The sequence below is a fragment of the Streptomyces sp. NPDC006798 genome, from assembly GCF_040635975.1.
Taxonomy (GTDB): Bacteria; Actinomycetota; Actinomycetes; order Streptomycetales; family Streptomycetaceae; genus Streptomyces.
The window spans coordinates 1-57,671 of record NZ_JBEYIS010000008.1 but is presented as its reverse complement, the minus strand read 5'-3'; the positions used below and the strand labels follow the sequence as shown (position 1 = coordinate 57,671).

Here is a 57,671-nt window from a genome sequence, read left to right as displayed (position 1 = left end):
TCGTCACCTTCGTCCACTCCGGACGCGGCATCCTCCGGGGAGACCGCGCCGCCGGAGCCGGGCGACGGGCGGGACACCGCCGCCCCCGGCGCTGCCTCCCAGGACCCGGCCGACGTCAAGGCGGTCACCGAGGCCGCGCTGTTCGACGCGTTCGGCGGCATCCGGGGCATGGTCGAGACGGTGGTCCCGGGGCTGCTCTTCGTCACCATCTACACGATCAACCAGGATCTGCACTCGTCGGCGATCGCCGCCCTGGTGGTCTCCCTGGTGCTGGTCGCGGCCCGGCTGGTCCTCAAGGGCACGGTCAAGCACGCGTTCAGCGGGGTCTTCGGCGTCGCGTTCGGTGTGGTCTTCGCGATGATGACCGGCAATGCCAAGGACTTCTATCTGCCGGGCATGCTCTACACCACGGGTCTCGGGGTGGCGTACATCGCGACCGCGGTCGCCGGGGTGCCGCTGATCGGGCTGATGCTGGGTCCGGTCTTCAAGGAGAACCTCTCCTGGCGGACCCGTAACCCGGGCCGGAAGAAGGCGTACACCAAGGCGAGCTATGCCTGGGGCGCGATCCTGCTGGCCAAGTCGGCGATCCTCTTCCCGCTGTACTGGTGGGCGGACACCACCCAGCTCGGCTGGGTCCTGGTGGCGCTGAAGATCCCGCCGTTCCTGCTGGCCGTCTATCTGACCTGGGTCTTCCTGGCGAAGGCGCCGCCGCCGATCGATGTCTTCGCCGAGATGGAGGCGGAGGAGCGGGCCGAACGCGAGCGGAAGGCGTCGGCCACCGGGCAGCACACGGCAGAGCAGAACGCCGTCAGGCGGAGCGAAGACTGACCCGGAGGGCCCGGCCTCCGGAGTCATCGGCCCCGCGAGATCCGGCCCCGGCCCCGGCCAAAGTCCGGAACGGTGAATTCCGACCGCTGGGCGGACGGCGGGGACCGGTCGCCGGACAACGGCCGGCCGCCCCGCCCGGCTCCCGGAGGCGTTCGTACCGCCCCGCGCGGGCCGTTCGGCCCCGGTCACGATCTCATCAAGTCCGGGGCGAACACGTGCTCAGGCCCGGTGCACTCTGCAACGATCCCAGCTCGAAAGCGTTTTCGGGGGTGGCCCTTCAGGGGCTCATGGGGGATGTCGGGTGCCGGTCTTTCTGTTCCACCGTGCGCGTGGTCATCGGCTGCTGCTCTCGGCGGCCCTGCTCGCCGTATTGCTGACCACATCGGTCCTGGCCGCGCTCGCGGCCTTCGCCGGGTCCGTCGGGGACGCCGGGCTGCGGCACGCGCTCAAGACCAGGGACGCCACTTCGGCGTCCCTGATCGTGACGGCGGAGGACTCGTCCGCCGACCGTACGGCCGCCGCCGAGGGCGCCCGGCGCGGGGCGCAACGCGCCTTCGACGGGCTGCCCGTCACGCTGCGCCCGTTCGAGCGCTCCGCGCCGTACTCACTCCCCCGGTCGCTCCAGCCGCCCGCCGCCCGGGCCGGTGAGCCGGATCTGACCATGCTGGCGGTGGCCGACCGGTCGAAGGTGCGGCTGGTGTCGGGTGCCTGGCCCTCGGCGGGCGGCACGTCCGCGGTGGAGGTCGCTCTGCCGGAGACGGCGGCCCGCGCCCTGCGGCTGACGCCGGGCCCCCGGGTACTGACTCTCGCCAGCAGGCTCGGCGGTCCGCCGGTGAAGATCCGGGTGACCGGGGTGTACCGGGTGGCCGACCGTGACGATCCGTACTGGCGGCTGGACGAACTCGGTGGCCGCGGGGTGCGGACCGAGGTCTTCACCACCTACGGCCCTCTGCTCACCGACCCCCGGTCCCTGGCCTCGGACTCGGTCGCCGGGGGCGGTCTCGCCTGGCTGGCGACCGCCGACTTCGGCCCCCTCACCGCCGACCGGATCGATGCCCTCCGCTCGGCCGCGCGTGACAGTCAGAAGCTGCTGAGCGCCCAGCCGGGGCTGAAGGGCGGGGTGGTCGCCAAAACGTCACTGCCGGAGGTGCTCGACCAGTTGGAGCGGGCGCTGCTGGTCGCCCGGGCGACCCTGCTGATCGTCTCCCTCCAGCTGGTGCTGCTGGCCGGATACACCCTGCTGCTGGTGGCCAGGCTGCTGAGTACGGAGCGGGAGGGCGAGACCCGGGTCCTGCTGGCCCGGGGCGCTTCGCGGAGCCGGATCGCCGGGCTCTCCGCCCTGGAGGCGCTGCTCCTGGCGTTGCCCGCGGCGGTCTGCGCGCCGCTGCTCGCCGGGCCGCTGACCGGGCTGCTGGCGGGGCAGGGGCTGCTGGCCCGGATCGGGCTGCGGGTGGACACGGCGCCGACGGTGACGGTCTGGCTGGTCGCGGCGGCCGTGGCGGTGGCCTGTGCGGCGGCGGTGGTCGCCCCGGCGATCGGCGCGGCCCGCCGGGACCGCGGCCGGGCCCGGGCGCTGCCCGCGCCGCTGCGGGCGGGCGCCGATATCGCGCTGCTGGCCGTGGCGGGTGTGGCGTACTGGCAGTTGGAGCGCCGGACCTCGGGCAGCGGCGCGCTCAGCGGCGACCGCGAGGGCGAGCTGGGGATCGATCCGCTGCTGGTGGTGGCCCCGGCGCTGGCGCTGCTCGCGGGGACCGTGGTGACGCTGCGGCTGCTGCCGCCCGCGGCCCGGCTGGCGGAGCGGCGGGCCGCGCGCGGCCGGAAGCTGACGGCGGCCCTCGCGGGCTGGCAGCTCAGCCGGCGCCCGGCCCGGGGCGCGGGGCCGGTGCTGCTGCTGGTTCTGGCGGTGGCGCTGGGCATGCTGGCGATCGGTCAGAGCGCTTCGTGGGACCGTTCCCAGGAGGATCAGGCGGACTTCCGGGCGGGTGCGCCGATCCGGATGACGGGCGGCGGCGCGGTCCAGTTCGGGCAGGGCGGGGTCTTCGACGGGATGCCCGGGGTGCGGGCGGCCGTTCCGGCGGCCCGGCAGTCGATGGGGCTGACCGGTGGCCGCCAGGCGACGGTGCTGGCGCTGGACACGGCCCGGGCGGCGGGCTCCGTCGACGGCGGCGGGGCAGGGGCCGGGCCGTTGCGGCTCCGCGACGATCTCGCGGCGGACGGGGACGCCCGGCGGCTGATCGCGGGCCTCGCGCCGCCCGCCGAGAGCCGGGCGGGGATCGTTCTGCCGGACGGGACCGAACGGGTCGAACTGGACATCACTCTGAGGTCGGCGTACGACGGTCCTTCCGGTACGGCGGCGTTGAAGTCGCAGTCGCCCGACGGCGATCCGGGGCTCTCCGCCACGGTCACCGTGGAGGACCGGTTCGGGATCCCGTACCGGCTCGATTCGGGCAGTCTGCGGCCGGACGGCAAGCGGCAGCGGGTGACGCTCGATCTGGCGAAGGCCGCGGACGCCCCGGTCGGCAGGCCCGCCGGGCCGCTGGCGCTGACCGCGATCGAGTTCGACGAGCCGGGCAATCCGGACCGGATCGCCGCCAAGCGGCTGACGGTCGGGGCGGTCCGGGCGGTCGGCGCGGACGGTGTCGCCCGGCCCGTCGCCGCCTCGAAGGGACTGAGCTGGCGGGGTACGGCCGTGCCGGCGATCGAGTCGGAAACCGCGGCCCCGGGTGACCGGCTGCCCGCCGTCTCCTCGGTCACCGCCACCCCGGGCGCCCTGCTCGATCTGCGCTATCACACGGGCACTTCGGCGTATCCGAGCGAGTGGGGACCCGACCGTTCGGTGACGGTCCGGGTAGCGGCCGGGCGCGGCCCGGCGCGGGAGCCGGGCGCGCTGGCGACCCCGGCGTTCCTGGAGGCGAGCGCCGCGAAGGTGGGTTCGCGGATCCAGGTCCCGATGCGGGGCGGCGACATCACGGTACGGATCACCGGGGTGCTGGGGGCCGTACCGACGACGGGCCCCGGCTCCGGGGATCCCACCGCGGCGGCCAAGCCCGAGCTGGACGGCGGCGCCCTGCTGCTCGATCTGCGGTCCGTGAACCGGGTCCTGGCCGAGCGCCCCGACTCGTCCTTCGCGCCCGGCGAGTGGTGGCTCTTCACCGAGCCGGGCCGGACGGGCTCGGTGGCCTCGGCCCTGCGCGACCGGGCCGAGATCGATCCGTCGCAGATCCAGGTACGGGACGAGATCGCCCGGGAGCTGCACGAGGATCCGCTGGGTGCCGGGCCGCAGTCGGCGCTGCTGGCGACGGCCGCGGTGGCGGCGCTGCTGGCGGCGGTCGGTTTCGGGGTCGGCACGGTGGGGGCGCTGCGGGAGCGCGCGGCGGAGTTCGCGGTGCTGCGGGCGCTGGGCGCGCCCCGGCGGCTGCCCGCCCGGCTGCTGGCGGTGGAGCAGTCGTTGCTGATCGGTCTCGGTCTGCTGATCGGGGCCGCGTTGGGGGCGGTGCTGACCCGGGCGGTCGTACCGCTGATCGTGCTGACCGGCCGGGCCACCCAGCCGGTGCCGGAGGTGCTGGTCCAGCTTCCGGTGGGACGGGTGGTGCTGCTGCTGGTGGGTGTGGCGGCGGCGCCGGTATTGATCGTGGCCGCGCTGATGCTGCGGCGGACCGACCCGGTGGCGGCGCTGCGCGGGCGAGGAGGCGAGTGACGATGAGGGGGAGGACGTCGGTGGTCGGGTGGCGTGCGCGCGCGGGGACCCGGGTCCTTGGAGCGCCGGAGTGCCGGGGCGCGGGGGCGCGTAGCGCCGGGACGGCGTACGCCTTCGGGTGCGGGCGCGTGGGCGCGGGCGCCCGTACGAGCCTGTGCGCCGGGCGGAACACGCCTACGCCGGGGAAGGTCGTCGTGCCGTTCGGCGCCGCCGGGACGGGGTCTTCCGGCGGGGCCGGGGAGCCGGGGCGTTCGTACCCGAGCCACGGAATCCACCGGAACCGCCGAACCGGCCGAACCGGCCGAACCGGCCCGAGTCTCCGGGGTGGTACGCGACCGGTTCCCGCGCCGTACGACGGTCCGGGCACTCCCCGCATACCGGCCGGCACAACCGGCCCGACAGGCACACCGGGCCCGGCCGGACCGGACGTCTCCGGCCGGACGACCCCGTCCGCGCGGCCCGGTCTCCGGTTCCGCTTCCGGCTGGTGTCCGGCCGGGACGGAGGGCGGTGGGCATGGTGAGGATCGTCGCTCCCTGGGTCAGGACCCGGCTGCGGACGGCGCCGCTCGCCGCGGTCTCCGTATTCGTCCTGGTCGGCATCACCGCCTTCCTCTGCGCGGCGTTCCCGCGCGCCGTCGACGCCTATGAGGGCGAGGGGGCGCGCCATGAGCTGACGGTCGCCGTGCCCGATCAGAGCGGCTTCCGGTTCAGCGCCGCCCCGGTGGCGCCGTACGATCCGGAGGATCCCGGGCTGCGGGCCTCGGTGACCCCGGCGAAGCTGGCCGAACAGCACCGCCGGATCGTGGGCTTGCTGCCGGATCCGCTGCGGACCGATCCGCGTGATTCGGCGCGCGGGGTGCGCAGCCAGGCTCCGGCCGAGGGCTGGGCGCCCGGACTGACCGTCCTGGACGGCGGTTCCCCGGTCTTCACCATCGCCGCGCAGTCGGCTCTCGCGGAGCACGCGACGGTACGGTCCGGCAGGCTGCCGAAGCCCCCGCCGACCTCGGCGAACCCGGCGGATGCGCCCGACGAGCCGGCCGAACCGGCCGAACCGCGCACGGACTCCGTCGAGGGCGTGGTGACCTCGGCCACCGCGAAGGCGCTGAACATCAAGGCCGGCACGGTCGTCACCATCGGCCGCCAGACCGCGGGCCCGCTGGTCGTCACCATCACCGGCATCGTGGACCCGGTCCGTCCGCAGAGCCCGTACTGGTCGGTCCTTCCGGTGCTGCGCACCCCGGGCTACCTCTATACGGAGGGGCCGCCTCCGCAGCCGTACTGGCACGGCGCGCTGCTGCTGCCGCCGGAGGCGGGCCCGGCGCTGCTCTCCCTGCCGAAGGAGGCGGAGCCGTACTGGAACGTCGCCGTCGATCCGCGCGGCCTCCACGCCGGTGACATCGAGGCGGCCGAGCGGGCGGTGGCGACGGTCGAGAGCGGCCCGATGCTGTCGGAGCTGCGGTCGGCGATCTCTCCCGAACTCCAGGTGACGACCGGACTGTCCGGGATCCTGGCGGACTACGCGAAGCTGCGGGGCGCGATCTCCCCGGTCGTCTCGGTCGCCGCGTTCGGGGTCGGCGGGGTGATCGCCGTGGTGCTGCTGACAGCCGGTGGTCTCGCGGCGTCGCGGCGCTCCACCGAGCTGGCGCTGCTGCGGGCCCGTGGCGGGTCGCTCCCCGGGATCGCGGCCCGGCTCGCCGCGGAGACCTCGGTCCCGGCGGTTCCGGCCGCCGTCGCCGGTGGCGCCCTCGCGATCGTCCTGGTGCCCGAGGGACGGCTGTGGCCCTCGGTGCTGGCCGTGGTCCTGGTGACGGTGGTCGCCTGCGGGGCGCTTCCGGCGCGGGCGGCCCTTGAGCACCGCAGACCACGTCCGGGCGGCCGGGCCGATGCCCCGGGCGGTCGGTCCCGGCGTCGTACGGTCGCCGAGCTGACCCTCCTGGCGCTGGCCGCGGCCGCGGTCGTGACCGTACGGCGCCGGGGCACCGGCGACGGCACAGACCAGGGCGTGGACCAGCTGGTCAGCGCCGCCCCGGTACTGCTCGGGGTGGCCGCCGCGCTCGTCCTCGTACGGCTCTATCCGCTGCCGCTGCGGCTGGCGGCACTGCCCGTGGCCCGACGGCGGGGCGCGATCGGCTTTCTGGCGCTGGCCCGGGCCGGGCGCGCCCCCGCCACGACCGTACTGCCGCTGCTCGCCCTGCTCCTGGCGCTGACCACGGCCGCTTTCGGCGGCTCGGTGCTGGCCGGGGTCGATGCCGCGCGGGACCGGGCGGCCGTGGTCTCGGTCGGCGCGGACGCCCGGATCGAGGCGGCGGGCGCGCTCCCCCGGGGGCTGGCGGACTCGGTACGGAAACTGCCGGGTGTGACGGGTGTGGTGGAGGTGTACCGGGAGACGGACGTCGGTCTGCGGGACGGCGACGACGCCGACGGGGTGACCCTGCTCGGCGCCGATCCGGCGGCCTACGCCCGGCTGGCCCGTGACCATGGTCTCGGCGGGTTCCCGGCGGACGCGCTGCGCGCCGGGGGCAAGGGCCCGGTGCCCGCGATCGTGTCGCCCGGCGTCGCGGAGCGGCTCGGCGACGGAGCCCGCGTCATCGGCCCGCTCAGCGCGCCGCTGAACGTCGAGGTGTCGGCCGTACGCACTGCCACGCCCGCACTCTCCGACGGGGAGTTCGTCCTGGTCGACACGGCGGCGCTGACCGGCCCGAGGGCCGCGACGACGCTGCTGGTGGCCGGGGGTTCGGTCGGCGGGGAGCGGCTGCGGGCCGCGGTCCGCGCGACCGGCGCGGCCGACGGGATCCGGGTGGCGCTGCGGGCGGAGGAGCGGAACGCCTTCGCCGAGTCGCCGGTCCAGACGGGGGCGGAGCGGGTCTACGCGGTCGCGGCGCTCGCGGCGGCCGGATACGCGGCGCTCGCCCTGCTGCTGGCGCTGATCCGGGCCGCTCCCGAGCGGGTGGCGCTGCTGGCCCGGCTGCGCACGATGGGCCTGACCCGGCGCCAGGGACGGCGGCTGCTGGTACTGGAGAATCTGCCGGGGTCGCTGCTGGCGGGTGCCGGGGGCGTCCTGGTGGGGTGGGTGGTAGTCCTCGTCCTCGCCCCGGGGATCGATCTGGCCCGGCTGGCCCGGGCGTCCGGCGGGATGGCGGCGGCCCGGGTACCGGCGGAGCTGACCACGGACCCGTGGAGCCTGCTGCTGCCGGGGGCGGGCGTGGTCCTGCTCGCGGCGGGTGTGGCGGCGGTCCAGGCATGGGCGGTCACCCGGCGCTCCTCGACGACCGAACTGAGGGTGGGAGACACACGATGACGGATCCGACGATCACGGAACGGGCCCCGGCCCCGGGGGCGGCCCCGGCCGCGCCGTCGGGGGCGACGCTGGCGGAGCTGGAGGAGCGGGTCGCGGCCCGCCGCGACGGGCCCCGATACGGGCACGACGCGCTGATCACCTGCGACCGGCTGGTCCGGATCTTCTCCACGGACGGCGTCGAGGTACAGGCCCTCCAGGGGCTCGATCTGCTCGTCCGGGAGGGCGAGCTGATGGCGCTGGTGGGCGCGTCGGGCAGCGGCAAGTCGACGCTGATGAACGTACTCGCCGGACTGGACGTCCCGACGGCGGGCGCGGCGGCGGTGGCGGGCTTCGACCTGCTCTCCATGGGCCCGAAGGAGCGGCTGCGCTACCGCCGGGACGTGGTGGGCTTCGTCTGGCAGCAGACGGCACGCAATCTGCTCCCCTATCTGACGGCGGCCCAGAACGTCGCACTGCCGCTCCAGTTGCGGGGGCGCGGCAAGGGCGACGCCGCCCGGCCCGGGGGCCGGGCGGCGAAGACGGCGCGGGTGGAGCTGCTGCTGGGTCTGATGGGGGTCGAGGAGTGCCGGGACCGCCGTCCGCACCAGATGTCGGGCGGCCAGCAGCAGCGGGTGGCGATCGCCGTGGCGCTGGCGAACGAGCCCTCCGTCCTGCTCGCCGACGAACCGACGGGCGAGCTGGACTCGCATACGGCGGAGCAGATCTTCGCGGCGTTCCGGCGGGCCAACGAGGAGCTGGGGACGACGATCGTGATCGTCACCCATGACCAGACGGTGGCGTCCGAGGTCCGCCGTACGGTGGCGATCCGGGACGGGCGCACCTCGACGGAGATCCTGCGCCGGACCGAGGTCGACTCGGCGACGGGTCAGGAATCGCTGGTGGCGCGGGAGTACGCGATGCTCGACCGGGCGGGGCGGCTCCAGCTCCCGGCGGAGTACACGGCGGCGCTGGGGATGCGGGACCGGGTGATGCTGGAGCTGGAGCACGACCACATCGGGGTCTGGCCGGACGACGCGTAGGGGACCGGGCGGGCGACCCGGGCCGGGTGACCGCACCGCCATCACCCCCGTAGCGTCGCCGTCTCCCGGCCCGTACCCCCGTTACGCCCCCGGGGCCGTCACCGGCCCCCGGGCCGTACCGCGACCGCGGCCGCGAATCGTCGGACCGTCGACCGCCCGGCCGCTAGTTGTCGTTGCGCGGCGACAGCAGGTCCTCCAGCTGCTCCTCGCGCGCGGGCGCCGCGACGAAGAGGAGTTCGTCGCCCGCCTCCAGTGTCTCCTCCGGGCTGGGGGTCAGTACCCGCGTCCCCCGGATGATCGTGACCAGGGTCGTATCCACCGGCCAGGCGACATCGCCGACCTGGGTGCCCGCGATCGGGGACTCCGGCGGCAGGGTCAGCTCGACCAGGTTGGCGTCGCCGTGGCTGAAGCGCAGCAGCCGGACCAGGTCGCCGACGCTCACCGCCTCCTCCACCAGGGCGGACATCAGCCGGGGGGTGGAGACGGCGACGTCGACGCCCCAGGACTCGTTGAAGAGCCATTCGTTCTTGGGGTTGTTCACCCGGGCGACGACCCGCGGAACCGCGTACTCCGTCTTCGCCAGCAGGGAGACCACCAGATTGACCTTGTCGTCGCCGGTGGCGGCGATGACCACATTGCAGCGCTGGAGCGCGGCCTCGTCCAGGGACGTGATCTCGCAGGCGTCGGCGAGCAGCCACTCCGCCTGCGGTACCCGCTCCACCGAGATCGCGGTGGGCGCCTTGTCGACGAGGAGCACCTCGTGCCCGTTCTCCAGGAGTTCGCCCGCGATGGAACGGCCCACCGCGCCGGCCCCGGCGATAGCTACCCGCATCAGTGACCGACCTCCTCGTCGGGGCCTTCCGCGAAGGCCGCCTCGACCTTCTCGATCTCGTCCGTACGCATCATCACGTGGACGAGGTCGCCCTCCTGCAGCACGGTCTGCGAGGTGGGCAGCACCGCCTCTCCCAGCCGGGTGAGGAAGGCGACCCGTACCCCGGTCTCCTCCTGGAGCCGGCTGATCTTGTGGCCGATCCAGGCGGGCGAGGTGTGGACCTCGGCGAGCTGGACGCCGCCGCTGGGGTCCCGCCACAGCGGCTCGGCGCCGGACGGCAGCAGCCGCCGCAGCATCTGGTCCGCGGTCCAGCGGACGGTGGCCACGGTGGGGATGCCGAGCCGCTGGTAGACCTCGGCGCGCCGGGGGTCGTAGATCCGGGCCGCGACGTTCTCGATGCCGAACATCTCACGGGCGACCCGGGCCGCGATGATGTTGGAGTTGTCGCCGCTGCTGACCGCGGCGAAGGCACCGGCTTCCTCGATCCCCGCCTCGCGCAGGGTGTCCTGGTCGAACCCGACGCCGGTGACCCGCCGCCCGCCGAAACCGGAGCCCAGGCGGCGGAAGGCCGTGGGATCACGGTCGATCACCGCGACCGTGTGCCCCTGCTGCTCCAGGGTCTGCGCGAGAGCGGCTCCCACTCGCCCGCAACCCATGATGACGATGTGCACGACCGTCCTTCCACCCGTCCCTATTCTTTACTGGTTTTTTGGACTTTATGTGCTTTCCCGCACATTCACCCGGAGCGCCCTTCGATTTTTTACCGAGACTTAAAGGTCTCCGGGATTAAAGGGTCTCAGACCGCGGCCAAAGCTACACAGTCGCCGTCCCGGCGGGGGCACCGGTACTACTGGAGGGGAGGATTCCGCCCGGTCAGGGCGCCGAACGGCGGTGATACCGACCCCGATAGCGGCGATTACGCCCGCGTTCCGTCCCGGTACCCGGGCGGCGGGTGGGCTGTGCCGAATCGAACGCTTACGATCCTCTCCGTGTCCAAACTGACCGACCTGCCCAAACGCATCCTCATCGGCAGGGCCCTCCGCAGCGACCGGCTGGGCGAGACGCTTCTCCCCAAGCGCATCGCACTGCCCGTCTTCGCCTCCGATCCGTTGTCCTCGGTGGCGTACGCCCCGGGCGAGGTGCTGCTGGTCCTCTCGATCGCGGGCGTGTCGGCGTACAGCTACAGCCCGTGGATCGCGCTGGCGGTCGTGGTGCTGATGTTCACGGTGGTCGCCTCGTACCGCCAGAACGTGCACGCCTACCCCAGCGGGGGCGGCGACTACGAGGTCGCCAACACCAATCTCGGACCCAGGGCCGGACTGACCGTGGCCAGCGCGCTGCTGGTGGACTACGTCCTCACGGTCGCGGTGTCGATCTCCTCCGGGGTGGAGAACCTGGGCTCGGCGATCCCGTTCGTGATCGAGAACAAGGTCCTCTTCGCCGTCCTGATCATCGTGCTGCTGACCCTGATGAATCTGCGCGGGGTCCGGGAATCGGGCAAGCTCTTCGCGATCCCGACGTATGTCTTCGTCGCCGCGGTCTTCGCGATGATCGCCTGGGGCGCGTACCGGGGACTCGTACTCGACGAGACGATGAAGGCGCCGACCGCGGACTTCGAACTGAAGGCCGAGGAGGCCGGGCTCGCCGGATTCGCGCTGGTCTTTCTGCTGCTGCGGGCGTTCTCCTCCGGTTGCGCGGCCCTGACCGGGGTGGAGGCGATCAGCAACGGCGTTCCCGCGTTCCGCCGGCCGAAGTCGAAGAACGCGGCGACGACCCTGGCGCTGATGGGCGTCCTGGCCGTGACGATGTTCTGCGGGATCATCGGACTGGCCATGGCGTCGGATGTGCGGATGGCCGAGAAACCGGCCCAGGAACTGCTGGAGAACGGGGCTCCGGTCGGCGGCGACTACGTCCAGGATCCGGTGATCTCCCAGGTCGCGGCGGCGGTCTTCGGCGACGGCACGTTCTTCTTCGTCCTGCTGGCGGCGGCTACCGCGTTGGTCCTCTTCCTCGCCGCCAACACCGCGTACAACGGCTTTCCGCTGCTCGGCTCGATACTGGCGCAGGACCGCTATCTGCCCCGGCAGCTGCACACCCGGGGCGACCGGCTGGCGTTCTCCAACGGCATCGTGGCGCTGGCGGGCGCGGCGATCCTGCTGGTCTGGGTGTACGGGGCGGACTCGACCAAGCTGATCCAGCTCTACATCGTCGGGGTCTTCGTCTCCTTCACCCTCAGCCAGACCGGCATGGTCCGGCACTGGAACCGCCATCTGCGGACCGAGAAGAACCCGGCCCGGCGCCGCCGGATGATCCGCTCCCGGGCGATCAACGCCTTCGGGGCGTTCTTCACCGGCCTGGTGCTGGTGGTGGTGCTGGCGACGAAGTTCACCCACGGGGCGTGGGTGGCGCTGCTGGGCATGGTCTTCTTCTACGCGGTGATGAGCGCGATCCGCCGCCACTACGACCGGGTCGCGGCGGAGATCGCGGCGGCCGAGGAGCCCAGCGACGACAGCGTCCGGCCGTCCCGGGTGCATGCCGTGGTGCTGGTCTCCAAGGTGCACCGGCCGACCCTGCGGGCGCTGGCCTACGCCAAGCTGATGCGGGTGGACAAGCTGGAGGCGGTGAGCATCAACGTCGACCCGCAGGAGACCAGGGCGCTGCGGGAGGACTGGGAGCGGCGGGGCATCAACGTACCGCTGAAGATCCTCGACTCCCCGTACCGGGAGATCACCCGGCCGGTGATCGAATATGTGAAGGGACTGCGCCGGGAGAGCCCGCGGGACGTGGTCAGCGTCTTCATCCCCGAGTACGTGGTGGGGCACTGGTACGAGCATCTGCTGCACAACCAGAGCGCCCTGCGGCTGAAGGGCCGGCTCCTCTTCACCCCCGGAGTGATGGTGACCTCGGTGCCGTACCAGCTGGTGTCGTCGGAGGCGGCGCGCGAGCGGGCCCGTAAACGGCAGGACTGGAACGCCCCGGGCTCCGTACGGCGCGGACCGGTGGAGGACAGCTCCCGGAAGTAGGGCCGCCCCCGGCGGCGTAGACTGGTGGGCTGCCCGTACCGCAGCCCTCGGAACAGCTTTGGAGCCACCCGCCATGCCGCACGCGACCGACGCGCCGTCCGCCTCCCCCGCTTCCCTGGTGGGCGCGGAGTACGAGGTCGAGGTGGGGCCCGTCGCCCACGGCGGGCACTGTATCGCCCGCACCGACGAGGGCCGGGTCCTCTTCGTCCGGCACACCCTGCCCGGCGAGCGGGTGATCGCCCGGATCACGGAGGGTGACGAGGAGTCGCGGTTCCTGCGGGCGGACGCGGTACGGATCCTCACCCCCGCCAAGGACCGGATCGAGGCGCCCTGCCCGTTCTCCGGCCCCGGCAAGTGCGGCGGCTGCGACTGGCAGCACGCGAAGCCGGGCGCGCAGCGCCGCTTCAAGGGCGAGGTGATCGCCGAACAGCTGCAGCGGCTGGCCGGGCTGACCCCCGAGGAAGCGGGCTGGGACGGCACCGTGATGCCCGCCGAGGGCGACAAGCTGCCCGCGGGCGAGGTCCCCGCCTGGCGGACCCGGGTCCAGTACGCGGTCGACGCCGAGGGCCACCCCGGTCTGCGCCGTCACCGCTCCCACGAGGTGGAGCGGATCGACCACTGCCTGATCGCCGCGCCCGCGGTGACCGAGTTGGGCGTCGAGAAGCGCGAGTGGCCGGGCATGGCCTCCGTCGAGGCGATCGCGGCGACCGGCTCCCACGACCGCCAGGTCGTCCTCACCCCCCGCCCGGGCGCCCGGCTGCCGCTGGTCGAGCTGGACCGCCCGGTCTCCGTACTGCGGGTCGACGAACGCGACGGCGCGGTGCACCGCGTCCACGGCCGCGGCTTCGTCCGGGAACGCGCCGACGGCCGCACCTACCGCGTCGGCAACGGCGGCTTCTGGCAGGTCCACCCCCAGGCCGCGGACACCCTGGTCAAGGCGGTCATGCAGGGCCTGATGCCCCGTAAGGGCGAGACGGCCCTCGACCTCTACTGCGGCGTCGGCCTCTTCGCGGGCGCCATCGCCGAACGCGTCGGCGAACAGGGCGCGGTCCTCGGCATCGAATCCTCCAAGCGCGCGGCCGAGGACGCCCGCCACAACCTGGGCGACCTCCCCCGGGTCCGGATCGAACACGGCCGCGTCGACCGGGTACTCCCCCGCACCGGCATCACCGAGACGGACCTCGTCGTCCTCGACCCGCCGCGCGCGGGCGCGGGCAAGCAGACGGTCCAGCACCTGGCATCGCTCTCCCCCCGCCGCCTCGCCTACGTCGCCTGCGACCCGGCGGCCCTGGCCCGCGATATCGCGTACTTCCGCGACGCGGGCTACCGGGTCCGCACCCTGCGCGCCTTCGACCTCTTTCCGATGACCCACCACGTGGAGTGCGTGGCGATCCTTGAACCGGCGGCAAAGGGCGCCTGACCTGCGCTTTCATCGATGAGCATTATGTGCGCTGTGGGCGTTACGGGCGATATCTTGACGCTGAAATGACGCTCGTGACGCTCGTTTGACGCTCGTTGATCTTGATCTGGTGCCGCGCCGACCAGCGGATTCTCGTCACTGAGCGTTGCTGCTGACGCTCGGGAAAGTCTCCTGCGGGCGCTCCCGCTGCGACGGGCGGGCAGCGAACCGGCCCCGGCATCCCGCCTTGGCGGGATGCCGGGGCCGGTTCACGTGCTGCGCGCTCTACGCGAGGGTGAGCGGGGTCTCAAGCCGCTCCCAAGCTCCGAGCACGGTCTTGTGGGCGTCGGGCTGGAGGTGGGCGTAGACCTGGGTGGTCCGGAAGCTCGCGTGGCCGATGAGGTGCTGGACCTCGTAGAGGGAGACGCCTCTCTGGACGAGCCAGGAGGCGCAGGTGTGGCGCATGGGGTGGGGCGGATAGCCGGGGACGAGGTGCTGGTCGCCGTCGGCGTCAAAGTAGTAGGCGTTGCTGACCGCGGGCCGCCAGGTCTGGGTACGCCGGTTGCCGTCGTCGAGGAGTCGGCCGGCGCGCCCCTTGGTGATGGTGGTGAAGATCACCGCGTCGCGGTCGAGGCGGTGGATGTGCCGTTCGAGGGCGTCCAGGACGTGGGGCGGGAGGGGGACTTCGCGTCGGCTCTTGGAGCTCTTGGGGTACTCCTTGATGCCGCTCTTGGTGTTGACCTCGACGACGAAGAGGCGGGAGCGGCGGCGGTCGATGCGGTGGTGGTGGAGTCCGGTGAGTTCACCCCGGCGGAGGCCGGCGTAGAAGCCGAGCAGGCACATGGTGCGCCAGGGAGCGGGGAGTTCGTCCAGGATGCTCTGGGCCTGGTCAAGGGTGAACCACCGGGGCGGTTTGGTGGCGATGGTGGGCAGGTCGATGCTGCGGCAGGGGCTCACCACGATGACGTCGTCGTCGACGGCCGCGCGCATGACCGAGGACATGAGGTTGTAGGAGCGCTGGATCGCCGAGGCCCCTGTCGGACTGTGCGCTGGCAATTGCCGGACTTCAGCTTGCGGAGGTACGAGGGAATTCACTCCTTGTCAGGTCATCGGAACGTTGGCAAGCGCCGAAGTCAGCGGCCGACTTGGGGGGCACGGTCATCCGGCTGGTGATGAACGTGTCAAGGCCGGCCTCGGGGACGCGTACTCGGGATCGTCCCGAGCCTGTACGGAGGTCGACGATGTCCAGCTCACCTGCGGCAATGAAGCGGTAGATGGTACGTCGGTCCGTCGGCGACATCGGCGAGGTGGTCGCCGGCAAGGTTGGCGAGTTCGCGTTTCTTGAGCGAGGCCCACAACAACTCGACCGGGTTCAGCTCGGGAGCGTAGGCGGGCAGCCGTTCCAGAGTGAGCCAGTCCTGCCTGGCCACCCAGGCCCCCATCGCCCGGCTCCAGTGGGCGCACAGACCGTCCCACACGAGGACCACCCGCTCGCCGCGGTACTGGTGGTCAGCGTAGCCGGGCAGGAGCACCCCGGGGTGTGCAACAGCGGGTGCTCGCCGAGTGCGCGGGTGGAACCGGGCAGGTCGACCTCGATGGCGCCTTCGGCTTGGACGGCTTCGTTGAACCGTTCGACGGACAGGCCGGCTGTCTGGGCTCCCCGCCGGGTGCCACTGGGACGCCCTTGCCGCCTCGTTCCTCACCGCCCAAGCACAGGTCCTCGACCAGACGGGCCTGTCCCGCCCGGACACCGCAACGGTGGACAACGCCGCCTCCTGCCTCGGGTACTCGCGGAAGGCCAGCCTGGTCAGGCGAGGTCGTCTGGTCCGTCACAGGGGAACGCAGTTGCCCGAAGGGCTGGTCAGCTGCAGAGTGCGCGAGCGATGGTCTTGCCATGGAACTGCTTGGCGGCCCAGCCGTCACCGCTGTCGGTGGGTGCGTTCACGATGATGTCGTCAACGGACTCACCGTAGCCGTTCTTGTACCAGGTTTCCCTGACGTAGCCGCCGGCGATGGCCTTGGTACCTCCCGGGCAGCGTGCGACGGACAGGGCGGCTTCCCCACTGACCGGGCCGGCCACGGCCTGCGGCGCCTGGGCGTTGGGGACACACACAACGCGGGCGATGACCTTGCCGGTCAACAGCATCGCGCTCCAGCCCTTCCCGTCCTTGAACGGGGCATTGACGGTGACACCATCATAGGGATCTCCGCTGCCCGAGCTTGTGAAGGTGACAGCCTGGAAGCCCCCGTTGAGTGCGCCCATGCCCTCCGGGCAGCGGGCCGATGACGGTTGTCCGGGCTCGCTTACCGGGCCGACGACGACCTGTACCGAGGAGACTGGGGCCTTGGCCGCCTGGTTCGCCTGGTTCGCCTGGGCGAGGGCCACCCCGCCGGCCGTGACGGCACCGACAAACACCGCAGTTACGACACCTGCCGCCACACGCTGTTTTCCCTTGAGTTGCACAGTCCTCTTCCAATCACTTTGGGCTGTAGTGAGCCTGCCGATGAAAACCATCGCCGAGCCGGAGGGGAAGCTATACGGAAACAAAGGGCATAAGTTGCCAAAACCACTCGTTCTGACGAAAGTAGCGACACTCGCGGGAGCTTGAACGCGGCGGAGCCGCTCACTCAACTACAGCGACTGACTGAGGCCTCGCGGAAGTACTCTCAGGCGGTGGGCCGGTCGAGGAAGGCAAGCCGGTTCAGGCCGTGACGGACCGGGATCCGGTGCACGGTCGAAGCAGGCAGGCCCAGGACAGGCCCGATGCGGGCTGGACCGAGCTTGCCCTCGGTCCGTAGACGGCACACCTCGGGCTTGACGGGGGCCGGGGTGTGGAGCGGGGTCGTGCGGGTCTTGCTCGGGCGGTCAGCGAGGCCGCTTTCGTGTGCGGTGCATCCTGGACACCTCCCCTACGCCGGAGGTCTTCGCCGTGATCAAGACCCGGCCACCTTTAACAACGCTCGAGGTCAATACCGCTGGAGAGCGTATTCGGTTGTGATCAAGGGGCCGCCCGTGCGAAATCCTTGATGGCGGCACTTGCGGTCGGCGGCGAGGTGGACCGGGGTCCGCACGGCGTGCGTCAAGGGAAGGCCGGTACGGGCCACGTGGGGTCGCGCCGCCCCGGCCGGGTGCGGGGTGAAGCGGAAGTCGGCGGAGTGCCCGGTGGTGATCCGATGCCGAGGCGGCATCGCGCGCCCCGGCACACACCAGACATCGAACCGATCCGCAGCCTCGAAGTCCTCGCCCTCACCACCATCATGACCACCGCATACATCCGTCTGCCGCCGATCAACGCCACGCCTGGCCAGCCGCACGACACGCGCGCGGGCCAGGCACGCACGTACGGCGCAACGACGAACTGCTCCGAAGGCCACGGCACCTCCGCGCCGAGCACCCGGCGGTCGCCGAAGACGGCGAGTCGCAGCTCGTCTCACGCTACCCTCCGCACGCCATGCGCCACACCTGTGCTACAGGCACACGCAGACCGCAAGTGATGACGGAGGAAGAAGCGTTGTCAGTGCTGGGGTGATGCGGATGACTACTCACTTACCTCTTGTTCATGAAGGCATGGCGCACCAGAGTCGTATCGCGGTGAGCGGATTTCGGGCGAGCGCAGGCTGCGCGATGATCTGCCATTTGCCTGGCTGTTTCAGCGTGCCGATCGGCCCGGAGAGACGGCACCAGGCTCCTGGGCCGTCGTGCCACGTCGTTGGAGGCCACAACTCGCCTACCGAGGCACTCGCTCACACACCGATACCGGGCGGCCGTCCGCCATCGAGTTCCGGGGCGTCCGGGGCCGACGTCAAAGAAGCGTGCCAGGCCAGCCGTGTCCCGCCGCCTTCTGGACTGCTCAACTCCAGGGCGCCGCCGCGCCTGCGAGCCCGCTCAGCCATGTTGCCCAGGCCGCTGCGGCGGCCGCTGGACGGGGTGCCCACGCCGTTGTCCGTGACTGTGAGCCGGACCTGTTTGCCGTCCGTGACCAGGACGACATCGGCGCGATCCGCTTCGGCGTGCCGGGCGATATTGGTCAGGGACTCGGTCAGCACGGCCACGACATCGTCGGCTATCTCCCTCGGCACATGGGTGTCGAGCAGGCCCTCCATTCGGACGCCGGGTGCGAAGCCCAGCGCCGGAGCGGCCTCGCCGACGGTGCGCACGGCACGGGCTCTCAGGCCGGATGCCGCCCCGTCGTCCCACGACCGGAGTCCGAAGATGGTCGAGCGAATGATCTTGATCGTCTCGTCGAGGTCGCCCACCGCTCGCTGGACTCGCGAGGCGGCCCCGGCGTGCTGGATGAAGCGGCCGGCACTCTGCAGGGTCATACCGGTGGCGAACAACCGCTGGATGGCGAGGTCGTGCAGGTCCCGGGCGATTCGGTCGCGGTCCTCCAACAACGCGATCTGCTCGGCGTCCTGACGGTGTTCGGCCAGTTCCATGGCGACGGCGGCCTGTGCGGCGAAGATCTGCAGGTGTTCGATCTCCTTGCCGGTGAACCCAGGGCGGCCCGATTCCCGCACCAGGAGCACTACGCCACGAGTACGGTCACCGGTGCCGATCGGCACGGCCACCGCAGGGCCGAGGCTGGCGAAACGCGGTGGGCCGGCCGAGACACGCGAGTCCCGGGAGACATCCGCGCTGCTCACCGGCTTGCGCTGGTCGAAAGCCTGGCCGACGAGGGTGCCGTGCACGGGCAGTACCATTCCCCGCAGGACCTCGGCCTCGCGCCCGATCGCCAGCTCAACGACCAGGGTCTCGGTACCGGTGACCGGCATGGCCACCACTCCCAGGGCGGCGATGGTGATCTCCCGGGCCCGTTCGGCGATCAGCCGCAGTACGTCCCCCTGGTCAGCACCGGACATCAGGGAGTGCGTGATCTCCGCGCTCACCTGGAGCCAACGCTCCCGTAGGCGCGACTCCTCGTACAGGCGGGCATTGTCGATCGCCACGCCAGCCGCCACGGCCAGCGTGGCGAGCACCGACTGGTCGTCCTCGTCGAACTGCTGCCCGCCGCGCTTCTCCGTCAGGTATAGGTTGCCGAAGACGTGGCCCCGCACCCGGATGGGGACACCGAGGAAGGAGTTCATCGGGGGATGGTGGGCTGGGAATCCGTAGGACGCCTGATGATCGGAGAGCTTCGCCAGGCGCAACGGCTCCGGGTGACGGATCAGCTCCCCGAGGATGCCGTGCCCCTGGGGGTAGGACCCGATACGGGCAATCGCCTCCTCGTCGATGCCGACCGTGTGGAAGGCGGACAGCCGCTCGCCGTCCGGGCCGATCACGCCGAGCGCGGCGTACTCCGCGTCGACCAGCGCCGCCGCGGCCTCGACGATGCCGCGCAGCGCCTGTTCCAGGTCCAGTTCGCGACCGACGGACAGCACGGCTTCCAGCAGGCTGTGCACCCGGTCCCGGGTGCCGCGAGCCGCGTCCAGCCGGGCCTGGAGCTCTTCGAGTAGCTCGTCCAGTCGCAGCTGGGGCAGCCGTACCCGAGCCTCACGCGATTCCTCAGCGCTTCCCAACCGGTTCCTCCAACGCGCCCGCAGCCGTACGCTCAACCGCCACCGTAGCGGCTCGGACATGGGGCGCCAGGGCGTGTCTGGCAAATAGCGCCGTCCGCCCGCAGGGCGGGGCCCGCGGCGTCCGGTGCGCGCGAATTCGCGACGGCGGCGGGGGTCCCCCCGGCGAAGCCAGGGGACGGTTTCCCCAGTACTGGACGTACTCGGGAAACCCCGGCAACGCCGGGGGCACCTCCCGTGCCCGAAGGGCACAGGGGAAGAGTGCGGGTGCCGGGCGTCGCGGGCCAGGCGGGATTTGTCAGACACGCCCTAAGGAGACCACCGGCAACGGTGCACAGACCGGTTGGCCAGAACTGTTCGCTCCGAGGAAGCCGCCGCGTCCGAGGCCGGGCACGGAGACGGTGCGGCCGGTCGGTCCCGGCCCTCAGCTCCCGCCGGGCCGGATGCGGTCGCGGGCCTGGGTGGCAAGGACGGCGGCGTGAATGCGGCGCTCCACTCCGAGTTTGGCCAGTAGGCGGGAGATGTGGTTCTTCACCGTCTTCTCGGCGAGATACAACCGCTGGCCGATCTGCCGGTTGGTCAGTCCCTCCCCGATCAGGTCCAGGATCTCCCGTTCGCGCTGAGTCAGGCCCGGCAGGGCGTCCGGGTCCTCGGCGGGCTGCTGCACTTTGCGCAGTCGCGCCATCACCTTGGTTGTTGCCGCCGGGTCCAGCAGTGACTGGCCACGGGCCACCGTACGCACGGCCGAGACCAGGTCGGAGCCCTCGATCTGCTTCAGGACGTAGCCCGCCGCGCCCGCCATGATCGAGTCCAGCAGGGCTTCCTCGTCATCGAAGGAGGTCAGCATCAGGCAGGCCAGGCCCGGCAGTTTCGACCGCAGCTCCCGGCAGACGGTCACCCCGTCTCCGTCGGGCAGGCGCACATCGAGAACCGCCACGTCCGGGCGGAGCGCGGGGACCCGTATCAGTGCCTGTTCCACGGTCGCGGCCTCTCCGACCACCGTGATGCCCGGCTCGTCGTCCAGCAGGTCGTGCACCCCCCGCCGTACCACCTCGTGGTCGTCCAGCAGGAAGACGCTGATCGCAGTTCCCGTTCCGCGGCCCTGCTCACTGTCCGTCATCGGATACTCCTCATGCTGCCGTGGCCTCTTCGACCATCCTCCCTTGCGGCAGGGGGCGAGGGCCAGGTCCGGTCGGCCCTGTCCGCGCGTTCTCAGTGGGCCATGAGTCCGTGGTCGTGGAACCGGCCGCGGACCCGGTCCACCAGTGCGGCGTCGGGGACAGGGGTGTTCCGCAGAGGGAAGGGGGCGCCCGAGGCGTCGTACTTCGCGGCGCCGAGTTTGTGGAAAGGCAGGACGTCGACCCGCTGCACGGCTTTGAGGCGCGAGAGGAATCGGGCGAGCCGGTCGACTGCGTCAAGGTCGTCGGTCCAGCCGGGGACCAGCACGTATCTGATCCACATGGGCGTGCCCAGCCGATCGAGGCGGGTGGCGAAGTCCAGGGTGGGGGCGAGCGCGCCGCCGCCGGTCAGCTCCCGGTACGTGCTGCGGTCGAACGATTTCATGTCCAGCAGCACCAGGTCGGTATCGGCGAGGAGTTCGTCCGAGGCCCGGGCACCGAGGAACCCGGAGGTGTCGAGAGCGGTGTGCAGGCCGGCCTCCTTGCAGCGCCGGAGGACCGCCCCGGCGAACGCGGGCTGGAGCAGGGGCTCCCCGCCGGTGAGGGTGACGCCCCCGCCGGCGGCGGTGATGAACGCGCGGTACTTCTCGATCTCCGCCAGCACTTCGTCGGCATGGGTCTCCCTGCCGTCGCGCACACGCCAGGTGTCGGGGTTGGCGCAGTACAGACAGCGAAGGGGGCAGCCGCTGACGAAGAGTACGTACCGGGTCCCCGGACCGTCCACGCCGGTGGACAGGTCCCAGGAGTGGATGCGGCCGGTGACCGCGTCCCGCTCCCAGCCGTTCACAGCGATCCGTGGAAGGTACGGCCGATGACGTCGAGTTGCTGCTCACGGCTCAGGCGGACGAAGTTGACGGCGTATCCGGAGACCCTGATGGTCAGCTCGGGGTACTTCTCCGGGTGCTCCATGGCGTCTTCCAGCACGGACCGGTCCAGGACGTTGACGTTCATGTGGAACCCGCCCTCGGACATGTAGGCATCGAGGATGCCGACCAGATGACCGGCGCGCTCCGCGGGGACGTGCCCCAGACCCTCGGGGGTGATGGTGGTGGTCAGCGAGATGCCGTCCCGGGCCTGCTCGTAGGGCAGTTTGGCCACGGAGAGGGCGGAGGCGGCGACGCCGTGCCGGTCGCGGCCGTTCATCGGGTTGGCGCCGGGGGCGAAGGGCTCTCCGGCGCGGCGGCCGTCGGGGGTGTTGCCGGTGTGCTTGCCGTAGACGACGTTGGAGGTGATGGTCAGGACGGACTGGGTGTGCTCGGCGTCGCGGTAGGCGGGTTGCTTGCGGACTTTCGCCATGAAGGACTCGACGAGTTCGGCCGCGAGGGAGTCGGCGCGGTCGTCGTTGTTGCCGTACGCCGGGAAGTCGCCGTCGGCATGGAAGTCCACGGCCAGTCCTGTCGCGTCGCGAACCACCCTCACGCGCGCGTGCTTGATGGCGGAGAGGCTGTCCGCTGCGACCGAGAGTCCGGCGATGCCGCAGGCCATGAAGCGGTGCACCGGATGGTCGTGCAGGGCCATCTCGATCCGTTCGTAAGCGTACTTGTCGTGCATGAGGTGGATGATGTTGAGCGCGTCCACATAGGTCGCGGCCAGCCAGGTCAGTACGCGGTCGTAGGCGGCTGACAGTTCCTCGTAGTCCAGGTAGTCGCCCGTCAACGGCGTTGTCTGCGGGGCGACCTGCTCACCGGTCATCTCGTCCCGGCCGCCGTTGATGGCGTACAGCAGCGCCTTGGCGAGGTTGACGCGGGCGCCGAAGAACTGCATCTGTTTCCCGACCGCCATCGCGGAGACACAGCAAGCGATCGCCGTGTCGTCGCCCGTGCGCGGGCGCATCAGGTCGTCCGACTCGTACTGGACGGCGCTGGTGTCGATCGAGACCTGTGCGCAGAACCGCTTGAAGCCGTCGGGCAACTGGGGCGACCACAGCACGGTCAGGTTGGGCTCGGGCGCGGGACCGAGGTTGTACAGGGTCTGGAGGAAGCGGAAGGAGGTGCGGGTGACCAGCGTCCGGCCGTCCTCGCCGATGCCGCCGATGGACTCCGTCACCCAGGTCGGGTCGCCGGAGAACAGCGCGTCGTACTCGGGCGTGCGCAGAAACCGCACGATCCGCAGTTTGACGACGAAGTCGTCGATCAGTTCCTGGGCCGCGGTCTCGTCGAGCAGTCCGTCGTCCAGGTCGCGTTGGAGGTACACGTCCAGGAACGTGGAGGTGCGACCCAGCGACATCGCCGCACCGTTCTGCTCCTTGACCGCGGCGAGATAGCCGAGGTACAGCCACTGCACGGCCTCGTGCGCGGTGGCCGCGGGCCGGGAGACGTCGCAGTCGTACGTCGTGGCCATGCGGGTCAGCTCACCCAGCGCCCGGATCTGCTCGGCCAGTTCCTCACGGTCGCGGATGACGTTCTCGGTGGACGGCCGGGCGTCCAGCAGGGCGCGTTCGGCGCGCTTGGCCTCGATCAGCCGGTCGGTGCCGTAGAGGGCGACGCGCCGGTAGTCGCCGATGATCCGGCCGCGACCGTAGGCGTCCGGCAGTCCGGTGATGACGCCCGCCTTGCGAGCGGCCCGCATCGCGGGGGTGTAGGCGTCGAAGACGCCGTCGTTGTGGGTCTTGCGGTAGCTGCCGAAGACCTTCGCCACAAACGGGTCGACCTGGTATCCATACGCCTTCAGTCCGTTCTCCACCATGCGCAGGCCGCCGTTGGGCATGATCGCCCGCTTCAGCGGGGCGTCGGTCTGCAATCCGACGACCAGCTCGCGGTCACGGTCGATGAAGCCCGCTGCGTGCGAGGTGATCGTCGAGGGAGTCGCGGTGTCGATGTCGAGGACACCCTTGCGCCGTTCCTCGGGGAACAGCGCGCTGACCTTCTCCCAGACCGCGCGAGTGCGATCCGTCGCGCCCGTGAGGAAGGACGCGTCGCCCTCGTAGGGCAGGTAGTTGGCCTGGATGAAGTCGCGCACGTCGATACGTCCGCGCCACAGGCTCCCGGTGAACCGCCGCCACGGGTCGGCGGCCCGGGGGGCGGCTGTCGCTGCCTTCGCGGTCATGGCGGGTCCTCTCGTCGAATGGTCTGCCTGCCTCCGATACTCGTCGTTCGGACGGACGGCGAGGAGTATCGGACGGGGTACCACGCTGGTCCCGTGCGGCCCCGCGGTCCGGGACCTTCGGCCCTCCGCCGTTCGCACAACACACTCGGCGCCGCGGTCCTCGGCTGCGCCGAGGCCGTACGCGCGCTGCGGCAGACCCGGCGGGTCGTCCCCGCCCGCAAGGGGGCCGGCCCGCACGACCTGCCCGCTGTGATCGCCGTCGAGGGCCGTCTGCACGAGCTGCGGTCAAGGAGCCGCCACCTCGGCGGACGGCACCACCGAAGCGGTGTACCGCGGCCCGGTGCCGCTCATGTAGTGGGCCGTCATTGACAAGGGCGTGTTCCCGACGTCGCGCGGCAAGACGCTCGACCGGGGCGGTGGGGGCGCCTGGTGGACATCGCGGTCGCCGAAGGCCGCTCGGACCGGTCTCAGAGGCGGTGGGCGCGGTGGACAAGGCCGCGTATCCGGGCTCGGCGCGCTTCTTCCACACGGTCGGATTCGACCACGTCTCCTGCTCGCCGTTCCGTGTGCTGGTAGCGCGGCCGAAGGCGGGCCGGGCCGTTGCTGGAGGAGACCGAGGAGAGTGCCAACAGGTGACGTGCGAAGGGCCCACCGCCCTGGTTCCGGGGGCCGGCGGCCCCTGGGCCGGGGCGGGGAGACGCAGAAGCCTTGAATCCCGGCCGGACAATCACCAAGGAGTGAAGCGCATGGCTGCCCAGTACCCCGCCGAGGGGGCCGTCGAAGAGACCGATACCCGGTGGATCGCCGCCACGGTGCCGGGGCGCGCGGACGGCGACGTGGACGAGGAGTCTGTCACGTACCTCAGGGCGAACGTCGGCGCCGCGCTGAACCGTCCCCGGCTTCCGTTCGTGAGCGGCGAGGCGCGCCTCGTCAGGGTCCCCGCCGCCACATCGAGCCGCCGTGGTCCGCGGGCGCCGAGATCCGGATCGGCAGCGAGCCGGTGGTCGTCCACGCCACGAGGCGAGTGCGACCGAACTCGCGGACCGGCTCCAGGGCCGGCCGCGCAGCGAGCGCCGTCCGGGGTCCGGGGTGCCGCCGGGCCGCCGCCGTGGCGCGGCGGGCCCCAGCGAAAGGCGCGCGCCGTCGGACTCCCGGCGCAGCCGGCCGGACCTGACGTGCTCCCCCTGCCCGGGCGCGGCCCGGGCTGCCCGTGAAAAGAAGGGAGAGAACAACATGAACTGTCGCACCGTCGGTGAAGTGATGACCAGGAATGTCGTGCGGGCGCGCCGGACGACAACGTTCATGGAGATCGTGCGGCTGCTCGATGTCCACCAGATCAGCGGAGTGCCGGTGGTCGATGACGACGACAAGGTCCTCGGCGTGCTTTCCGGTAGCGACCTGGTGCGTTCCGAGGCGACGTGGAGCGGCCCCGCCCCGGGCCGCGGTGTCATCGCGGCGGACATCATGTCGAGCCCCGCGATCACCGTGCACCCGGAGCAGTCCGTTCCGGACGTGGCGCGGTTGATGGCGCGCCGCGACGTGGAGCGGCTGCCCGTGGTCGACGAGGAGGACCGGCTCATCGGCATCGCTACCCGCCGCGATCTCCTCAGCGTCTTCCTGCGCGCGGACGACGAGATCCGCCGGCAGGTCACCGAGGAGATCATCACCGGTGCTCTGGGGTTGCCGCCCGACGCGGTGGTCGTCAGAGTCCGCGACGGCGTCGTCACCCTCAACGGCCGTGTGGAACTGCGCAGTCACGTCCCGGAAGCCATCCGCGCTGCCTGGCGCCTGGAAGGAGTGACCGGCGTGGTGAACTGCCTGGCCTTCGTCGTCGACGACTGCGCGCAGCCAGGCGCCGGAACACGGGACCGGCCCCGCCGAGAACTCCTCCAGGACCGACCGCGTCTCAGGGCCGACCGGCCCTCCCGGTCCGGACCGCACGGAGCGGAAGGGGGCCCTTCGGCGCCTGCCGCGGCACCCGGCTCCGCGGGACAGTGAGGTCAGGGAGCGGCACCGCCCCCGAGCCGCCGCTCGCCGGCACCGCCGCAGACCGACGGCGACCCCTGACAACGGAGGCGAACCACCATGACCCGACAGGACTCGCGATCCAGGGCCCTGAGCGGCACCGACGGCACCGCGACCGCCGTGGACCGTCTGGTCACGGCCGGTCTCACGGCGCTCGCCGAATACGAGAACCTCACCCAGGAGCAGGTCGACCACATCGTCGCGAAGGCGTCGGTCGCCGCGCTGGACCAGCACACCTGGCTGGCCCGCCTGGCGGTGAAGGAGACCGGCAGGGGCGTCTTCGAGGACAAGGCGGCCAAGAACATGTTCGCGTGCGAGCACGTCACGCACAGCATGAGCCCCATGAAGACCGTCGGGGTCATCGCCCGGGACGACATCGAGGACATGGTCGAGATCGCGGAGCCGGTGGGTGTGCTGGCCGCGGTGACACCCGTCACCAATCCGACCTCCACCACGATCTTCAAGGCGCTGATGGCGCTGAAGACCCGCAACCCGGTCGTGTTCGCCTTCCACCCCTCCGCCCAGCGCTGCAGCGCCGAAGCGGCCCGGATCGTGCGGGACGCCGCCGTGGCGGCGGGAGCGCCCGAGCAGTGCATCCAGTGGGTCGAGACGCCGTCCATCGAGGCCACCCGCGCCCTGATGCACCACCCGGGCGTCTCCCTCATCCTCGCCACAGGCGGCAACGCCCTGGTCAAGGCCGCCTACTCGGCCGGGAAGCCCGCCCTCGGCGTGGGCGCCGGCAATGTCCCCGCCTATGTACACAAGAGCGCGAAGCTACGGCAGGCCGTCAACGACCTGGTGCTCTCCAAGTCGTTCGACAACGGCATGATCTGTGCCTCCGAGCAGGCCGTCATCCTCGACGACGAGATCTACGACGCGGTGCTGGCCGAGTTCCGTACCCTGCACGCACACCTGGCCACCCCGCAGGAGAAGGCGAAGCTGGAGAACTTCCTCTTCCCCTCGGCGGGCGTGTCCGGCGGAGGCTGCGAGCCGAAGGTCAACTCGGCCGCCGTCGGCCGGAGCCCGGCGTGGATCGCCGAGCGGGCCGGGTTCAGCGTCCCCGACGACACCACGCTCATTCTGGTCGAGGCCGACCGGATCGGCCCGGACGAGCCCCTGACCCGGGAGAAGCTCTGCCCGGTGCTCGTCGTCCTGCGCGCCGGGGACGAGCACGAGGGTTTCGCTCTCGCCGCGGACCTGGTCGCGTTCCACGGCCAGGGCCACAGCGCCGTCATCCACACCGAGGACCCCGCCATGGCGGAGGCGTACGGCATGCGGATGAAGACCGTTCGCGTCATCGTGAACTCCCCCTCGTCCCAGGGCGCGATCGGCGGCATCTACAACAGCCTGTTGCCGTCCTTGACCCTGGGTTGCGGCTCCTGGGGCAGCACTTCGGTATCCGACAACGTGTCCGCCGCACAGCTGCTCAACGTCAAGCGGGTCTCCACCCGCCGCAACAACCTGCAGTGGTTCAAGGTCCCGCCGAAGATCTACTTCGAGCCGCAGGCGATCCGCTACCTCACCGCCATGCCGGATGTCCACCGCGTCACGATCGTCACCGACGCCACCATGACCCGCCTCGGCTTCGTCGACCGCGTCACCCGCGTCCTGCAACAGCGCCGAGAACCGGTCACCCTCCAGATCATCGACAACGTCCGGCCCGAACCCAGTATCGACTCCGTGCGGTACGGCGCCGGCCTGATGCGGGACTTCCGTCCGGACACGATCATCGCCCTAGGCGGCGGATCGCCCATGGACGCCGCCAAGGTGATGTGGCTGCTGTACGAGCAGCAGGCCCAGGGAAAGGACGTGGACTTCGCCGACATGCGGCACAAGTTCTCCGACATTCGCAAGCGCGCCTTCCGCTTCCCGGCCCTGGGCCAACTGGCCCGCCTGGTGTGCGTTCCCACCACCTCCGGGACCGGCGCCGAGGTCACCCCGTTCGCCGTCATCTCCGACCCGGCAACCGGCCGGAAGTACCCGCTGGCGGACTACGCCCTCACCCCCAGCGTGGCCGTCGTCGATCCCCTTCTCACCATTGCCCTGCCACCGGCGCTGGCCGCCGACAGCGGCTTCGACGCGCTCACGCACGCCATCGAGGCGTATGTGTCCGTCTACGCCAGCGACTTCACCGACGGCCTCGCGCTGCACGCGATCCGTCTGGTCTTCGATCATCTGGAAGCGGCGGTCAACGACCGCGACGAGTCGGCGAGGGCCCGGGAGAAGATGCACAACGCGGGCACCATCGCAGGCATGGCCTTCGGCAACGCCTTCCTCGGCATCGTCCATGCGATGTCCCACACTCTCGGAGCCGCCTTCCACATCGCGCACGGCCGCACGAACGCGGTTCTGCTCCCCCACGTGATCCGCTACAACGGCACGGTCCCGGCCAAGCTCACCGGCTGGCCCAAGTACGAGGACTACCGCGCTCCCGAGCGCTTCCAGGACATCGCGCGGGCCGTCGGCCTGCCCTCGGCCACACCTGCCGAGGGCGTGGAATCGCTCGCCGCAGCCGTCGAGCGCCTGCGGGAGGCCGTCAACATCGAGCCGACCTTCAAGGCGCTGGGCGTCGACGAACCGGCCTTCCTCGACGCCCTGCCCCAGCAGGCCCTCAACGCCTTCGAGGACCAGTGCGCGCCGGCCAACCCCCGTATGCCGATGCTGGACGACATGGAGAACATCATGCGCGCGGCCTACTACGGCTGACCGCGGCCGGGCAGCGGGCCCGAGATGACCGAAGTGACCGGCCGAGGCCGTCGTGCAAAGGCGTACTGCCTTCCGCACGACGGCCTCGGCGCGCGCCGGGTACCGCGGTGAGTGGCCCCGCGGTCCTACCCGGCGACGGGGGCGGAGTACGGTCGGATGCCCATACTCCGCGCCCCGCCCGCGCGCGGAGCTGCCGAACGTCCCGGTCGGTCAGGACCCTCGGGACCCCGGGAGCAGACCATCGGCATCAGGCGCGGTACCGGTCCCGGCCGCCAGAGTGAGTGTCAGAAGGCAACCGCACCGCCTCTCGAAGGGATCACCGCCATGACCACCCACGAGCACCCCCACCGGACCGCGGGCTTCCGGCGGCCGTCCGCGCGATCGAATCAGACCAGCCCCGAGTTTACGCCCGCCGAGGCGGTGCACACCGGCACGCGCGCCGCGCGGGCCTACGTCTTCGGCTCGGTCCGCTTGCTCATCGGTTTCGTCTTCCTGTGGGCTTTCCTCGACAAGGCGTTCGGCCTCGGCTACGCCACCCCGTCCGGCAAGGGCTGGATCGAGGGCGGATCGCCCACAGCGGGGTTCCTCGGCCACGTCGCCGTGGGACCGATGGAGTCCACATTCCACTCCTGGGCCGGCGACAGCTGGGCGGACTGGCTGTTCATGCTGGGGTTGCTCGGCATCGGCCTGGCCCTGGCCGCCGGGGTGGCGCTGCGGTTCGCGGCCGTCGCGGGCACCGTGATGATGGCGCTGATGTGGATAGCCGAGTGGCCACCGGCCCGGCACCTGTCGGACGGCTCCCCGAGCATGTCGACAAACCCCTTCGCCGACTACCACCTCGTCTACGCCGCGGTCCTCATCACCCTCGCCGCCGTCTCGGCGGGCGACGCCCTGGGCCTCGGCCGAAGCTGGGCACGGCTCTCCACGGTCCGCGCCCACCCGTGGCTGCGCTGAGCACATCCGGTGGGGCAGACCCCATCCGAAGAGCCCCCGGCCCCCGGCCGGTACCCGTCCCGGGTACCGGCCGGGGGCCGGTCGGCGCTCCGTTGAGGCCGTCCGGCCCAAGCGGCCCGGACCGGCGCTGGGCAGGATGGACAAGCGAACCGACCGGATGAGGCCGGCGAAGTCTCCGCCTGTTCCTGCGGGTGGGGGCCCTCGCCGGCACGGGACGGGCCCGGCCTGCTCGCTCGGCTGCGGGGCCCGGGCGTGACGGCGGCTTCCCTTACCCGGGCCGGCACGGAAGTGCCGCAGGTCGCCTTCGACGGTCGGCGACCGGGGATCGTGACGGCTCGGGCCACGACACCCCACTCGGAGAGACGACCAGGCATGTATCCCAACGACGGATTCCGCGAACTCGACCGGCAGGAGAGCCTGCGGTTGCTGGCCAGGGCGGTCGTGGGCCGCATCGTCCACACCAAGGAGGCGCTGCCCGCGGTCCTGCCGGTCGGCTTCCGGCTGGAACCGGACGGTGCCGTCGTGCTGTGTACGTCCGCCGCCTCGGAGCTGGTCCGTGCCATCGGCGGCGCGGTGGTCGCCTTCGAGGCGGATGAGGTCGACATGGCCGCCGGCACGGGCTGGAGCGTCATCGTCACCGGTCCCGCCGCCGTGGTCACCGACCCCGTCGTACACGAGCGCCTCACCCGGTACGGGCCGCGCTCCTGGGTGCGCTGGCCGCAGGAGGTCTTCGTACGGATCGAGCCGGAACTGGTCACCGGGCGGATGCTCGTCGGCGGGCGGAGCCCCGACAGGACGGACTGACCTCCGCGGTGCGTGTCGGTGCCGCCGATTCCGAGTGACCGGCTGCTGATGGTCCCGCTCCCACCACCCGCTTGGCCCACAGCCAACGCAGCCACCTTTGCCACCGCTGCCGTCGCGACCGGTTCGGGGAACCGTACGCCCGGGGCCGTGGCTCGTTGGGACACGCGGCAGGCTCAAGCGGGGGGATTCGTACAGCGGCTTTCCCCGGGCACCCGGTATCCGCGCGGACTGCCGCCGGGCAGGACTCCGCCCCCCGGTCCGGAGCGCGGACACGGGGGGCGGGGCGGCCAGCGGTGCGGGCGGCCACCTGGCCGGGGATCAGCCGTCGGCCAGCAGCGCGGTGAGACGAGCAGCCGGTTGGTGTACCCCCACTCGTTGTCGTACCAGCCGAAGACCTTCACCAGGTTGCCGTGTGTCCGCGTCAGGGCGGCGTCGACGACGCAGGACGCGGGGTCGCCGATGACGTCACGGGAGACGATCGGGTCCGTGGAGACTCGTAGTACCCCCTTGAGCGGACCCTCGGCGGCCTCGCTCAACGCGGCGTTGACGTCCTTGGCGGTGGCCTTCCGCTTCAGTACCAGGGTGAGGTCGGTGAGCGATCCGTCCTCGACGGGTACCCGGACGGCCACACCGTCCAGCGCCCCAGCGAGTTCCGGGATGACCAGGCCGACGGCCCGTGCGGCCCCCGTGCTGGTCGGGATGATGCTCAGGGCGGCGGAGCGGGCCCGGCGCAAGTCCTTGTGGGGTCCGTCGAGCAGGGCCTGGTCGTTGGTGTAGCCGTGGACGGTCGTCAGGAGGCCGTGTTCGATCCCAAAGGTCTCGTGGAGCACTTTCGCCATCGGGGCCGCGCAGTTGGTGGTGCAGGAGGCGGCCGAGACGACGTGGTCGCCGTGGGGGTCGTAGGCGTCTTCGTTGACGCCCATGACGATCGTGGCGTCACTGCCCTTGCCGGGAGCGGAGAGCAGGACCTTGTGGGCCCCTGACTTGAGGTGGAGCGAGGCGGACTCGCGGTCGCGGAAGCGGCCGGTGGACTCGAGGATGATGTCGGCCCCGTGGTCGGCCCAGCACATGGCCGCCGGGTCGGGTTCGGCGGTGACGGCGATACGCGTGCCGTCGACGGTGAGGGAGTCGTCGTCGTGGGTGACGGTCCGGCCGAGCCGTCCGAAGGTGGAGTCGTAGCGGAGCAGGTGTGCGAGGGTCGCCGGCGGCGCGAGATCGTTGACGGCGACCACTTCCACGTATTGGGTGGCCGCTTCGGCCCGTTCGAGCGCCGCGCGCAGATAGGCGCGGCCGATCCGGCCGAAGCCGTTGATACCGACACGTGCGGTCATGGCGGGTTCTCCTTGCAGGTCGGGGTTCAGCCTGTCCAGGTCCAGTCGGTGACCTCGGGCAGGTCGGTGCCGTGTGCGCGGATCCAGACGTGGTGACGGGCGCGGGCGTCCGACATGAGGCGGCGGACGGTCGACGCGCGGCTGCCGAGACCGGGGACGCGGTCGATCACGTCCATGACCAGCCGGTACCGGTCCATGTCGTTGCTGACGACCATGTCGAAGGGGGTGGTCGTCGTTCCCACCTCCTTGTAGCCGCGCACGTGGAGATGGGGGTGGCCGGTGCGGCGGTAGGCGAGCCGGTGGATGAGCCAGGGGTATCCGTGGTACGCGAAGATCACCGGCGTGTCGGTGGTGAACAGGGCGTCGTAGGCGGAGTCGCTCATCCCGTGGGGGTGCTCCTGCGGGGGCGTCAGCCGGGCGATGTCGACGACGTTCACTACCCTGACGCGGAGTTCCGGAAGGTGCTGCCTGAGCAGTTGTGCCGCGGCCAGGATCTCCTGCGTGGCTACGTCGCCGGCGCAGGCGAGCACCACGTCCGGCCCGTCGGAGCCGCTCTCCGTCCCGGCCCATTCCCAGACTCCCGCCCCGAGGGCGCAGTGCACCCTGGCTTCGTCGAGGGAGAGCCAGTCGAACGTGGGTTGCTTCCCGGCGACGATGACGTTGACCCGGTCACGACTGCGCAGAGCGTGATCGGCCACGCAGAGGAGGGTGTTGGCGTCGGGGGGCAGGTAGACGCGGACGACTTCGGGGCTCTTGTTGAGGACGTGGTCGACGAAGCCCGGGTCCTGATGGGAGAAGCCGTTGTGGTCCTGACGCCAGACGTGCGAGGTGAGGAGGTAGTTGAGGGAGCCGACGGGAGCGCGCCAGGCCAGTTCTCCGGATGTCTTCAGCCACTTGATGTGCTGGTTGACCATGGAGTCGACGATGTGGGTGAACGCTTCGTAGCAGGAGAAGAGTCCGTGCCGTCCGGTGAGGAGGTAGCCCTCCAGCCAGCCCTGGCAGAGGTGCTCGGAGAGAACCTCCATGACCCGACCGTGCCGCGACAGATGCCGGTCGGTCGGAAGGGTCTCCGCCTGCCAAGCCTTGCCGGTGGCCCCGAGAACGGCTCCCAGCCGGTTGGACTCGGTCTCGTCGGGGCCCACGAGCCTGAAGTCACGTCGGTCCGCGGTGGCCTCCATGACCTCCTCGACGAACGCGCCAAGGATCCGGGTCGGTTCGTGGTCCGTCCCGCCCGGCTCGGTGACCGGCACGGCAAAGGGTTCGAGGGGCGGCAGAGGCAGATCCCGGGTCAGCAGTCCGCCGTTGGCATGGGGCGTGGCGCCGAGACGCCGACCGCCCTCGGGAACACAGGCCAGGACCTCGGCGACCGGCCGGCCGTCGCCGTCGAACAACTCCTCGGGCCGGTAGGAACGCAGCCATGCCTCCAGCTGCGCCAGGTGGACGGGGTCCTCGCGCACGCCCGCCAGCGGGACCTGGTGGGAGCGCCAGGTGTTCTCGACCGGTTCACCATCGACCTCGGCGGGCCCGGTCCAGCCTTTCGGAGTCCGCAATACGACGACGGGCCAGCGCACCCGCTCACTGACATCTTCCTGGCGAGCGGTTCGCTGCATGAACGCGATGTGGTCCACGGCCTGGTCGAGAACCTCGGCGAGGGCACGGTGGACCTGGAGGGGGTCGTCGCCGGTGACGTAGAAGGGCAGGTGTCCGTATCCGCGCAGCAGCGCGTCCAGTTCCCCCTGCGGCAGCCGGGACAGGACGGAAGGATTGGCGATCTTGTAGCCGTTCAGGTGAAGGATCGGCAGCACGGCTCCGTCGTGGACGGGGTCGAGGAATTTGTTGGAGTGCCAGGACGCCGCGAGCGGACCGGTCTCCGCCTCTCCGTCACCGATGACGCAGGCCACCAAGAGGTCGGGATTGTCGAACGCTGCCCCGTACGCGTGGGCGAGGGCGTAGCCGAGTTCTCCGCCCTCGTGGATCGATCCTGGCGTCTCCGGCGCGACATGGCTGGGCACGCCACCGGGGAAGGAGAACTGTCGGAACAGCTTCTCCATGCCCGAAGCGTCGCGGGTCACGTCCGGGTAGACCTCGGTGTAGCTTCCTTCCAGCCAGGAGTTGGCGAGCACGGCGGGCCCGCCGTGGCCGGGGCCCCAGATGCACAGGGCGTCGAGCCCGCGAGCCTTGATGACCCGGTTGAGATGGGTGTGGACCAGGTTGAGGCCGGGAGCGGTGCCCCAGTGGCCCAGCAGGCGCGGTTTGATGTGCTCCGGACGAAGGGGCTCGGTCAGCAGAGGATTCGACAACAGGTAGATCTGACCGGCGGCAAGGTAGTTCGCCGCCCGCCAGTGGGCGTCCAACGCGTGGAGTTCCTCGTCGGACGGTGCACTGCCGCGGTGGCGGGGCTGCTTCATGGGTGTCTCCGTTGGGCGTCAAGGGGATCAGCCGCTTTCCCGGGCGCGCTGAGCGGCTGGGCCGGGGCTGCGGTCCGGCTTGGCGCTCGCGCGCCTCGGGTGTCGTCACTTGTGCGCGACGACCGCGACGGGGGCCGTGGAATGGTGCAGAACCGCATGGGTCACAGGCCCGATACGGCCGGTGATCGCGGCACGGCGGATGCGGCGGCCGACCACGACCAGGGACGCGTGGCGGGACGCGCGTACCAGGTGATCGGCCGCCTTGCCCGACTCGATCTCCTCGATCACCTCGACGCCGGGGAACCGGTCCCGCCAGGGGCGCAGCACTCCGGCCAGCGCCTCGGCCTCCTGGGCGGCCAGCTCCGCGTCGAGCGCGGGGACCACCGGGATGCCGTAGACGTAGTAGTGCGGCGAGAGCTTCCAACTGTGGAGCACCCGCAGGGCGACATCGCGCCGGGAGGCGGCTTCGAACGCGAACTCCAGCACCGTGTCGTCGGGGCTGTCCGTGTCGAGGCCGAGGACGACCGGCGGCCGCGAGCACTCCGGCCGGCGAGCGTCCCGCGAGGTGCCGCCGGCCGCGGCCTCGTCGCGGACCAGGACCACGGGCAGCTCCGCCCGTGCGACGACCGACTGCCCCACCGAACCGAGGATGAATCCCGCGAAACCGCTCAGCCCTCGCGATCCGAGGACCAACAGCGCGGCGTCGCCCGCGGAATTCGTCAGCGCCTCGCCGGGCCGCCCGTTGCGCCGCTCCACTGAGATCTGGATCCGGGGGTGGCACACCCGGATGCTTTCGGCCGCCTCGTCGAGGAACTTGTCGGCCCACTGCCGCGGAGGGTCGATTCCCAAGAACAGGCCCCGGGCCGACGGCGGCCCGGGCTCCCGGACGTAGAGCAGCTTCAGCGACATGCCGCGCAGCGCGGCCTCCGAGGCCGCCCACTCGGCGGCTGCAAGGCTCTCGGGCGATCCGTCGAGCCCGACGTTGACGGTACGGGACATGGGGTCCTCCAGGGGACTGAGCCGTTGCTCGGCAGGTATTGGTGCCAGCTTCGGTTCAGGCGCCGCGGCACTGGAGGGGCCGCGGGGCCTCGGGCGTGGGCCGACCGGCCCTGGATGGCAGGGACCTCCGCGGGGTCTGTGCACATCGGCTGCTCCCGACGGGCCACCTCGGGCCCGGCCGCGGCCGCCTTCAGAAACAGAAGCGGTGATGGTGAGATGGATGGGATGGCTCACCGTGCTCGGAAGTCGGCTCGCGGGGCGAGCACACCGACGGCTGATATGACTGGGGCATGCAGGAAGAGACGGCACACTTCGCGATCGACACGTTCATCTCCGCGTTCAACGCCTCGGACGACAGCTATGTGGCTGCCCTGCTCTCCCAGGCCCTGACCTCGGACGTGGTCTTCTGGGGACCGTTGGGGCGCAGCGAGGGAATCGCGGCGGTCGAGCGGTTCGTGCTGGACATCCGGCGCCACCCGGCGGGGACCGGCACGATGGTGCGCTGCTCAGCGGTGGACATGCCTGACGAGTGGGCCCGGTACCAGTGGGTCTTCACCACGCCTGACGGAGGCCCCCGCCTGGCCGGAACGGACGTCGTTCATCTGCGGCGGAGCCTCATCGACCAGGTCATCGTTTTCGCTGGGGGGATCGAGCCGTCCGCCTCCTGAGTCATCCTTCTGCCACTGCCCTTCTCCCGAACGTGCCCCGTCGGCGTTCCGGGGCTGCTGTTCGCTTCTCCCGACCATCCGCCCCATTGACGACCACGAGGCGTGGACTGCCGTTCCGCTGAACCCGGCACATCGCGATATCCATGCGCCGGAGTACGGTATTGGAGCCGACGTCCCAGGACAGAACGCGCTCCAGGGGCCCATATGTCCGGCATGAGGATTACTTCGGCGAGACCGTCCGCCTCTCGGCCCAGCCGAGAAACACGCTACGCAGAGTGATGATCGCACTGGACCGGCCACCGCACCGGGCTCCGGAATCCCAGCAGCCTCCCGGGTGACTTGACGCACGTTTGCCGCTCAGGCCCCATAGTCCTCTGCGGGAAGCGACACCAAATGGTGCCTGAGCTGCAGCTTTGGCCTGCACCACCTGTCTCGATCTCTTCCGATGACGCACCACGTGGAGTGCTGAAGGAGGGGACGGTTCACCCGCACCTCTGAGGGGATGCGGCCGGAGGTACGGACACCATCAGAAGGGGCGGGCGGCCCCCGGCCGCGGAACGCCTCCGGGGTCCCCAGGCAGGCACCCCGGTAGATCCAGACGTCGTCCCCGTCGACCCTGCTGAACGACTCGCCGGCGTACAGCCGGGCAGTGCAGACCTCGAAGCAACGGGCACAGCCGGGTCGGGGACTTCGCCGAAGCACATGTGGAAGCGATCGCGATGAACTCGTCGGCGGTGTCCCGGGTGCTCATGGGATGTTCCTTTCCCGTTCCGGGCGGAACGCTCCCCAGGTACGGCCAGACGTTCCTCACTCTGCCGGCTGCCGAGGGCCTGTCCACGATCACACCATCGGTCTCCGGCGTTCGACGTCGAGAATGGCGACGAGGCGGCCGGTGCGGGCATCATCCGGTACAGCCGCGGCGGCGACTGCGACCAGAGTCTCAGGCTCCGCGAGGTCCAGCGCCACCGCGCCGCCTCCGAGCGCGGAACGAACGCACAACGCCGACGTCACCGGGCGCCGGAAGGAGCCCGCGCGGCGGGTCAGGTCGCGGCGATGAAGGTCCAGCCGGTTTCGAAGGTGGCCCATGGGCTGAGGGCGATCCGGGTGCCGGAGGAGGCGGGGGTCGCGTCGACGGGGCCGCCCTCGGGCCCCTCGTGGCTCAGGACACGCAGGCGGATCCCCGTGGACCCGGTGGGATGCGGCTGCGCGGGCTTGGCCGGGTCGAAGGAACTGCCGTGGAAGCCCGGGTAGCCCATGGCCCATCGCTGTTCCTGGCTCACGCCCGTGTGATGGGGCTGCTGGCCGATGGTGCGGTCCGGCTGGAAGGCGAGCGTCAGGCCGCTGTGGACGTTGACGATCCGGAAGAACGTGTACATGGTGCCGGTGTTGACGTCCTCGAAGCGCCACCGCTGGTTGGCTCCACCGTTACGGGTGTAGAGGATGGGAACCGTGCCGACCGCGGTGGAGAAGCCCGGCATGTCCCACACCAGCGTCGGCCGGGACGCCAGAGCGATGTAGAGCTCGCCTTCCGGGGCCTCGAACGTCGCCTCGAGGTTCTTGAACTGTGCCATGCGGCCTCCCGCCTACCGGGCCCCGCGACCCGGGGCGCGAAAGCCCCCGGCCCTGTGGCACCGGGGCAGGGGGAGATACGCCGTTCACGGTAGAGACCTCGTCCCGGTACCGGCCAGAGCGCCGATCCGGCCACTCGCGAACCCCAGTGGGGGTCATGAGTGCGCGAAGCCCCAGCCGGTCGAGCGCGCTGGGGGTGTGCCGGGCCGGACTACGGGTTGGAGGAGGGCCCGGTCCTGTCCGGAGTCAAGCCAAAGCCGGGTGGGGGCGTGCGGGGGGCGCGACGGCGGCGGGTCTCTGTTCGTCGCCGCAGGTAGGCGGCCCGGCGGACCGTGTGATGGCGCCCGCTTGAACCGGACATGTCTCTTGTTCCGGAGTATTCGGGGTGGTGCGCCGCTGTCAGACTCCCGCCCCGACTGGTTTCTTCCCCGGGCTTCCCGGCCTTCGAGAGGAGAACACGCGATGGGTTTCGTACGGTTCAAGACGACGGGCTACAGCTGGGTCCACACGTACCCGGCCGGCGGCGAGTGGCGGCTGCTGTTCGGACGGGGCACATTCGGGGCTCTGATCAACGAGCAGCGTCTGATCAGTTCGGAGCGGCTCAGCACCATCGCACCGAAGCTCCACAACGTCCGCCGACTGGTCAACAGCGACTCCGGGCTGGTGCTGTCCCGCCCCGGAGAGCCCCTCCAGAGCCTGTTCTTCTGGGGCGACAGCGTCGAGTGGTACGACTGGGAGCAGGGACGCGCGCTGAGCGAGGGGCCGTGGACGGCGCTCGGGAACTGGGGAACCGCCCTCCCGGCCGGCTATCGCTCACAGATCGACGCCCTGTTCCCGGCGCCCGACGCGGCGGACGGCGCGCGGCAGACGTACTTCTTCAAGGGCGGGCGGGTGCTCACCCTGAACTGGTCCACCGGGGTGGTGCGCGAGGCCCTGATCATCGACGGTCCGGACGCCTCGGACAGCGGCGGCTGGGCACAGCTCCCGGAGGAGTTCCGCCGGGACCTGGATCATGTCGTGGCGTACAAGCCCGCGCCGGACGGGACCCGGCAGAGCCTGCTGATCAAGGGAACCCGGGGGGTCCTGCTGAACTGGAAGACCGGTGTCCTGGCCTCCGGTGGTCTGGACGGGCTCGGGGTGCCTGGTCTGGCGGCGCTTCCGGAGCCGTTCCGTACGCCCTACCGTCCGGTCACCGGCCGCTGGAGCGGCTCCAACGGCGATCAGCGGATCGAGCTCCGGGTCGATCTGGAGGGTGACCGGCCGCTGGGGATCGTCAGTGGCGATCTGTTCACCGGCGACACCTGCACGGACTCCTTCCGTACCACCGCCGATCTGATCGTCCTGCCCGGCAGCGGCACTTACGCCCTCTACCAGTCGGGGCTTTCCTGGGCGAACAACTCGGCCCGGACGGACCTCTACCTCACGCTGCCCCGTACGGCCGTGAACAGCCCGGAGGGCAGCAACGCCGTCATTCATCTCTCCGCCCCCGGTGGCAGCCAGTCACTGGCGTTCTCCTGCTACTACAGTGGCGCGGCGCTGCGGTCGGTGGAGATGGAGACCGACGCGCTGGCGGGCGAGACCGTCTTCCAGAGCTACGACACCGCGCGGCACGACACGCCTCGCGACTACCGCAAGCGGGTTCTGACCATCGCCTCCGCCTACGCCGAGGCCGGTATCGAGCTGAAGAACGCGGGCCAGGTCAACCCCGTGGCCAACACCTCCGGCGACGACCTCCATTGGTCCGTCGCCGAGTTGCACGCCGCCATGACCGCCAACTTCAGCCTCCACCGGGACGCGGAACAGTGGCGGATATGGACCTTCGTCACCACCCGCTGCTTCGAAGCGCCCACCGCGGTCGGGCTCATGTTCGACTTCTCCGGCAGTCAGCGTCAGGGCATGGCCGTCTTCAACGGCAAGCTGCGGGAGGACAACAGCATCGGTAACGCCTTCGAGCTGTTCACCTACGTCCATGAGATCGGACATGTCTTCAATCTCTTCCATTCCTTCCACAAGCACCTGAGCACACCCCCGGGACCGCTGGGGCCGAACAACGGCTACGGTGACCTCTCCTGGATGAACTACCCGGCCTACTACGCCAACGGCGACCGCGCCGGGGCCGGGCACTTCTGGCAGGACTTCCCTCTCTCCTTCACCGATGACGAACTTCGCCATCTCCGTCATGGCTTCTACCGTCACATCGTCCCCGGCGGCAATATCTTCGGCGGCAACTCCGCGCTCACCCACAACGCGCTCACCAGCGCCGACGCGGCCCACACGGTCGTACTCCCCGATGCCGCCGAGAACCCCGGGCTGGCGCTCTCGCTGGGCGGAAAACAGATCTTCGGCTACGGCGAACCGGTCATGGCCGAACTCAGGCTCTCCCGGACCGGGGTGCGGGGGGACGTGGCCGTGACCGGGGCGATCGGACCGAAGGGCGAGCGCACCACCATCGTCATCACCGACCCCTACGGGCGCACCCGCACCTTCCGCCCCATAGCCCGCACCTGCACCGGACACGGGGCCGAGGAGCGGACCGTCACTCTCACCGAGGCCCAGCCGGCCGTCTACGAGTCGGTCTATCTCGGCTATGGCAGCGACGGACTGTACTTCGCCGAGCCCGGCACCTACCAGGTCACCGCCGTCCACACCGGACTCGACGGCGCCCGCACCGTCTCCCCCACCCGCACCCTCCGCGTCCGGACCCCCCTCGACCGCGCCGACCAGGAGGTCGGCGAACTCCTCACCGGCGACGACCAGGGCACCCTCCTCGCCTTCCTCGGCTCCGACGCCCCTCACCTCACCACCGGCAACGACGCCCTCCAGGAACTGATCGAACGCCACGGCGACCACCCGCTGGCCGCCTACGCCCGACTCGCCCGCGGTGCCAACGCCGGACGCCATTTCCAGACCATCGGCGACAGCGGCCTCCACATCCGCCAACCCGACATCACCGCATCCGTCACCCAGCTGACCGAAGCCATCGCCACCTCCAGCACCGACCAGAACACCGGCCTCGACAACCTCACCCTCAACGCGGCCCTGCGTCGCCTCGCGACCGTCCACGCCAAGGCCGGCGACCTCGAACGCGCCGAAGCCACCCTCGACACCCTCGTCACCCACTTCCACGACCAGGGCGTCCCCGCCCACGTCGAACAGCGCATACAGCAACAGGCCGACGAAACCCGTACCAGGATCCGCGAAGCCGCCGGGGAAGCCACAACCCCCTGAACCGGCCGTCCCGGCGACAGCGCGGAGCCGTTCACGGGATCATCCGGAGGCGGTTCACGAGTCCCGTCCGGTCGTTTCGACCGGGCGGGATTCGCCCCTTCGGGGAGCTGCCGGGAGGTCCGAGTGCGCGGATCGACCCACCCCGCACCCACCCTCGTGGGCCGGACGGACACTCGCCCGCCCCGGCCTCCGGGCGGCCGGGGTCCTGGGCGGCGCACCCGGGTGACGCGGCGAACTCACCGCGACAGGTCCGGCGGTGGCCGAATGCCGCCCGCGGACGATATTCACCATTCCTGTCGAGTGTCGGGCCACGGCCCACCGCCCGCCGGGACGGCCCTTGCCCGGGCGGATCACGTGATTCCGCGTCCGGGGGCGCGGTGATTCCGGGCGGCGACGGGCGGGCCGAGTGGGGTCGGTGGGGAGGGCTCGGGGACCGGAGGGCCAGGTGGGGCAAGGCTTTGCCGGCCGAAGGTCCTCGACGGCCGCCGGGGGGCGAAGGGGGCGTTGGCCCGCGTGATGGGATCGGCCGCGTTGACGCTGTGATTCCGGCTGCTCAGAATCTCCCGCTGAACCGTGACAATCCCGACCAGAGGGAGATCATGCGCAGACTTCTGATCTTCACGACCATGCTGGCGGCACTCTTCGGCCTGCCGGCGACGGCCGTACCCGCGAGCGCCGGACCAGCCCCCGACAGCCCGGCTACGGCTACGGCTACGTACAAGGTGTGGCACTGGAACATCTCCGGCCATGAGCACGGCGGAGTCGCAGGCGACATCACCAACACGGTCCTGGGCTCCCTGAGCTTCCGGAACCCGGACTTCATCTCGGTGAACGAGGTCTGCCCGGCCCAGTACAGGGCCATCCTCCAGGGCCTTCAGGCAGCGGGCTGGCCGGAGAGCGCGACCAACTTCGCCCGGTTCGAACCCATGCCCCACGCCACCAACAACCTGTGCACCAGCCAGGGCGGGGGTGCGGACACCGACCCGTACGGCGTCGCCGTCTTCAGCCGGTTCGCACCGAACGGCACCGACCGGATCACCCTGCCCTATGACGGAGTGAGGGCTCGCAAGCTGCTCTGCGTCTCCGTACCCAAGCCCGGCGACCCCCGGTTCTGCACAACGCATATCGCCACCAACTCGGCCAAGGGAGCACAGCTCGCGGCCGTACGCGCCCAACTGGTCGACTGGTCGACTGATAAGCCCGGCAATCCGGCCGATACGGTGATAGCCGCGGGCGACTACAACACCCAGCCCAATGACCAGCTGCTGGACAACTGGTACGCGCCCTCCGTGACGAGCCCGAACAATCCCGGTCCCAATTCGGGGATCTTCCGCGAACTGGACGACCAGGACCCGAGCTGCCCCGGCTACGGCGAGCAGACCACCGAGGGCTCCCTCGGCAACACCTGCGGGAAGCCCGCCAAGGTGGACAGTATCTACGCCGCCGAGACCAAGCTGATCTCCTACGACGCCGACTCCCACCCCATCAGCCAGACCGCCTGCGGCGGCCCCTGCTCCAACCACCGCATCGTGGACGGCACCCTGACCATCCCCGTGCCGTAAGACGCGGACGATCCCCGGCCCGGGCGGAGCGTACGGCCGCTCAGCCGGTTACTGCCTGGCTGATCTGGCGGGTGGTCTGTGCCGCGACCCGCGGGTTGTCGGCGGCGTAGGCGATATAGGCGTTCAGGCCCGTGGCCAGTGCCCAGCCCCGCCCCCGCGTCCAGGTCGCGTCGTCCACTCCCAGGGCCGCCCGGAACGCGGCCCGGCTCGCGGCCGACATCAGGGTGAAGGCGATGATGAGGTCGCGGGCCGGGTCGCCGACGCCCAGGTCGCCGAAGTCGATGACGGCGCCGAGGCGTCCGCCGGACATCAGCAGGTTGCCGGTGTGGAAGTCGCCGTGGAACCAGACCGGCGGGCCGGGCCACCCGGGGGCGGTCAGCGCCGCGTCCCACAGCTCCGTCAGCGCCGCCGGGTCGAACGGGCCGCCGTCCCGCGCGATGCGTGCGACGGCGGCCCGGGTGTCCCGGTCCCGGTCGGCGAGCGATCCGGCGGAGAGGCCGGCCCCGGCGATGTCGGCCGGTACGGCTCCGGGGTCGTACCCCCACAGGGCGATCAGGAACTCCGCCAGTTCGACGGCGGCGGCGGGCGAGTCGGCCAGCGCGTCGACGGTCGCGACCTCGCCGTCCAGCCAGCGGGAGACCGCCCACGGCCACGGATAGCCGAACGCGGGCTCGCCCACGGCCACCGGCGCCGGGACGGCCAGGGGCAGGTGCGGGGCGAGCCGCGGCAGCCATACGGACTCCTTCGCGGCCTGGCCGATGGCCCCGGCGTGGCGGGGGATCCGTACCGTCAGCTCCGTTCCCAGCCGGTAGATCACATGGTCCGAGCCGCCCGGGACGAGTGGTTCCAGCGGCAGCCCCGCCCACTGGGGGAACTGGCTGTCGACCAGCCGCCTGGCCAGGGCCTCGTCGATGGTGGGACGGATGTCCGCGGTGTTCCCCGTCGCCAAGTCCGGCTCCCGTGGTCGGCCCGCCACCGGCGGCGGGCGTACGACGGCCATCACAGTACGCACCCGCCCAGCGCGTCGACCGGTTTTCCCCCGCCCCGGGGCGGAGTGACGACGGCGGGCAGCTGATCGGGTGGCGCCCCGAGGTCTCGGAGTACGAGAGGCAGGCGGGCGGTTACCTGTCGCTCCATGCACCCTCCACTCACATCAGCCGCACAGAGCACAGAGGTCAGCCGTATCCCGGACGAGCCGGGGAGCCCCGGTGGCGCCCGCCCGTTCCGGGGCCGTATCGGTGCCGTGGTCTGCGCCGTCGCCCTCGCGCTGCCGGTGGTCACCGGCTGCGGGAGCGACGACGGCGACGCGGTCGTCTCCGCCGCCGAGGCGACCAGAAGCCCCTCCGGACGTCCTTCGGGAGAGGCGTCCCTCTCGCCGGAACGGGCGCAGCGCCAGGCCCTGGTCCGGTCCGCGAAGATCGGCTGGTCCGAGGCGGCGAAGACGGCCGTCGGCGAAGTCCCGGAGAGCGAACTCGTCGAACTGGACCTGGGGCGGACACTCCGCGGCACCCCCTCGCCGGGTGCCGTCACCGCCTCTCCGAGTGCGACACCCGCCCCGGGCAGCCCGCAGTGGACGGCGACCGTGGCCCTGCGGGACGGCACCGCGCACCGGGTGACGATCGACGCCGTCACCGGGGAGGTCCGGCGGTCCGAGGCCGAGAAGGACCAGGACGCCGGGGACAAGCAGGAGCTGGCCGACCTGCTCTCCCGGGCGACCCGGACCCCGCGGCAGGCGGTCGACACGGCCGCGGAGAAGTATCCGGGCACCGTTACCGGGCTTCAGCTCGACACCGAAGACAGCGGGGACGACAACGGCGACGACGGCGACGCGACCGGCGGCGTACCGGTCGTGGTCTGGGAGACCGAGGTGGCGAACACCCGGGACTGGACCGAGGCGGACGTCACGGTCGACGCCGTCACCGGGAAGGTCGTACGGGAGCGGGTCGACAAGGACTGACGTACCGCCGGGCCGGGGCGGCCCGGCGGGCGAGGCCGTGCCGGAGTCGCCCTGTCGTTACTACGGGTCCGCCGACTCGTATCAGCAGGCCCGGAAAGGCCGGAGGTGCCCTGGGTTCCCGCCTCGGCGCTGTATGACGACCGGGAGGCTCCGGCTATGCCTGGGAGCTCAATAGATCAGGGGTTGTTATAGATCTGGTGTATTTCCTGGTACGCCTCAATGAGAGCGTCCCGATCCAGGTTTGTATATCCGGTGGATTGTTTTATCAGTTCATCGATCTGGTCGTTATAGAACCGACCGTTTTCGTTTCCTTTGAGGAGATCATTCCAGCGACGTTCCATCATCCATTTCACACTGAAGATCTTACCGATCTCGTGAACCTCCGATGCTCTTCCTTGGAACTCCTGGATCCTTGCCTCAACAGCTTTGAGTTTATTCTTGAGTAGCTCGACTTCATCCGCCGGGCGTCCAGCCTTGAAACCGTCCAGCTCATTAAGATACGGCTTGATGCGATTAAGTACATCGTATGCGCTGAACTGAGATTCCTGAATCGCGTTCAGTCCGGCCACGAAGTTCTCACCCATGAGTGGATGGGAGCTATGCATGTACTGAGTGAGGGTGGCCGAATCCGCCGACTCATCACCCAGGTAGAACTTGATGGAGTGCGAGATCATTCGGATGTCGCTGTCGTGGAACTTGCCCTCCCAATTGGCAATGCCCTTCTTCGTGTCATTCTCGCGTGGATGCTCAGTGAAGGCATGCCCGTAGAACCGCCCGTACACATCCTCCAACTTCAGGCCACGGGACCATCCCTTGGGGACAGTCCTGTTCGGCAGGCCGTCGTCCATCCGATGCGGGCTGATATCAATGGCTACGATCTTGATACCCGCGAAAGCGAGCTCGTCCATGATCCCACTCCGCATCCCCACCGCCCCCACCACGGTGAATTCATCGGCGAGATACTTCAAAAGGGAAAGTTCCGCACGTCGCCCGCCATCCTTCACCGATGGCCAGGTCCAGTAGTTCGTGAGATTTGCCGCCCCCGCAACGGACCCCATCTCACCCATGGGGACGACCAGTGTGTCCTTCAACTCGGTGGCTACAGCACGGGCGATCTGCGCATAGCCCACTGTTCCGGTGTCAAGCGCCGGAGCATTGGCACCCTTGCGATCGCTGTGACCCGTAGCCCTGAAGGGGACAATCACATATTTCTGACCGTCCTGGAAGTTTCCAAAATTCTGCAGGTCGCGATGGAAGCGCTCACCCTCTTCTCTGGAGTAGCTGCCGTACAACTCGGCAAAATCCGGGATGTACTTTTCCTCACGCCGCTTCTGGCGCCATTCTTCCCACGCCTTGTCCCGCCGGTCGTTCTGGGCCTTCTTCTGCTGTTTGTCCGGCTTCCCTACCAGCGGCTCCGGGTCCACCCACTGTCCCCGAAATTCATCCCGGTCACTCTTGGCTCCACTTTTTTCGATGAAGTACTTCTGAACCTTCTCCGTGGCGCTGGTCTCGGTCAAGTTGTACTCGACAGGGAATTCTCTGGCCGCCGTATAGATCACCTGCAGACCTTGTCGGGAAAGATCTTCGTGCAGATCGACGATCTGATTGGCCTGATTCTTGGTTTCCGAGCTGACGTTCCAGACCAGCAGATTTTTGCCGCCGTAGGGGTTCTGCTCGACATCGCCACGCATCGCGATCAACGCGGCCCGCATATGATACATATCGCCGGAATTCTCCGCCCGGATGACAAGCGTCGTCCGAGGGTCCGCCTTCCCCGGATCGAAAATCTTGGGGTTTGGGGCGATCCGCGTGGGAGAGTTGGAGCTGCTGGAGGATTCACTCTGATCATTGCCGACGAATCGCCCGAGAGGCTCTTCCGTCATCCTCAGATTGACCGCTTCATTGAGAGCCCGGACAGCCTCGATCTGCTTGTTGTCATCCGCCCCTCGTTCACGGGCGAGATAGTTGTTTCCCGCCACGACGACATCATTGAGGGCGGTCATCCGCTCCTTCGGATCAGCCGTCTCGGAAAGGTCTTCGAACTTGCTCAGAGCGTCCCTCACCTTGGTGAGGCGGTCAGGCTCCGGCTGGGAACTCGTCGCGTCCTGGGCTGTATCGCCGGGGTCGGCCCCTACCGGCTCCCTGCTCGGCAGGCTGGTTTGCCCCTCGAACTCCGCCACCGTCATCACCTTGGTGCCAACGGGGGCGCGACTGGGCGAATGGGTCGGGACGTCGTCCTGGGCGAGCCGGAGATGTCTGCCGTCGGTGGACCGGGTCGGTACCGGCTCCGTACTCGGTTCCCGGGTGTGGGAGGGGATGTTCACCGTGTCACTGACGTCCTCGATCTTCTTCAGGTAGTCGACGGGCACCTGATCGAGGTCGTGTCGTTCGGTCCTGACCATCGGGCCGGAGGTCTGGACACCGGTGAGTCGGCTGTCACTGCGGAAGACATGGGTGCCGTCGGTCTTCCGGCCGTTGCTGGTGTCGAGGTACTCGTCGGGAAGCCCCAGGTAGTGCAGGAGTTCATGGACGAGCGTGCCGTCGCCGTGCGCTGTGTCCCAGTGGAGCTGGTCGGCCCGGCCCGGCTTCGGATCCCGGGTCAGGGTGACGGCCTCGCCGTGCTTCGGGTCGGGCTCCAGCTCGACGGTGATCCGGAGCTGGTCCCCGGACTTGGGCAACGTATAGCCGCTGTTCAGCGTCTCGTTCAGGGTGTTCTGAAGTCGCGTCTCCAGCTCCCGTACGTCTCCGTCGCGCAGGTCGCCGACCGTGCGCACGGGCAGGGTGATCACGAAGTGCCGGACCGTACGCCCGTCCTGGAGGTGCTCACGGCGCACATGGTTGCGGATCAGAGTCGTCGACCCGTCGAGCAGACCCGGCCGGCGGTTGCTCTGGCCCAGCACCGGGTCGAAGCGTTCGGTGTGGACCCGGGCCAAAGGCGCGTCGTCGATCCGGGTGAGCTGCTCCGCCGTTACGGGGGCCGGGGTCCGTTCGGCCATCGACCGGGGCGGGCGGGATTCGCTGTCCGGCCGGGCCGAGGCGTACGCGGCCGACCGCGGCGCGGGCAGCGGGGTGTCCGCGGAGCGGCCGGGGGCCGGGGGCGGAAGGGGTGGGGCCGGGGGTATCGACGAGGTGAGGAGCTGGTACGCGAGTGAGGCACGGTCCGTACCGGCGGACGGCGGTGTGACGGAGGCCGCGGCGGGGGCGGGCCGGGCGGTGGGAGTACGGGTGTCCACCGGGCCGGACGCGCTGGTGGTGACCGGCGTCGGCGTCGGCTGAGCCGGAGGGTTGGGACGTGTCGGGGCGGGGCCCGCCGCGGGCGGGGCCTGGGAGGTCTGGAGGCTGGTCGTCGAAGTGGTGGGGATCGGTGCCGACGACGAACCGCCGGTCATCGAAGCGGCCGGGTTCGAGGAGCGGGTGTCCGCCGGGGTGGTCACGGTGCCCGGGGCCGGGCGGTCGGGATTCCGGCGGGTGTACGCCGTCTCGGCCTCCTCGCGCAGCAGCGCGTAGAACGGGTTGTCCGCCGGGATCCCCCACTGGTGCATATAGACCAGCATCTGGTTGAGGACGGTGTCGTACTCGACCAGTGTCCCGGACGCGTCACCGGCCGCCTTGTCCCAGGCCAGCAGTCGGGCCTTCTCATGTGCGGTGAGTTGTCTGGCGGGAGGCTCCGCGGGTACGGCCGCCCCGGGGCGGGCCGCCTCCTCTTCCCACTTCAGCTTGGCGTCCCAGAACGTGTTCGCGTACTGCTCCAGCTTCCCCTTCTGCCGACCGTAGACCAGCTTCTCCTCCAGCAGGAGCCGCCGGACGTCCCGGGGGCCGCCGAACACGTCGCTCCGGTCCAGCTCGGTTCTGAGTCTGCCGAGCGCGGCGCTGCGCTCCCCGGCCAGCCGCTGGATGTCGTCCGTCGTCGTCCCGGACGGCGCGAGCTCCATGACCGGGCTGCTGCCGAACGTCTGGAAGGCGGCGACATGGGTCAGCTCATGGGCGATATGCCCGAGCAGGAACGACGTACCGCTTCTGGCCTGGGTGTCGACATTGAAGGTGAAGGCCGGCGGGGCGTCGGTGGGCGAGGTGAGCTTCATTCCGCCCTTGCCGTACTGCATCACGGTGACGAGCCGCTTCACCTCCTTCAACTCTTCGATGACGCTCCTGGTCACGTCCGGCAGCGACGAGTCCTCGCCGAGCGAGAAGAGCTCCTGGACGAGCTCGTCCGTGATCGAGTGGAACCGCTCCGGCCGGATGGCCAGGGCGGACCGTTGCGCCTCGCCGGGGAGCGACGGACCCTCGTGGAGCCGCCCCTCTCGCAGCAGGGTGTCCAGCGCTTCCAGCCTCTGCCGGAAGGTCTCCTCGCCGAGCAGGCTCCCCTCCGTACGCGCCTGTTCGCCGAGGGCCCTGACCCCTTCGGCTCGCGGGCCGCCGCCGTCCCCGAGGTACTTGAGGTAGCCGTCGGACGCGCCGACGACCTTCATGAAGGCCCCGATACGCTCCATCGGCCCGGCGTTCTCCGGCAATCCGTGCAGAGCCCGGAGGGCGGTGTCCACCGCGCCGATACCCGCCCGCTCGCCGAGCTGCCTGACGGTCGCCGCCCGGGGACCTCCGATGTCCCCGGAGGACTCCGGATACTTCTCGGCGGCCGTGACGAGCCCTTCGAGGGCGTTCCGCCGGCCATCCGGTCCGGCGTCGCGCAACTGCTCGTGGGTGGCCTGGAGCAGGGCCTCGATCCGTTCGAAGCTGGCCCGCTCCTTCAGTTGCCGGACGCCCTCGATCCGCGGTCCGCCACCGCTCGCCTTGTGATTCAGATAGCTGTCGCAGGCGGTGACGATCTTGCCGACCTCGAAGGCCCGGTCCAACGGATCGGTACCGGCCGGGAGTCTGTGATACGCGCCGAGGGCCTTGTCCACGGCGTCGATCGCGGACTTCGAGCGGATACCGCTGCCGGACGAGGCCCTCTTGAACTCGTCCGGGCTCATCACCCCGTCGCCGGGGCGCAGCACGGTGGTGGGCAGCTCTCGCGGGCCGGTCTCGGACGACGTGGTCCTCCGGGTGAAGTCGTCCTCGCTCATCACCCCTTGCCCCAGGTGTGCGCTGGAATCCGCGTCGGTGTCGTTCGTTGGCGGGGCGGGGCTGGTCGGGTGCAGCGGCGTGTCGTCGTCGGCGAGGCGGGAGCGCCTGCCGGACGGCGCCTGCTGGTCCGCTTCGGGCGAGGGCAAAGACGAGGACGACGGCGAGGGCTCCGGGGAGGCCGGGGGCGGTACGGGGGTCGGGTCGGTGTTCCGCGGTACGGATTCCTCCGTACGCGCGCGCTCGCCCGACGTCGTATCGGATACCGGGCCGGCCTCGGTCCGGATCGTCTCGTCGGCGGAGTCGGCGACGGGGGTACGCTCCGGGTCGGTCGGGCCGTCGGAGCTCATGACCGGTGGGATCGGCGTGGCGGACGTGTTCTCGTCGGTCGCGGAGCGGTGGCCAAAGTCCCCGTGCTCACCGTCCGGCTCGTCGGTCGGGTTCGGCGACCCGGTCGTGCTCTCCGTGACGGGGCGGTTCTGTTCTCCCGCCGACGCGTCGTCGCCCTGCTCGCCGTCGTGCCGGGGGGACTGCTCTCCGGCGCCGTTCCGGTCCTGGTCCTGGCCTTGGCCTTGGTTCTGATCCTCGTTTCGGTTCTGGCTCTGGTCCTGCGGCGGGGAACCGCCTTCGGTGGAGAGGTCCGTCGGCCGGTGCCCGGTGGAGTCCGTTCCTCCCGGTCCGGAGGTCGACGACGACTGGTCGGAGCCGTTCGGCTGGGACTTCTGCTGCTGCGAGCCGGTGCCGGAGGGCTGGGCGGCGGCCGGAGCCTGCGAGGAGCCCGTGGCGGTGTTGCCCCCGGCCGTACTCCCGGCGTTGCCGCCGCCGACCGCGGCCGCGGGGCTGCCGCCACCGGTCCCCGCGGCCATGGGCGCCGGACCTGAGACCATGCTGACCGGCGGGTTCTCCGGCTGTTCGTCGTCCCGGCCGTCCGCGCCCTCCGGGCCGTCCCCGGCCCCCTCCGACGTGTCGGAGTCGCCTTCCCAGGGCTCCAGGTAGTCGAGGTCGTCGTCCTCGTGGGCGAAGAGCTCGGCGAGGCCGTAGTCCGAGTCCTCGTCGAACGAGCTGTCCGCCGTCTGCTCCGTGCTCGCGCTCGTCGCGGCGGCCGGGGACGACGAATCGCCGCCGGGGCCGAGGTCGCCCGCGGTCAGTCCGCTCGGCGGGTCCATGCCCAGATTTCCGCGCAGGCCCATGGCGAGGTTCTCGCCACCGGCCTCCATCATGGCGTTCAGCCGGCCCTCGACCATGCCGGAGCCGAAGGTGAGTCCGGAGGTCTTGAAGGTGTGTTCGTCGGAGAAGATCAGGTTGTACATGCCCTCGGAGACAGCCGCGTGGGCGCCTTCGAAGAGGCCGCGGCCGGTGCCCTCGACGATCTCCCGCATGATGCTCAGGCCGAGAGCGTCGGAGGCGCCCTTGGTCAGGACCTTGGTGAGGTCGTCGCCCAGGTCGCCCGTGATCGGCTTGAGGGCGTTCCCCAGGTCGTCCGGCAGTCCCTTGGTGCCGGTCTTCTCCAGCAGTGCCTTGGCCCAGTTCTCCCCCGCCTCGCGGGCGGCTTCCTTGCCGGCCTTGTCACCGAACTGCTTCTGGAACGCCTCGCCGACGTCCTTGATGAACTCCTGCTGCACCTTGGGGCCGGTGGGCCCGTGGGTGTTCGGGAGGTGCTTGCGGAAGGCCTCGGTCAGGTTCTGGCCGAAGGAGCGCTCAGGCGCCGGGGACGGGCCCTTCCCCGTGCCGGAGTCGGACTTCTTCGGCTCCGGCGAGGGCTTCGGCGTGGCGGGGTCCGGCTTCCCCGGCGGCGGGGGTACGGGCCCTTCCGGCTTGGGGGTCGTCCCGTTCGGAGGAGAGGTGGAACCCGTCGTTTCCGGCTTCCCGGAGGCCGGCGGCGGAGTGGGGGCATCCGGATCCGGGGTCGGCGCCACCTTCGGGTCCGGCTTCGCGGAACCCGGGGGAGGAGTCAGGTTCAGATCCGGACTCTTGTCCTTCGGCTTCGGCGGGTTCAGTATGTCGTCGATCTGCTTGCCGAGGTCGGGTCCCGCGTCGAGCCCGAACCTCTTCGCCAGGAACTTCCCGAAACGGTCGCCCAGGAAGTTGAAGGGGCCCGCCAAAAGGCCCTGGACCATGCCCGACAAGGCCGCGTTCTTGGTGAGTTCGGTGTCCCACTCGTCACGGCTGCCCTGGTTCAGCTGGACCCACTGGACCATGGCGTCCAGCGCCACGCCCAGCCCGACATTGATGACCTGGTGCGTCAGCAGCGTCAGGATCATACGGCCGATCCACGACTTGATGAGCCACCGGATGATCGCCATCTTCTGCATGTACGCGGCGATCGAGGCACCGAAGAAGAAGGCGGTGGCCGCCGCGATCGCGGCCTCGACGAGGAGCATGATCAACTGAGCGATGATCATGTACTTGGTGTACTGGAGCTGAGTGGCGCTCTTGCGGGTGAAGTCGGCCATGAGCTGCGCCTGGTCGCCGACCGCTTTGAAGTAGTCCAGTCCTTCCTGACCGCCGAGGAAGGACTTCATCGCCTCCTGGTACATCTTCCCGGCGTCGCCGTCGAACTTCTCCTTGGTGAAGCCGAGCGCCTCGGCCACCAGGGCCTGGAAGTCCTGGTTGAGTTTCCCCTGGAGGTCCCGGTGCACCTCGGCGAGGGCGAACATCTTGTCCTCGTCGCCGTCGGGCGGGACCTCGCCCGTCAGAATGGCGAACAGCCAGGCGCACTCGGGGGGAAACTCAATGGCCATGGGTCAGCGCTTGCCAATGCTGTCGTGGATGTCGTTCTGGGTCTTCCGGAACCTCGCGCCGGTGAGCTTGAGGCTGGCGGCGCTGCCCTTGACGGCCGCGCTCAGGGCGTCGACGCCCCCGACACACGGCTCCAGTCCCTCGTAGTACTTCTTGGCGAATGCCTCGCCGAACTCATCCGTGCCCCAGCAGCCCCGAAAGCTGGTGATCTTGTCGATGTACTCCTCACGGATGATCTTGAGCTTGTCGCCGACCTGATCCAGGGCGTCGCCGCCCTTGCCGACTCCCTCGGGGTCCACGTCCAGCCCGCTCATCGCGCCGTTCCTTCCCGCGCCACGGCGTCGCCGTCGCTCTCGTCGTCCACCAGTTCGTCCAGGAGCGCGCCGGATGTACGCGGCCCGCCGCGCGGCTCGGGCACCTCGATGCCCTCCTCCTTCAGGGGGGCGATGAGGTCGTCCCAGGAGACCGGGGTGAATCCGGCCTCGCTGTCGGCCGACATCCCCGGGACCGGGCCGAAGGGCCGGTAGAGGTCGATCAGTTGGGCGGCGGCCTCCCGGCGGGCCTGCGCGATGGTGCTCATCAGGGCGCCCGACAGCTCGGCGGGCGCCATCGAGCGGTAGCGCGAAGTGGGGAACCGCAGGCTCCGCAGCTCGCCCTGGGCTCCGACGGTCGCCTCGACCGACCGGTCCTTCGAGGTCACCGTCACGGAGATCCGGGTCGCCTCGGCGGAGGCCCGGTTCAACTGCTCCCGGGTCTCCTCGAACTCCGTGAGCGCCTCCGCGAGGCGCGCTTCCCAGTGGTTGGTCATCGCTCCGTTTCCACCTGTCGTTCTCGTCGCTGGTCTTCGTTCCGGCGGGGCGTACGAAGGCGTGGGCCGGCCCGGTCCCGTACGCCGGGCTCGTCGCACGGCGATACCGGCGGCCGCGGGCAGGTCATCTGCCGATCACCCCGGCGACGCCGCCCTCGTCGGTGCCCCAGACCTCTTCGTCCTCGCTGATCCAGGTCTGGCGCTCGCGCTCGTCGTTCTGGCCGCCCTGGCCGCCGCCCATGCCGCCCATCCCTCCCATGGGGGGCATCATCGGCGGCATCATTCCGGAGGAGGTGGGCGGACGCCGGGAGGCGTCCTCCGGCCCGGGACGGCCCTTGGCGGCGCCCGTGTCGTTCGCGGCGGCCGACCGACCGCCGTCGCCGCCCGTCGCTCCGGCAGCAGTCGGCGGCGGGGGGACGAGGCTGTTGCCGGTGGAGTTGAGACTGAGGGCGGGGGGCTGTTGGCCCCCGCCGGACGAACCGTAGGACTTGGGAGGGCTCCAGCGGTTGTTCGACAGGTCGCCGTCGCCGAACTTGCCGTACCCGCTGGAGCCGAGGCCGGGAGGCGGCGGTGCCTGCTTGCCGCCGGTGACGCTGACGGTACGGCCGTCCGCGTCGGTGGTGATCACGCGGCCGTCCGGATAGCTGACTTTGCGGCGGCCGTCCTTGTACTCCTGGTCGAGGGTGCCGTCCGGATAGCGGGTGGTGGTGGAGCCGTCCGCGTTGTGTGTGGTGGTGGCTCCGGCCTTGCCGCCGAGCGGATTCAGGTGCTCGGTGGTCTTCTTGCCGTCGGCGTCGGTGACCGTGTAGGTGCCGTCGGGGCCGAGCCGGGTGGAGGCCCCGTCCTTGTAGGTGGTGACGACGGTGCCGTCCGTCTCGACCTTGGCGACCGAGCCGTCGGCGTACTCGATGGTGGAGGAGTTCTGTCCCAGCCGGGAGACGGTCTTCGTGCCGTCCGGGTCGAGCGTGGTGACGGTGCCGTCGGCACCGACGGTGGTCCGGGTGCCGTCGGGGTGGACGGTGGTGGTCGAGCCGCCCTTGTCATAGGTGGTGGTGGAGCCGTCGGGGTTGCGCACGGTCTCGCCCGGTGCCGGGTGGCCGACCTTCTTGTTGCCCTCGGCGTCGATGGTCGTCACAGTGCCGTCGGCGGCGCGCTGGACGATCGCGCCGTTCTTGTACTGGGTGACCGAACTGCCGTCGGACTTGTACGTGGTCTTGCTGCCGTCCGCGTAGGTGACGGACTGGCTGCCGTCCTTGTTCAGGACGGTGGTGGATCCGCCCGGGTTGGTGGTGGTCACCGTGCCGTCCCGGCCGACGGTGGTGGTCGCGCCGTCCTTGTGGGTGGTGGTGCGCGAGCCGTCCTGGTTGTACGCGGTGGTGGAGCCGTCGGGGCCCTTGACCGTCTTGAGCGGCGGCGAGGGAGTGCCGGTCCCGGGGGTGCCGGGCGGCGGCTGGTTGGGGCCGAGTCCCGGCGGGGGCTTGATTCCGGTGCCGGGCGGCGGCTGGTTCGGACCCAGTCCGGGCGGGAGCGCACCGGGAGGGAGGACGCCGGGCGGGGTGATCACCTTGCTGCCGTCGGGGCGAGTGGTGGTGTACGACCCGTCGGGGTTGCGGACGGACACCGAGCCGTCGGGGTTGCGGATGACGTTCTTGTCACCGCCGCCAGGTCCGCCGAGGTCGGAGCCCGGTGGGGGCTTCAGTCCCCCCGGGCCGCCGGTACCGGGGCCGGGGCCGTTGAGATCGAGGCCCGGCGGAGGCTTCGGGGCGCCCGGGCCGCCGACACCGAGGTTGCCGTCCTTGCCACCCGGCCCGCCGATGCCGAGGTTGCCGTCCTTGCCGCCCGGGCCGTTGGGACCGAGACCCGGCGGCGGCGGGATCTGGCCGTCGCCGCCCCCGCCGCCGAGCTTCTTCTCCATCTCCTCCTTCTGGCGCTGGGCCTCCTTCTCCGCTTCGGCGGCCTTGCGCTCGCCCTCGCGCTGGGTGAAGCGGGCCCGCAGATCGGTGAAACCGGCGTTGAAGGCGAAGGAGGAGTTGGCCCGGGCGAATCCGGCCAGGCTGTTGTTGAGGGTGGTGGCCAGCGGGCCGGCGAAATCGTCCAGGATATTGAGGCCGACCGGGCCGCCCTCGGCGGCCTTGGCGCCCGTCCAGCTGTCGTACGACCTGCGCCCGATCTCGCGCCATGCCTCCTCGGTCCGGAGATCTCCGAATTCCGGGTGGTAGATGGAGAAGCCCGCGGTCGCCTCGCGCACCCCCTCGGTCCGCCACACGAAGGAGCTGCCCGCGGCGACGGACACCATCCGCGTACCGCCCGTCGTCTTCGCGATGTTGTTCTCGTCGAGGTACTTCGCCACCACGTCGAGCCAGTGGTCGAGATGACCGGCCGGGTGGTGGGCCATGGTGGCGTCGGCCTTCCACGCCGTCCACCGCTGGTGCAGATTGTCGGCGAGGTCGTGGACGGCGTTGGCCGCCTGGACGAGAGTCTTCCCCGGGCCGGAGACCGGAGTGTAGGCGGGGGTGACGTACGGCATCGTGGTCGGCGGGGCACCGGTGCCCGCCGCGAGCACGGTGGCGAGGTTCTTGTAGCCGAGGTGCACTCCGTCGATCAGTTCGCGGAAGGCGTCGGCGCTGGTGCCCCGCCATGCGGCGTCGCCGTCGCCGAGATCCTTCAGCCATCCCGCCAGCACGGGTTCCTTGGCCTCGAAGTACTTCAGGACGGCGTCGAAGGACTTGGCGTTCGCCACCAGGGAGTTGAGGTCGGGGCTGTCGGCCACCCCCTCCTTGCTGTCGAACTGGTAGCCGTTGGCCGTCCCCTTGTTCACCAGGGCGCCGAGCGCGGCTCCGTAGCCCTCGATGAACCGGTTCACCACACCGTCGGGGCTGAAGTCGTTGTTGGTGTCCATGTCCGAGGCGAGCGAGAGCGTCACCTCGTAGTAGGACGTGATCGAACCCCCGCCCGGGTCCTGGTAGAACTGGATGACACGCTTCGTGCCGGGACCGAAGTCCTTCTGCGTGTTCTCCCCCATGGCGGAGAGCGACTTGTGCTGGATGTCGGCCTTCAGCCAGCCTCGTCCTCCGTTGCCGCCGGAGTCGGAGGTGCCGCCGGCCTTTCCGACGTCCTCGCGTTTCCCGCCGTCGAAACCGGTGAGCGGTCGGACGATGTCCTCCCAGAGCACGTTCGCGGCCATGCAGACGGTTCCTTCGGTCGATTTCAGCGGGCGGGGCGGAGGACTGGGCGAGGCTGTGCGGTGAGCCGGGGCCGTCGGGTGTCAGACGGACTTCGGCGGCACCAGCCCGTTGTTGATGTTCGCCCAGTCGTCGAGGAACTTGTTCGCCTCCACCTGGTCGAGGCTGGAGTCCTGGGCGGACTCCATCGCGGCGATGGTGATCGCCAGATTCTGCGAGATGTTGTTGAAGAGGTCCTGCTGCTGCAATTCGATCCCGGCGAGCGTCCCGGCCGACCTCTTGACGAAGCCCAGCAGGGAGGCCGCGGTGAGCTTGTCGCCCTCCTTGGGCGCGCCGAGCCGCCCGAGCTTGAGCGGCGAGTTGGCGAAGCTGGCCGTCGAGCCGCTCTGTTCACTGAGCGAGGGCATGTCGTCGACCGGGGTCGTTCCCCCGGCGGGGTCCGGCGGATCGGTCGTCAGGACGACGAGCTCGTTGATGAACCACTGCACCCCGTTGACCTTGCTGTCCTTGAAGGTGCGGAGGCTCTCCACATCGAGATGGGAGAGGTCGGCCCGGCCCGGGGGCTGTGGTGGTTGCGCGGACATATCGGCTCTCTCGTACGGCGGGGGGCGGGCGGGGTGGGCGGGCCCCGGGGGTGCCCGGGGCCCGGCGGGCACCGGGCGGTACCCGGGCGGCGGGCGTCAGACGCGGATCGAGCCCCACTCGCTCGCCGCCTTGTTCTCGTGCCTGCGGTAGATCTCGACGATCTGCTCCAGCAGACCGCTGTGCTTCTGCAGGATCTCCGCGAGGGCGTTGGAGGACGCGTTCCACGCGTCCTGCTTCTGGTCGTACGTGGCGGCGTCCATGCCCTGCCAGGCGGTGCGCAGGGCGTCCAGCTCGGCGTTGAGGTTGAGCACCGTGTTCTGGATGGCCTTGGTCTGCGTGCGCATGTCCTCGGCCGCCATGTGGACGGAGTTGTACTCGACGTGGATGACACCGTCGTTGAGGTGACTGTTGAAGGACACAGGGGCTCCAGGAGGGGTCCGGTGGGAAGGGTGTCGGTGCGGCGGCCGGCGGGGGCGGCCCGGTGCGGCACGGGTCCGCGTACGGCCGGACGGTGCGCGATCGCGCGGATCCCGCGGTGGCGTCACCCGCGCGCCGGGCGGTGTGGGGCTACTTGCGCATCAGGGCGCCGTAGGCGGCGTCGCCCAGCTGGGCGTGCTGGGACTTGGCCGAGGTGATGAGTTCTTCGATCTCGCTCTGGGTGCGGTTCTGGGCGAGGCCGGTGCGCTGGAGGGCGTCCATCATCTCCGACATCCGGGCGGTGATCTGGTCGACCTGCCCGCTCCACTCGGTGAGCAGGTTCTGGAAGGCGCCGCCGTCCTTGCCGCCGTACGCCTTGATGAGGCCGCTCATCGTGGTCTGGACGTCCTGCTGGGAGCGCTTGATTCCGCTGTGCGCCTGCTGGAGGGCGTTGTGGCCGAGCTGGTTGGCGTGCTGGCTGGAGGTCTGGAGGTTCCCGGGGCCGGGTCCGGCAGAGGTCAAGGCGTGTCCTTGGGTCGCGGTGAAGGGCATGGGGCGCGGCCACCTCCGCGCCGGGTGCTCTCGCCCCGTGGTGCGGTGGGTGACGCGGGCCGCGATCCCGGCGGTCCGGCGGGAGTCCTGGGGGGTCTCGGTTCGGGCCGCCGGGATCGTGACTCATGCGTTTCGACCCTGAGGATGTGATCTCAGGTCACCCGGTTTACCCGCATGGCCGATTGGCTGAAATTGATCGGTCGGCGGCGCTCGCCGCCCTGGCCGGTGCCTTCGCCGGGGCCAAGCGCGGCAGCACGTCCTGGCCGCCGGAGTGGCGCGAGGC

At 70.5% G+C, this 57,671-nt stretch carries 34 protein-coding genes and 2 pseudogenes (1 of these 36 running past the window's edge); 14 read left to right on the top strand and 22 right to left on the bottom strand.

Translation table 11 applies throughout. The features are described 5' to 3' along the window. The 4 genes from ABZ714_RS07430 to ABZ714_RS07415 all read left to right on the top strand — a co-directional run. Positions 1-828, top strand: partial view of a DUF3159 domain-containing protein gene (locus tag ABZ714_RS07430; protein ID WP_358824196.1) — the 3' portion only. The gene continues 30 nt to the left of window position 1, outside the view; 828 of the gene's 858 nt are visible here — the last part of the coding sequence; its start codon lies beyond the left edge, outside the window; its stop codon occupies positions 826-828. Positions 829-1,129: 301 nt separating this feature from the next. Continuing rightward, complete coding sequence (locus ABZ714_RS07425) at positions 1,130-4,525, top strand: FtsX-like permease family protein (RefSeq protein WP_358824195.1); 3,396 nt, start codon at positions 1,130-1,132, stop codon at positions 4,523-4,525. 514 nt (positions 4,526-5,039) lie between these two features. Beyond that, positions 5,040-7,823, top strand: a complete 2,784-nt coding sequence (locus ABZ714_RS07420; protein ID WP_358824194.1) for an FtsX-like permease family protein — start codon at positions 5,040-5,042, stop codon at positions 7,821-7,823. Next, a complete protein-coding gene (locus tag ABZ714_RS07415; protein WP_358824193.1) occupies positions 7,820-8,842 on the top strand; it encodes an ABC transporter ATP-binding protein in 1,023 nt (340 codons plus the stop codon). The genes ABZ714_RS07420 and ABZ714_RS07415 overlap by 4 nt, the downstream gene beginning before the upstream one ends. Positions 8,843-9,005: 163 nt before the next feature. Here the strand turns inward: ABZ714_RS07415 and ABZ714_RS07410 are convergent, their stop codons facing one another. Then, a complete protein-coding gene (locus ABZ714_RS07410) occupies positions 9,006-9,674 on the bottom strand; it encodes a TrkA family potassium uptake protein (protein ID WP_358824192.1) in 669 nt (222 codons plus the stop codon). Then, positions 9,674-10,345 (bottom strand): TrkA family potassium uptake protein, encoded by a 672-nt coding sequence (locus ABZ714_RS07405; RefSeq protein ID WP_358824191.1) that lies wholly within the window; start codon positions 10,343-10,345, stop codon positions 9,674-9,676. The genes ABZ714_RS07410 and ABZ714_RS07405 overlap by 1 nt, the downstream gene beginning before the upstream one ends. Positions 10,346-10,663: 318 nt before the next feature. Between ABZ714_RS07405 and ABZ714_RS07400 the strand changes: the two genes are divergently transcribed. Both ABZ714_RS07400 and ABZ714_RS07395 read left to right on the top strand, forming a co-directional pair. Beyond that, positions 10,664-12,697, top strand: coding sequence for an APC family permease (locus ABZ714_RS07400; RefSeq protein ID WP_358824190.1), 2,034 nt, complete (start codon positions 10,664-10,666; stop codon positions 12,695-12,697). A 73-nt stretch (positions 12,698-12,770) separates the two neighbouring features. Then, on the top strand, positions 12,771-14,117 hold the full coding sequence (locus tag ABZ714_RS07395) for a class I SAM-dependent RNA methyltransferase (RefSeq protein ID WP_358824189.1): 1,347 nt from the start codon (positions 12,771-12,773) through the stop codon (positions 14,115-14,117). A 264-nt stretch (positions 14,118-14,381) separates the two neighbouring features. On the opposite strand, the gene ABZ714_RS07390 is transcribed toward ABZ714_RS07395, so the two are convergent. The 8 genes and pseudogenes from ABZ714_RS07390 to pflB form a co-directional block, all read right to left on the bottom strand. Continuing rightward, on the bottom strand, positions 14,382-15,152 hold the full coding sequence (locus tag ABZ714_RS07390) for a site-specific integrase (protein WP_358824188.1): 771 nt from the start codon (positions 15,150-15,152) through the stop codon (positions 14,382-14,384). Between the two features lie 233 nt (positions 15,153-15,385). After that, positions 15,386-15,598: pseudogene (locus ABZ714_RS07385) on the bottom strand (transposase); the annotation flags it as partial. Between the two features lie 359 nt (positions 15,599-15,957). Then, the gene (locus tag ABZ714_RS07380; RefSeq protein ID WP_358824187.1) at positions 15,958-16,560 is read right to left on the bottom strand and encodes a hypothetical protein; all 603 of its coding nucleotides are present in this window, start codon (positions 16,558-16,560) and stop codon (positions 15,958-15,960) included. A 209-nt stretch (positions 16,561-16,769) separates the two neighbouring features. Continuing rightward, positions 16,770-16,979, bottom strand: a pseudogene (locus ABZ714_RS07375) (IS481 family transposase); the annotation flags it as partial. A gap of 861 nt (positions 16,980-17,840) precedes the next feature. Next, positions 17,841-19,613: a GAF domain-containing protein gene (locus tag ABZ714_RS07370; protein ID WP_358824186.1), complete on the bottom strand. Its 1,773-nt coding sequence runs from the start codon at positions 19,611-19,613 to the stop codon at positions 17,841-17,843. 421 nt (positions 19,614-20,034) lie between these two features. Beyond that, a complete protein-coding gene (locus tag ABZ714_RS07365) occupies positions 20,035-20,730 on the bottom strand; it encodes a response regulator transcription factor (RefSeq protein ID WP_358824185.1) in 696 nt (231 codons plus the stop codon). 92 nt (positions 20,731-20,822) lie between these two features. Then, positions 20,823-21,575 carry a pyruvate formate-lyase-activating protein gene (pflA, locus tag ABZ714_RS07360; RefSeq protein ID WP_358824184.1) on the bottom strand — a complete coding sequence of 251 codons (753 nt, stop codon included), beginning with the start codon at positions 21,573-21,575 and terminating at the stop codon, positions 20,823-20,825. Further along, complete coding sequence (pflB, locus tag ABZ714_RS07355) at positions 21,572-23,833, bottom strand: formate C-acetyltransferase (RefSeq protein ID WP_358824183.1); 2,262 nt, start codon at positions 23,831-23,833, stop codon at positions 21,572-21,574. Before pflB ends, pflA begins: the two co-directional genes overlap by 4 nt. 1,260 nt (positions 23,834-25,093) lie before the next feature. On the opposite strand from pflB, the gene ABZ714_RS07350 reads away from it, so the two are divergent. The 4 genes from ABZ714_RS07350 to ABZ714_RS07335 all read left to right on the top strand — a co-directional run bounded on the left by ABZ714_RS07350 (position 25,094) and on the right by ABZ714_RS07335 (position 30,322). After that, positions 25,094-25,831 (top strand): CBS domain-containing protein, encoded by a 738-nt coding sequence (locus tag ABZ714_RS07350; protein ID WP_358824182.1) that lies wholly within the window; start codon positions 25,094-25,096, stop codon positions 25,829-25,831. 87 nt (positions 25,832-25,918) lie between these two features. Further along, a complete protein-coding gene (gene adhE, locus ABZ714_RS07345; protein ID WP_358824181.1) occupies positions 25,919-28,564 on the top strand; it encodes a bifunctional acetaldehyde-CoA/alcohol dehydrogenase in 2,646 nt (881 codons plus the stop codon). Between the two features lie 324 nt (positions 28,565-28,888). Continuing rightward, on the top strand, positions 28,889-29,518 hold the full coding sequence (locus tag ABZ714_RS07340; RefSeq protein WP_358824180.1) for a hypothetical protein: 630 nt from the start codon (positions 28,889-28,891) through the stop codon (positions 29,516-29,518). Between the two features lie 372 nt (positions 29,519-29,890). Beyond that, positions 29,891-30,322 carry a pyridoxamine 5'-phosphate oxidase family protein gene (locus ABZ714_RS07335; protein ID WP_358824179.1) on the top strand — a complete coding sequence of 144 codons (432 nt, stop codon included), beginning with the start codon at positions 29,891-29,893 and terminating at the stop codon, positions 30,320-30,322. 173 nt (positions 30,323-30,495) lie between these two features. Here ABZ714_RS07335 and gap read toward each other — a convergent pair whose 3' ends face one another. The 3 genes from gap to ABZ714_RS07320 all read right to left on the bottom strand — a co-directional run bounded on the left by gap (position 30,496) and on the right by ABZ714_RS07320 (position 35,060). Next, positions 30,496-31,653, bottom strand: coding sequence for a type I glyceraldehyde-3-phosphate dehydrogenase (gap, locus tag ABZ714_RS07330; protein ID WP_358824178.1), 1,158 nt, complete (start codon positions 31,651-31,653; stop codon positions 30,496-30,498). 26 nt (positions 31,654-31,679) lie between these two features. Further along, positions 31,680-34,061, bottom strand: coding sequence for a phosphoketolase family protein (locus ABZ714_RS07325; protein ID WP_358824177.1), 2,382 nt, complete (start codon positions 34,059-34,061; stop codon positions 31,680-31,682). A gap of 105 nt (positions 34,062-34,166) precedes the next feature. After that, positions 34,167-35,060 carry a universal stress protein gene (locus ABZ714_RS07320; RefSeq protein WP_358824176.1) on the bottom strand — a complete coding sequence of 298 codons (894 nt, stop codon included), beginning with the start codon at positions 35,058-35,060 and terminating at the stop codon, positions 34,167-34,169. 290 nt (positions 35,061-35,350) lie between these two features. Here ABZ714_RS07320 and ABZ714_RS07315 point away from each other — a divergent pair, with 290 nt between their 5' ends. Further along, complete coding sequence (locus tag ABZ714_RS07315; protein WP_358824175.1) at positions 35,351-35,728, top strand: nuclear transport factor 2 family protein; 378 nt, start codon at positions 35,351-35,353, stop codon at positions 35,726-35,728. 1,040 nt (positions 35,729-36,768) lie between these two features. Here the strand turns inward: ABZ714_RS07315 and ABZ714_RS07310 are convergent. Further along, positions 36,769-37,299 carry an RICIN domain-containing protein gene (locus tag ABZ714_RS07310; RefSeq protein WP_358824174.1) on the bottom strand — a complete coding sequence of 177 codons (531 nt, stop codon included), beginning with the start codon at positions 37,297-37,299 and terminating at the stop codon, positions 36,769-36,771. 460 nt (positions 37,300-37,759) lie between these two features. Between ABZ714_RS07310 and ABZ714_RS07305 the strand changes: the two genes are divergently transcribed. Together ABZ714_RS07305 and ABZ714_RS07300 are read left to right on the top strand one after the other, a co-directional pair. After that, positions 37,760-40,525 carry a hypothetical protein gene (locus tag ABZ714_RS07305; protein WP_358824173.1) on the top strand — a complete coding sequence of 922 codons (2,766 nt, stop codon included), beginning with the start codon at positions 37,760-37,762 and terminating at the stop codon, positions 40,523-40,525. Between the two features lie 599 nt (positions 40,526-41,124). Further along, positions 41,125-42,087 (top strand): endonuclease/exonuclease/phosphatase family protein, encoded by a 963-nt coding sequence (locus tag ABZ714_RS07300; RefSeq protein ID WP_358824172.1) that lies wholly within the window; start codon positions 41,125-41,127, stop codon positions 42,085-42,087. 40 nt (positions 42,088-42,127) lie between these two features. Here the strand turns inward: ABZ714_RS07300 and ABZ714_RS07295 are convergent, their stop codons facing one another. Continuing rightward, on the bottom strand, positions 42,128-43,036 hold the full coding sequence (locus ABZ714_RS07295) for an aminoglycoside phosphotransferase family protein (RefSeq protein WP_358824171.1): 909 nt from the start codon (positions 43,034-43,036) through the stop codon (positions 42,128-42,130). 186 nt (positions 43,037-43,222) lie between these two features. Between ABZ714_RS07295 and ABZ714_RS07290 the strand changes: the two genes are divergently transcribed. Further along, complete coding sequence (locus ABZ714_RS07290) at positions 43,223-44,044, top strand: PepSY domain-containing protein (protein ID WP_358824170.1); 822 nt, start codon at positions 43,223-43,225, stop codon at positions 44,042-44,044. Positions 44,045-44,220: 176 nt separating this feature from the next. Here ABZ714_RS07290 and ABZ714_RS07285 read toward each other — a convergent pair whose 3' ends face one another. From ABZ714_RS07285 to ABZ714_RS07255, 7 genes are all read right to left on the bottom strand, one after another. Then, positions 44,221-51,846 carry a hypothetical protein gene (locus ABZ714_RS07285; protein ID WP_358824169.1) on the bottom strand — a complete coding sequence of 2,542 codons (7,626 nt, stop codon included), beginning with the start codon at positions 51,844-51,846 and terminating at the stop codon, positions 44,221-44,223. A gap of 3 nt (positions 51,847-51,849) precedes the next feature. Next, positions 51,850-52,158: a hypothetical protein gene (locus ABZ714_RS07280; protein WP_358824168.1), complete on the bottom strand. Its 309-nt coding sequence runs from the start codon at positions 52,156-52,158 to the stop codon at positions 51,850-51,852. After that, entirely contained in the window at positions 52,155-52,652 is a 498-nt protein-coding gene (locus tag ABZ714_RS07275; protein WP_358824167.1) for a YbaB/EbfC family nucleoid-associated protein, read from the bottom strand. Before ABZ714_RS07275 ends, ABZ714_RS07280 begins: the two co-directional genes overlap by 4 nt. A 124-nt stretch (positions 52,653-52,776) precedes the next feature. After that, complete coding sequence (locus ABZ714_RS07270) at positions 52,777-55,836, bottom strand: AAWKG family protein (protein ID WP_358824166.1); 3,060 nt, start codon at positions 55,834-55,836, stop codon at positions 52,777-52,779. A gap of 81 nt (positions 55,837-55,917) precedes the next feature. Continuing rightward, entirely contained in the window at positions 55,918-56,418 is a 501-nt protein-coding gene (locus tag ABZ714_RS07265; protein ID WP_358824165.1) for a type VII secretion system-associated protein, read from the bottom strand. Positions 56,419-56,514: 96 nt separating this feature from the next. Next, entirely contained in the window at positions 56,515-56,838 is a 324-nt protein-coding gene (locus ABZ714_RS07260; RefSeq protein WP_358824164.1) for a WXG100 family type VII secretion target, read from the bottom strand. Positions 56,839-56,986: 148 nt separating this feature from the next. Continuing rightward, positions 56,987-57,358 (bottom strand): hypothetical protein, encoded by a 372-nt coding sequence (locus ABZ714_RS07255; protein WP_358824163.1) that lies wholly within the window; start codon positions 57,356-57,358, stop codon positions 56,987-56,989. Between the last annotated feature and the right edge of the window lie 313 nt (positions 57,359-57,671).

Bases quoted from the DNA above. Each gene is read 5' to 3' on its own strand.
- ABZ714_RS07270 (WP_358824166.1), bottom strand. From the start codon at position 55,836: ATGGCCGCGAACGTGCTCTGGGAGGACATCGTCCGACCGCTCACCGGT.
- ABZ714_RS07410 (WP_358824192.1), bottom strand. From the start codon at position 9,674: ATGCGGGTAGCTATCGCCGGGGCCGGCGCGGTGGGCCGTTCCATCGCG.
- ABZ714_RS07300 (WP_358824172.1), top strand. From the start codon at position 41,125: ATGCGCAGACTTCTGATCTTCACGACCATGCTGGCGGCACTCTTCGGC.
- ABZ714_RS07285 (WP_358824169.1), bottom strand. From the start codon at position 51,846: ATGGCCATTGAGTTTCCCCCCGAGTGCGCCTGGCTGTTCGCCATTCTG.
- adhE (WP_358824181.1), top strand. From the start codon at position 25,919: ATGACCCGACAGGACTCGCGATCCAGGGCCCTGAGCGGCACCGACGGC.
- ABZ714_RS07340 (WP_358824180.1), top strand. From the start codon at position 28,889: ATGACCACCCACGAGCACCCCCACCGGACCGCGGGCTTCCGGCGGCCG.
- ABZ714_RS07315 (WP_358824175.1), top strand. From the start codon at position 35,351: ATGCAGGAAGAGACGGCACACTTCGCGATCGACACGTTCATCTCCGCG.
- ABZ714_RS07305 (WP_358824173.1), top strand. From the start codon at position 37,760: ATGGGTTTCGTACGGTTCAAGACGACGGGCTACAGCTGGGTCCACACG.
- ABZ714_RS07395 (WP_358824189.1), top strand. From the start codon at position 12,771: ATGCCGCACGCGACCGACGCGCCGTCCGCCTCCCCCGCTTCCCTGGTG.
- pflB (WP_358824183.1), bottom strand. From the start codon at position 23,833: ATGACCGCGAAGGCAGCGACAGCCGCCCCCCGGGCCGCCGACCCGTGG.
- gap (WP_358824178.1), bottom strand. From the start codon at position 31,653: ATGACCGCACGTGTCGGTATCAACGGCTTCGGCCGGATCGGCCGCGCC.
- ABZ714_RS07415 (WP_358824193.1), top strand. From the start codon at position 7,820: ATGACGGATCCGACGATCACGGAACGGGCCCCGGCCCCGGGGGCGGCC.
- ABZ714_RS07350 (WP_358824182.1), top strand. From the start codon at position 25,094: ATGACCAGGAATGTCGTGCGGGCGCGCCGGACGACAACGTTCATGGAG.
- ABZ714_RS07290 (WP_358824170.1), top strand. From the start codon at position 43,223: ATGCACCCTCCACTCACATCAGCCGCACAGAGCACAGAGGTCAGCCGT.
- ABZ714_RS07280 (WP_358824168.1), bottom strand. From the start codon at position 52,158: ATGAGCGGGCTGGACGTGGACCCCGAGGGAGTCGGCAAGGGCGGCGAC.
- ABZ714_RS07325 (WP_358824177.1), bottom strand. From the start codon at position 34,061: ATGAAGCAGCCCCGCCACCGCGGCAGTGCACCGTCCGACGAGGAACTC.
- ABZ714_RS07275 (WP_358824167.1), bottom strand. From the start codon at position 52,652: ATGACCAACCACTGGGAAGCGCGCCTCGCGGAGGCGCTCACGGAGTTC.
- ABZ714_RS07265 (WP_358824165.1), bottom strand. From the start codon at position 56,418: ATGTCCGCGCAACCACCACAGCCCCCGGGCCGGGCCGACCTCTCCCAT.
- ABZ714_RS07365 (WP_358824185.1), bottom strand. From the start codon at position 20,730: ATGACGGACAGTGAGCAGGGCCGCGGAACGGGAACTGCGATCAGCGTC.
- ABZ714_RS07335 (WP_358824179.1), top strand. From the start codon at position 29,891: ATGTATCCCAACGACGGATTCCGCGAACTCGACCGGCAGGAGAGCCTG.
- ABZ714_RS07420 (WP_358824194.1), top strand. From the start codon at position 5,040: ATGGTGAGGATCGTCGCTCCCTGGGTCAGGACCCGGCTGCGGACGGCG.
- ABZ714_RS07310 (WP_358824174.1), bottom strand. From the start codon at position 37,299: ATGGCACAGTTCAAGAACCTCGAGGCGACGTTCGAGGCCCCGGAAGGC.
- ABZ714_RS07320 (WP_358824176.1), bottom strand. From the start codon at position 35,060: ATGTCCCGTACCGTCAACGTCGGGCTCGACGGATCGCCCGAGAGCCTT.